Annotated in this window: 48 protein-coding genes and 2 pseudogenes (1 of these 50 running past the window's edge); 27 read left to right on the top strand and 23 right to left on the bottom strand. The window is 66.9% G+C overall.

From position 1 onward, the window contains the following. Together AB4Z09_RS04200 and AB4Z09_RS04205 are read right to left on the bottom strand one after the other, a co-directional pair. Positions 1-964: IS481 family transposase (locus tag AB4Z09_RS04200; protein WP_442239217.1), on the bottom strand; the 964-nt coding region annotated here is incomplete at its 3' end. Between the two features lie 105 nt (positions 965-1069). Then, entirely contained in the window at positions 1070-1621 is a 552-nt protein-coding gene (locus AB4Z09_RS04205; protein ID WP_114723182.1) for a flavin reductase family protein, read from the bottom strand. Between the two features lie 249 nt (positions 1622-1870). Here AB4Z09_RS04205 and AB4Z09_RS04210 point away from each other — a divergent pair, with 249 nt between their 5' ends. The 4 genes from AB4Z09_RS04210 to bphC all read left to right on the top strand — a co-directional run bounded on the left by AB4Z09_RS04210 (position 1871) and on the right by bphC (position 6979). Beyond that, a complete protein-coding gene (locus tag AB4Z09_RS04210; RefSeq protein WP_114723181.1) occupies positions 1871-2737 on the top strand; it encodes an alpha/beta fold hydrolase in 867 nt (288 codons plus the stop codon). Between the two features lie 10 nt (positions 2738-2747). Beyond that, positions 2748-4448 carry an FAD-binding protein gene (locus AB4Z09_RS04215; RefSeq protein ID WP_442239218.1) on the top strand — a complete coding sequence of 567 codons (1701 nt, stop codon included), beginning with the start codon at positions 2748-2750 and terminating at the stop codon, positions 4446-4448. A 412-nt stretch (positions 4449-4860) separates the two neighbouring features. Then, complete coding sequence (locus AB4Z09_RS04220; protein WP_442239219.1) at positions 4861-6033, top strand: hydroxylase; 1173 nt, start codon at positions 4861-4863, stop codon at positions 6031-6033. Between the two features lie 40 nt (positions 6034-6073). Then, complete coding sequence (gene bphC / locus AB4Z09_RS04225) at positions 6074-6979, top strand: biphenyl-2,3-diol 1,2-dioxygenase (RefSeq protein WP_442239220.1); 906 nt, start codon at positions 6074-6076, stop codon at positions 6977-6979. Between the two features lie 75 nt (positions 6980-7054). On the opposite strand, the gene AB4Z09_RS04230 is transcribed toward bphC, so the two are convergent. Then, the gene (locus tag AB4Z09_RS04230) at positions 7055-8263 is read right to left on the bottom strand and encodes an alpha/beta hydrolase (protein WP_442239221.1); all 1209 of its coding nucleotides are present in this window, start codon (positions 8261-8263) and stop codon (positions 7055-7057) included. 123 nt (positions 8264-8386) lie between these two features. Between AB4Z09_RS04230 and AB4Z09_RS04235 the strand changes: the two genes are divergently transcribed. Together AB4Z09_RS04235 and AB4Z09_RS04240 are read left to right on the top strand one after the other, a co-directional pair. Next, positions 8387-9202, top strand: a complete 816-nt coding sequence (locus tag AB4Z09_RS04235) for a DUF72 domain-containing protein (protein ID WP_114723176.1) — start codon at positions 8387-8389, stop codon at positions 9200-9202. Between the two features lie 173 nt (positions 9203-9375). Further along, positions 9376-9934 (top strand): annotated as a pseudogene (locus tag AB4Z09_RS04240) (class I SAM-dependent methyltransferase). A gap of 556 nt (positions 9935-10490) precedes the next feature. Here the strand turns inward: AB4Z09_RS04240 and AB4Z09_RS04245 are convergent. Next, the gene (locus tag AB4Z09_RS04245) at positions 10491-11081 is read right to left on the bottom strand and encodes a hypothetical protein (protein WP_114723174.1); all 591 of its coding nucleotides are present in this window, start codon (positions 11079-11081) and stop codon (positions 10491-10493) included. Positions 11082-11164: 83 nt separating this feature from the next. Then, positions 11165-12052 carry a TauD/TfdA dioxygenase family protein gene (locus AB4Z09_RS04250; RefSeq protein ID WP_114723173.1) on the bottom strand — a complete coding sequence of 296 codons (888 nt, stop codon included), beginning with the start codon at positions 12050-12052 and terminating at the stop codon, positions 11165-11167. Between the two features lie 570 nt (positions 12053-12622). Between AB4Z09_RS04250 and AB4Z09_RS04255 the strand changes: the two genes are divergently transcribed. The 4 genes from AB4Z09_RS04255 to AB4Z09_RS04270 all read left to right on the top strand — a co-directional run bounded on the left by AB4Z09_RS04255 (position 12623) and on the right by AB4Z09_RS04270 (position 18057). Beyond that, a complete protein-coding gene (locus AB4Z09_RS04255; protein WP_442239222.1) occupies positions 12623-13618 on the top strand; it encodes an AraC family transcriptional regulator in 996 nt (331 codons plus the stop codon). A gap of 564 nt (positions 13619-14182) precedes the next feature. Further along, the gene (locus tag AB4Z09_RS04260; RefSeq protein ID WP_442239223.1) at positions 14183-15736 is read left to right on the top strand and encodes a long-chain-fatty-acid--CoA ligase; all 1554 of its coding nucleotides are present in this window, start codon (positions 14183-14185) and stop codon (positions 15734-15736) included. Positions 15737-15836: 100 nt separating this feature from the next. Continuing rightward, positions 15837-16727: an alpha/beta fold hydrolase gene (locus AB4Z09_RS04265; protein ID WP_442239224.1), complete on the top strand. Its 891-nt coding sequence runs from the start codon at positions 15837-15839 to the stop codon at positions 16725-16727. Positions 16728-16740: 13 nt separating this feature from the next. Continuing rightward, a complete protein-coding gene (locus AB4Z09_RS04270) occupies positions 16741-18057 on the top strand; it encodes an MFS transporter (protein ID WP_442239225.1) in 1317 nt (438 codons plus the stop codon). Between the two features lie 213 nt (positions 18058-18270). On the opposite strand, the gene AB4Z09_RS04275 is transcribed toward AB4Z09_RS04270, so the two are convergent. The 5 genes and pseudogenes from AB4Z09_RS04275 to AB4Z09_RS04295 form a co-directional block, all read right to left on the bottom strand. Further along, complete coding sequence (locus AB4Z09_RS04275) at positions 18271-18969, bottom strand: hypothetical protein (RefSeq protein WP_442239226.1); 699 nt, start codon at positions 18967-18969, stop codon at positions 18271-18273. A 69-nt stretch (positions 18970-19038) separates the two neighbouring features. After that, the gene (locus tag AB4Z09_RS04280; RefSeq protein WP_442239227.1) at positions 19039-19932 is read right to left on the bottom strand and encodes a nuclear transport factor 2 family protein; all 894 of its coding nucleotides are present in this window, start codon (positions 19930-19932) and stop codon (positions 19039-19041) included. 61 nt (positions 19933-19993) lie between these two features. After that, positions 19994-20665: pseudogene (locus tag AB4Z09_RS04285) on the bottom strand (SDR family NAD(P)-dependent oxidoreductase); the annotation flags it as partial. A gap of 44 nt (positions 20666-20709) precedes the next feature. Then, a complete protein-coding gene (locus tag AB4Z09_RS04290) occupies positions 20710-20973 on the bottom strand; it encodes a hypothetical protein (RefSeq protein WP_114723165.1) in 264 nt (87 codons plus the stop codon). After that, complete coding sequence (locus AB4Z09_RS04295) at positions 20954-22114, bottom strand: Rieske 2Fe-2S domain-containing protein (RefSeq protein ID WP_114723164.1); 1161 nt, start codon at positions 22112-22114, stop codon at positions 20954-20956. Before AB4Z09_RS04295 ends, AB4Z09_RS04290 begins: the two co-directional genes overlap by 20 nt. A 301-nt stretch (positions 22115-22415) precedes the next feature. Between AB4Z09_RS04295 and hsaA the strand changes: the two genes are divergently transcribed. After that, the gene (gene hsaA, locus AB4Z09_RS04300) at positions 22416-23582 is read left to right on the top strand and encodes a 3-hydroxy-9,10-secoandrosta-1,3,5(10)-triene-9,17-dione monooxygenase oxygenase subunit (RefSeq protein WP_114723163.1); all 1167 of its coding nucleotides are present in this window, start codon (positions 22416-22418) and stop codon (positions 23580-23582) included. A 30-nt stretch (positions 23583-23612) separates the two neighbouring features. Here hsaA and AB4Z09_RS04305 read toward each other — a convergent pair whose 3' ends face one another. After that, a complete protein-coding gene (locus tag AB4Z09_RS04305) occupies positions 23613-25184 on the bottom strand; it encodes an FAD-dependent oxidoreductase (protein ID WP_442239228.1) in 1572 nt (523 codons plus the stop codon). Positions 25185-25356: 172 nt separating this feature from the next. Between AB4Z09_RS04305 and AB4Z09_RS04310 the strand changes: the two genes are divergently transcribed. The 7 genes from AB4Z09_RS04310 (at position 25357) to AB4Z09_RS04340 (ending at position 33326) form a co-directional block, all read left to right on the top strand. Beyond that, the gene (locus AB4Z09_RS04310; protein ID WP_442239229.1) at positions 25357-25986 is read left to right on the top strand and encodes a TetR family transcriptional regulator; all 630 of its coding nucleotides are present in this window, start codon (positions 25357-25359) and stop codon (positions 25984-25986) included. A 313-nt stretch (positions 25987-26299) separates the two neighbouring features. Then, positions 26300-27463, top strand: coding sequence for a steroid 3-ketoacyl-CoA thiolase (locus tag AB4Z09_RS04315; protein WP_114723161.1), 1164 nt, complete (start codon positions 26300-26302; stop codon positions 27461-27463). A gap of 41 nt (positions 27464-27504) precedes the next feature. Continuing rightward, complete coding sequence (locus AB4Z09_RS04320) at positions 27505-29691, top strand: acyl-CoA dehydrogenase (protein ID WP_442239230.1); 2187 nt, start codon at positions 27505-27507, stop codon at positions 29689-29691. A 10-nt stretch (positions 29692-29701) separates the two neighbouring features. Further along, positions 29702-30907, top strand: a complete 1206-nt coding sequence (locus AB4Z09_RS04325; RefSeq protein ID WP_114723248.1) for a lipid-transfer protein — start codon at positions 29702-29704, stop codon at positions 30905-30907. 4 nt (positions 30908-30911) lie between these two features. Further along, the gene (locus tag AB4Z09_RS04330; RefSeq protein WP_442239231.1) at positions 30912-31784 is read left to right on the top strand and encodes a MaoC/PaaZ C-terminal domain-containing protein; all 873 of its coding nucleotides are present in this window, start codon (positions 30912-30914) and stop codon (positions 31782-31784) included. Beyond that, positions 31781-32431, top strand: coding sequence for a PaaI family thioesterase (locus AB4Z09_RS04335; protein WP_114723158.1), 651 nt, complete (start codon positions 31781-31783; stop codon positions 32429-32431). The genes AB4Z09_RS04330 and AB4Z09_RS04335 overlap by 4 nt, the downstream gene beginning before the upstream one ends. A gap of 106 nt (positions 32432-32537) precedes the next feature. Further along, positions 32538-33326: an SDR family NAD(P)-dependent oxidoreductase gene (locus tag AB4Z09_RS04340; protein ID WP_442239232.1), complete on the top strand. Its 789-nt coding sequence runs from the start codon at positions 32538-32540 to the stop codon at positions 33324-33326. Between the two features lie 30 nt (positions 33327-33356). Here AB4Z09_RS04340 and AB4Z09_RS04345 read toward each other — a convergent pair whose 3' ends face one another. Then, a complete protein-coding gene (locus tag AB4Z09_RS04345; protein WP_442239233.1) occupies positions 33357-33755 on the bottom strand; it encodes a hypothetical protein in 399 nt (132 codons plus the stop codon). 167 nt (positions 33756-33922) lie between these two features. On the opposite strand from AB4Z09_RS04345, the gene AB4Z09_RS04350 reads away from it, so the two are divergent. Then, a complete protein-coding gene (locus tag AB4Z09_RS04350; protein ID WP_442239234.1) occupies positions 33923-34312 on the top strand; it encodes a VOC family protein in 390 nt (129 codons plus the stop codon). Here the strand turns inward: AB4Z09_RS04350 and AB4Z09_RS04355 are convergent. The 6 genes from AB4Z09_RS04355 to hutU all read right to left on the bottom strand — a co-directional run bounded on the left by AB4Z09_RS04355 (position 34249) and on the right by hutU (position 42660). After that, positions 34249-34986, bottom strand: a complete 738-nt coding sequence (locus AB4Z09_RS04355) for a helix-turn-helix domain-containing protein (protein ID WP_114723153.1) — start codon at positions 34984-34986, stop codon at positions 34249-34251. The genes AB4Z09_RS04350 and AB4Z09_RS04355 overlap by 64 nt on opposite strands. 153 nt (positions 34987-35139) lie before the next feature. Continuing rightward, positions 35140-36495: an MFS transporter gene (locus tag AB4Z09_RS04360; protein ID WP_442239235.1), complete on the bottom strand. Its 1356-nt coding sequence runs from the start codon at positions 36493-36495 to the stop codon at positions 35140-35142. A 27-nt stretch (positions 36496-36522) separates the two neighbouring features. Further along, on the bottom strand, positions 36523-38073 hold the full coding sequence (locus AB4Z09_RS04365) for an HAL/PAL/TAL family ammonia-lyase (protein WP_442239236.1): 1551 nt from the start codon (positions 38071-38073) through the stop codon (positions 36523-36525). Positions 38074-38560: 487 nt separating this feature from the next. After that, positions 38561-39538 (bottom strand): formimidoylglutamase, encoded by a 978-nt coding sequence (hutG, locus tag AB4Z09_RS04370; protein WP_442239237.1) that lies wholly within the window; start codon positions 39536-39538, stop codon positions 38561-38563. A gap of 24 nt (positions 39539-39562) precedes the next feature. Further along, a complete protein-coding gene (gene hutI, locus AB4Z09_RS04375; protein WP_442239238.1) occupies positions 39563-40741 on the bottom strand; it encodes an imidazolonepropionase in 1179 nt (392 codons plus the stop codon). 242 nt (positions 40742-40983) lie between these two features. Then, positions 40984-42660: a urocanate hydratase gene (gene hutU, locus AB4Z09_RS04380; RefSeq protein WP_442239239.1), complete on the bottom strand. Its 1677-nt coding sequence runs from the start codon at positions 42658-42660 to the stop codon at positions 40984-40986. Positions 42661-42910: 250 nt separating this feature from the next. Between hutU and AB4Z09_RS04385 the strand changes: the two genes are divergently transcribed. Continuing rightward, positions 42911-46315 (top strand): NAD-glutamate dehydrogenase domain-containing protein, encoded by a 3405-nt coding sequence (locus AB4Z09_RS04385; protein ID WP_442239240.1) that lies wholly within the window; start codon positions 42911-42913, stop codon positions 46313-46315. A gap of 72 nt (positions 46316-46387) precedes the next feature. Next, complete coding sequence (gene hutC, locus AB4Z09_RS04390; protein ID WP_174915002.1) at positions 46388-47143, top strand: histidine utilization repressor; 756 nt, start codon at positions 46388-46390, stop codon at positions 47141-47143. Positions 47144-47159: 16 nt separating this feature from the next. Here the strand turns inward: hutC and AB4Z09_RS04395 are convergent, their stop codons facing one another. The 5 genes from AB4Z09_RS04395 to AB4Z09_RS04415 are packed head-to-tail and all read right to left on the bottom strand — an operon-like array spanning position 47160 to position 51167. Next, the gene (locus AB4Z09_RS04395) at positions 47160-47678 is read right to left on the bottom strand and encodes a nuclear transport factor 2 family protein (protein WP_302675467.1); all 519 of its coding nucleotides are present in this window, start codon (positions 47676-47678) and stop codon (positions 47160-47162) included. Beyond that, positions 47675-48595 carry a TIGR03619 family F420-dependent LLM class oxidoreductase gene (locus tag AB4Z09_RS04400; protein ID WP_442239241.1) on the bottom strand — a complete coding sequence of 307 codons (921 nt, stop codon included), beginning with the start codon at positions 48593-48595 and terminating at the stop codon, positions 47675-47677. The genes AB4Z09_RS04395 and AB4Z09_RS04400 overlap by 4 nt, the downstream gene beginning before the upstream one ends. Positions 48596-48639: 44 nt before the next feature. Next, complete coding sequence (locus AB4Z09_RS04405; protein WP_174913745.1) at positions 48640-48981, bottom strand: EthD domain-containing protein; 342 nt, start codon at positions 48979-48981, stop codon at positions 48640-48642. A gap of 39 nt (positions 48982-49020) precedes the next feature. Continuing rightward, positions 49021-49503 carry a nuclear transport factor 2 family protein gene (locus tag AB4Z09_RS04410; RefSeq protein WP_442239242.1) on the bottom strand — a complete coding sequence of 161 codons (483 nt, stop codon included), beginning with the start codon at positions 49501-49503 and terminating at the stop codon, positions 49021-49023. Then, on the bottom strand, positions 49500-51167 hold the full coding sequence (locus AB4Z09_RS04415) for a class I adenylate-forming enzyme family protein (protein ID WP_442239243.1): 1668 nt from the start codon (positions 51165-51167) through the stop codon (positions 49500-49502). The genes AB4Z09_RS04410 and AB4Z09_RS04415 overlap by 4 nt, the downstream gene beginning before the upstream one ends. Positions 51168-51513: 346 nt before the next feature. Here AB4Z09_RS04415 and AB4Z09_RS04420 point away from each other — a divergent pair, with 346 nt between their 5' ends. From AB4Z09_RS04420 to AB4Z09_RS04445, 6 genes are all read left to right on the top strand, one after another. After that, complete coding sequence (locus tag AB4Z09_RS04420) at positions 51514-53154, top strand: AMP-binding protein (protein ID WP_442239292.1); 1641 nt, start codon at positions 51514-51516, stop codon at positions 53152-53154. Between the two features lies 1 nt (position 53155). Further along, positions 53156-54001 carry an SDR family NAD(P)-dependent oxidoreductase gene (locus AB4Z09_RS04425; RefSeq protein WP_174913733.1) on the top strand — a complete coding sequence of 282 codons (846 nt, stop codon included), beginning with the start codon at positions 53156-53158 and terminating at the stop codon, positions 53999-54001. A gap of 179 nt (positions 54002-54180) precedes the next feature. Then, on the top strand, positions 54181-55347 hold the full coding sequence (locus AB4Z09_RS04430) for an acyl-CoA dehydrogenase family protein (protein ID WP_442239244.1): 1167 nt from the start codon (positions 54181-54183) through the stop codon (positions 55345-55347). Next, the gene (locus tag AB4Z09_RS04435) at positions 55344-56336 is read left to right on the top strand and encodes a bifunctional MaoC family dehydratase N-terminal/OB-fold nucleic acid binding domain-containing protein (RefSeq protein ID WP_114722152.1); all 993 of its coding nucleotides are present in this window, start codon (positions 55344-55346) and stop codon (positions 56334-56336) included. Before AB4Z09_RS04430 ends, AB4Z09_RS04435 begins: the two co-directional genes overlap by 4 nt. Further along, complete coding sequence (locus AB4Z09_RS04440) at positions 56336-57448, top strand: acyl-CoA dehydrogenase family protein (protein ID WP_442239245.1); 1113 nt, start codon at positions 56336-56338, stop codon at positions 57446-57448. Before AB4Z09_RS04435 ends, AB4Z09_RS04440 begins: the two co-directional genes overlap by 1 nt. After that, positions 57445-57671 carry the 5' portion of a MaoC family dehydratase gene (locus tag AB4Z09_RS04445; RefSeq protein ID WP_114722150.1) on the top strand. The gene runs 223 nt beyond the window's last position, so the window shows 227 of its 450 coding nt (coding positions 1-227); it begins with the start codon at positions 57445-57447; its stop codon lies off the right edge, out of view. The genes AB4Z09_RS04440 and AB4Z09_RS04445 overlap by 4 nt, the downstream gene beginning before the upstream one ends.

Below are 57671 nucleotides of genomic sequence, written 5' to 3' on the forward strand. Positions count from 1 at the left end.
TGTAGTTCCCGGGGACGTTGTGGACGCCGACACGGTCGATCGGTGACTGGCCTCCGATCCCGGTGTGGGGTCGGTGGTGATTGTAGTGGTGTAGCCATTGCTGGTAGGTCGCCGAGCGGGTCTGGTCGGACCGGTAGGTTCGTGCGTAGGCCCACTCGGCGGCGAGGGTGCGGTTGAATCGTTCGACCTTGCCGTTGGTCTGCGGCCGATACGGGCGTGTTCGTTTGTGTGTGATGTCCGGACCGAGTGCTGTGGCGAAAGCTTTTGACCGGTAACAGGATCCGTTGTCGGTGAGCACTCTTTTGACGGTGATCCCGTGGTCGGCGAAGAAGGTGTTGGCGCGGTTCCAGAACCCGGCGGCGGTCTCTTTGCGTTCGTTGCAGAGGATCTCCGAGTACGCCAGCCGGGAATGGTCGTCGACCGCGTGGTGCAGGTAGGCGTAGCCGGCCCCTGAGCGGTTCTTGCGTCCTTCGGTGCGACCGAGTTTGCGGTGACCGCCACCGTCGGGAATCCGGCCGAGTTTCTTGATGTCGACGTGAATCATCTCGCCCGGCTGGTCGTGTTCGTAGCGGTGCGGCGTTTGGCGGCGCACCGGCAGGCCTGTGGCTTGGTCGAGGTGGGCCAGACGCGGCATCTTGTAGCGGCGCAGCACTGCTTCGACTGTCGATTTCGCCAGGTGCAGGTGATATGCGATCCGGTGTGGTCCCCACCGGCGGGTGAAGCGCAGTCCGATGATCCGGCGTTCGGTGCGGGTCGGGGTCCGATGCGGGCACGAGTGCGGGCGTGAGGATCGGTCCTGCATCGACCGGTCACCGTCTCGGTAGCGGTCGACCCATTTCTTGGCGGTTGCCGGTGAACACTGGAAGCGTTCAGCGGCCCTGCGGAGGCTCCACCCGGTCTCGATGACGAGCTTCGCGAGGGCCAATCGGCCACGCGGGGTCAAGTAGGCGTTAGCGTGTGTCACGAGGACCTCTCGGTAGTCGGCGTGTGTGTGGTAACCACACCGATACCGGAGGTCCTCGCTTATGTCGTCATGCCGCGCCGTTCACAACCTGCCTGGGAACTACATCTAGCGCGCCGCCTGCGCGGGATCGGGAATCGCGATCGGCGCGGGGCCCTCGATGCCGAACTGGCCGCGGAAGAACACCATCGGGCGCTCCTCGCAGACGGTGTCCAGTTCGAGGACGCGGGCGACGATGACGTCGTGGTCGCCGGCGACGTGGACGTTCTCGACCTCGGCGTGGACGCGCATCAGGACGTCCGGCAGCGACGGCGTGTTCCACCGCGACAGCTCCCAGTCGAGATCCTCGTACTTGCGGCCCCGGCTGGAACCGAAGCGCGAGCACAGGTCGGACTGCTCCTCGTGCAGGACGTTGACGCAGAAGCGGCCGGTCTCACGGATCCGCGGCCACGCCCGGCCGCGATGGTCCGCGCAGATCAGGATCAGCGGCGGCTCGAGCGACACCGACGCGAACGACTGGCAGGCGAACCCGACCGGCCCGTCGTCGTCGAGACCCGTCACGATCGTCACGCCGGTCGCGAACTGGCCCATGACGCGGCGCATGTCGGCCGGAGTCGGCGCTCCCACCGAGCTCTCGTGTGCAATCACCTCTGTGGGCATGGGGCCACCTCCGATTCGGTGTGATCGATCGGCGCCCAGCGCGCCGAAGTTTGATGTTGGCGAGCGTATGGCGGCACGTTCGTGGCCCTGAACTGCTGTCTCGGTCAGCGGAACCACCCCTGACGGGCGCAGACAGGGAACTTATGGTCTCGCTCATCGGGATGAGATATGGCCCACCTCGGCGCGGACTGGCAGCCTGCCACCCGAATGGGCTGTGACCCGGATGACACATGAGGGACAGAGGCAACGATGACTGCTGAGTTGAGTTACGAGGGAACTCTGAGGGAGCTGCACACCGATGGGGGTGTGCTCCGATACCACGAGGCCGGCGACGGTCCGCCGCTGCTCCTGCTGCACGGTTCGGGTCCGGGAGTCACGGGCTGGCGCAACTACCGCGGCGTCCTCGCCGACTTCGCGGAGCACTTCCACTGCTACGTGCTCGAGTTCCCCGGATTCGGCGTGTCCGATCCGTGCGACGGCCACCCGATGGTCGAGGCGATCAACGCCGTGCCGACCTTCCTCGACGGTCTCGGCCTGGGCGCCGTCGACATGATCGGCAACTCGATGGGTGGTGTCGTCGCCACCCGGATCGCGATCGCCCAGCCCGAGCGTGTCAACAAGCTGGTCTCGATCGGCGGCATGGGCAAGAACGTCCTCTCGTCCAACCCGGGTGAGGGCATCAAGCTGCTCATGGAGTTCACGGACAACCCGACCCGCGAGAGCCTCATCCGCTGGCTGCAGTCCATGGTCTACGACCCCGCGATCGTGACCGAGCAGCTCATCGAGGAGCGCTGGGCACTCGCGACCGAGCCCAAGACCCTCGAGATCGCCCGCCGCATGTACAGCTCCAAGGCATTCGCGGCGATGGCTGCGGCGAACGCGCAGGCCGACGGCACCCCCTACTGGGCGCAGTTCGGCAAGATCAAGGCCCCCACCCTGCTCACCTGGGGTCGTGACGACCGCGTGAGCCCGGTCGACATGGGCCTGCTGCCGATGCGCGACATCCCGAACGCGGAATTCCACGTGTTCCCCAACTGTGGCCACTGGACCATGATCGAGGCGCGCGACGCTTGGGTCTCGACGGTCCTGGCCTTCCTTCTGCGTGACGAGAAGTAGGCGAAACCCAATGGCAGACAAGAAAGCCGGCACCGAGAGCTTCGACACTGTCGTCGATTTCCTGATCGTCGGTAGTGGCGGCGGTGGCATGGCTGCCGGCATCACCGCGGCGGATCGCGGTATGTCGGCCCTGATCATCGACAAGGGCAAGACCTACGGCGGCTCCACCGCGATCTCCGGTGGTGGCATCTGGATCCCCAACGCGCCCGTGCTGGTGCGCAAGGGTGCCGGCGACTCCCGTGAGTCGGTCCGTCGCTACCTCGACGTCGTCACCGACGGCAAGGTGTCCGACGAGCGTCTCGACGCCTACGTCGACAACGGCCCGCCGATGATGGAACTGCTCGAGCGCAGCCCTCACATCGAGTTCTACTGGGTGAAGGGCTACTCGGACTACCACCCCGAGGAGGAGGGCGGACGCCCCCTCGGCCGCACCACCGAGTGCACGCCGTTCGACACCCGCAAGCTCGGCGAGGACGAGAAGTACCAGCGTCCCAACAGCCTCAAGGGCCCGCTCGGCCTGTGGATCACGTCGAAGGACTACCGCGACCTGGCGATGGTCAAGCGCACGTGGCGTGGACGCCGGGCATCGCTCATCGCGGCGTGGCGTGTGTCGTCGAACGTCATCCGTCGCCGCCACATGGCGACCGGTGGCCGCGCGCTCGTCGCCCGTATGCGCATGGCGCTCAAGGACGCCGGCGTCCCGCTGTGGCTGCAGACGTCGATGAAGGAACTCATCGTCGACTCGAAGGGTGCCGTCGTCGGCATCACCGCGGAGCGCGAGGGCAAGCTGGTGCGGATCGGCGCCCGCAAGGGTGTCCTGCTCGCCACCGGCGGTTTCGACCACAACAACGAGATGCGCGCGCAGTACCTGCCCGAGCACGGCGCCCCGAACATCAGCGCCGGTGCACGCGAGAACGTCGGTGACGGCATCTGCGCGGGCCAGAAGCTCGGTGCCGCCGTCGATCTCATGGACGATGCATGGTGGATGCCGTCGGTCATGCACCCGATGGGTGCGGTGATCCCACTGGTGTCCGAGCGGTCCATCCCGCCGGCCGTCATCGTCAACCAGGACGGCAAGCGCTTCACCAACGAGTCGTCGCCGTACGTGAACTTCGTGCACGACCAGCTCGACGGGGGACACGTCCCGGCGTACTTCATCATGGACAGCAAGGCTCGTTCGCGGTACCCGTTCGCGCAGGTGCTGCCCGGTGCTCCGTTCCCGCAGGGCTTCTACGACAAGGGCATCGTGCACAAGGCGAACTCGCTGAGCGAGCTGGCCGGCAAGATCGGCGTCCCGGCGCAGAACCTGCTCGAGACCGTCGACCGGTTCAACGGCTACGCCCGCACCGGCAAGGACGAGGAGTTCGGTCGCGGCGACAGCGCGTACGACCAGTACTACGGCGATCCGACGATGAAGAACCCGGCGATGGACGAGATCGTCAAGGGCCCCTTCTACGCGGTCCGCATCGAGGCCGGCGACCTCGGCACCAAGGGTGGTCTGGTCACCGACGCCGAGGCTCGCGTGCTGCGCGAGGACGGCTCGGTCATCGACGGCCTGTACGCGACGGGCAACACGTCCGCGTCCGTCATGGGCAACGAGTACGCCGGTGCCGGCGCGACGATCGGCCCCTCGATGGTGTTCGGTTACGTGGCCGCAAACCACGTCGCCGATACCGCCTCGGACCGCACCGCCGCGTCCGACACGAAGTAGCACGCACAGGGTCCCGAGTGATCACTCACCGGGACTGGGAAACAGGCTCTGACGTGGCCGAATTCCAGTCCCGCTGAGCGGGAGATGTTTTGTTCTCCAGACGCCGTTCCTGGGACCGTTCCACCTACACGATCAGCGCGGTCGAAGAGCGTTGGTCCCCACTCGCACCAGGAGGGCGCGATGCTCGATCGTCTGTCGCCGACGATGGGCCGCGCCGGTGCTCACCCCAGCTTCCTCGAGCATGCCGACGAGCATGCCAAGCGCCACGGCGCATCCGAACCGCGATTTTCGTCGAGGCCGGTCGCCCGAGCTTGCCGGAGGACAGGTAGACCAATTGCTCTAGACCGCAGTAGGTCTGCCGCTAAGAATTGCCCCGCGTCGCCGTGGGATCGCAGAGAGAGAGCTGATAGCTATGGGTCAGGTTTTGGACAACATCATGCAGTTCGCGGACGAGATCCGCGAGGGTGGCATCGAGGGCGAGAAGCTGATGCGCCTGTCGGACGGCAACGCGAAGCGTGTGCGCGACGCCGGCGTCATCCGGATGCTGCAGCCGAAGGAGTTCGGCGGCCTCGAGGCGCACCCGCGTGAGTTCGCCGAGACGGCGATGGCCCTGGGCGCCGTCGACGGCTCGACCGGCTGGGTCTCCGGCATCGTCGGCGTCCACCCGTGGGAGATGGCGTTCTTCGATCCCAAGGCGCAGCAGGAGGTCTGGGGCGAGGACGTCGACACCTGGATCGCGTCGCCCTACGCGCCCATGGGTGTCGCGGTGCCGGTCGACGGCGGCTACATCCTGAACGGCCGCTGGTCGTTCTCCACCGGCAACGACCACTGCGAGTGGGTCATGATCGGTGCTCTCGTCGGTGACCAGAAGGGTGTTCCCACCGGCAAGATCCTGCATGTGCTGGTTCCGAAGGCGGACTACACCGTCGACCACGACAGCTGGAACGTCGTCGGCCTCCGTGGCACCGGTTCGAAGGACTTCACCGTCAAGGACGCCTTCATCCCCGAGTACCGCACGATCGACTCCGAGATCGTCCTCAGCGGCAACGGTGCCAAGCACGCCGGCCGTGACGAGACGCTGTACAAGTTCCCGTTCTCGTGCATCTTCCCGCTCGGCATCTCCTCGTCGCTGATCGGCATGTGCCAGGGCGGTCTCGCGCTGTACATCAACGCGCAGAAGGAGCGTGTCGCGGTCACCGGTGTCCCGATCAAGGAGGACCCGTACGTCCTCTACGCCATCGGTCAGGCCGCCGACGAGATCAACGCTGCGCGCGTGTCGATCCTCGAGACCGTCGATCGCTTCTGGGACAAGACGGAGAAGGGCCAGGAGGTCACCTTCGAGGAGCGTGCGATCGGCCGCCGCACCCAGACCAACGCTGCGTGGCGTGCCGTGAGCGCGCTGGACGAGATCTTCGCGCGCGCCGGCGGCGGTGCGATGAAGGTGACGCTTCCGCTGCAGCGCTTCTGGCGTGACGCGCACGTCGGCCTGACCCACGCGATCCACGTGCCCGGCTCGATCAACCACGCCTCGGCACTGACCCAGCTCGGTGGTGAGCCGCAGGGCGTTCACCGCTCGATGATCTAGTTCGAACCCACCTGCATTCCTTACTCAGGGACGGATTGATATGACGGAAATTCGGGGTCTCGGTTACCTCAGGATCCAGACTCAGGACATCGCTCGTTGGCGTGAACTGCTCGTCGACGGCCTCGGCATGGCAATCGGCACGGGGCCCGAAGAGGATGGCCTGTACCTGCGGGTCGACGAGCGCCATGCGCGCTTGGCCGTCCTGCCGGGCGAGTCCGACAAGGCGCTCGCGGTCGGCTGGGAGGTGCGTGACGAGTTCGCTCTGCAGCGCGTCCAGGAAGCTGTCGAGAAGTCCGGCATCGAGGTCGAGGTTCTCTCGCACGAAGAGTCCATCTACCGCGACGCCGAGAAGGTCATCGCGTTCGACGACCCGGCCGGCACCCGCATCGAGGTCTTCTTCGGTCCGGTTCTCGACCACAGCCCGGTCGTCACGCCGCACGGCGGCAAGTGGGTCACCGGCACGCAGGGCCTCGGCCACGTCGTACTGCCGACCGCGAAGTTCGCGGAGTCGTACGCCTTCTACACCGAGGTGCTCGGCTTCCTCCCGCGCGGTGCCATCCGGCTCGCGGACGGCGTCTCACGCGTCCGCTTCCTCGGTGTCAACGAGCGCCACCACAGCCTGGCGCTGTGCCCGGCACCGCCGACCGACGAGCCCGGCCTGGTGCACCTGATGACGGAGGTCGACACCCTCGACGCCGTCGGCCAGGCGCTGGACCGTGTCGCGAAGAACGGCTTCACGATCTCCTCGACCCTGGGTCGCCACACGAACGACAAGATGGTGTCGTTCTACGTGCGCGCACCCGGCGGCTGGGACCTCGAGTTCGGTACCGAGGGCATGGCGGTCGACGAGACCTTCTACACCGCCGAGGAAATCACGGCGGACAGCTACTGGGGCCACGACTGGTCGGCCTCGGAGCCGCTGAAGGCGTTCATCCCCAAGGCATGATCGTCCGGTAGCGACGGGTAGGGCCCCGCACGGATTCGTCCGTGCGGGGCCCTTTCGTCGTTCGACGGTGCGGTGTCAGGCGGGGAGGTCGAGTGAGCGCGCCAGCGTCGGCCACGCCTTGGGCAACCGGTCCCGCCAGTACGACCATCCGTGGATGCCGACGGCCTCGTAGTCGAAGGTGGCGGGGATCTTCAGCTTGTCGAGCCGGGCGTCGAGCCGGTGGGTGCAGGCGTTCGCGACGGCCTCCATAGGACCGCCGATGAACACCCGGTCGACGAAGTCGGGGGAGCCGAGTTCCTCGTACTTACCCGGGATGCCGGTCGACACCGAGACGTAGATGTCCATGCCGCGCAGTTGCTCCGCGTTGCGGACCGTGTCGTGGGCGGCCCACTCGGGACCGCCGACCTCGCCCCACAGGTTGCCCGGGTCTCCGCCGCGCGACGACACCGTCGCCTGCACGCTGACCCGGCCCAGGTCGTCCGTCGTCGAGTAGCACCCGCTGAACACCGCGATGCCGCGGTACATCCCGGGATTCCGATGCGCGAGCATCATCGCGCCCTGCGAGCCCATCGAGATGCCGAGCAGCGACTTGTCGCCGTTGGTGCGCAGGCGCGTGTCCAGCAGCGGCGGCAGCTCCTCGGTGATGAACGTTTCCCACTTGTGCAGGCCGACACCCGAATCGACCCGGTCCCAGTCGGTGTACAGGCCGGACACGCCGCCGTTGATCATCACGACGTTGACGTTCTTGTCCGCGAAGAATGCCGGTGCCCCGCCGATGGTGGCCCACCCGCTGGTGTCCTCACCCGCGTCGACGCCCTCGAGCGCGTAGATCGACGGTCGCGGCACCGAGTTGTCCTTGGGGAGAAGCACTTCCACACCGACTTCGCGGCGCAGCGCGGGCGAGGCCACCGTGAAGCGGACCATCTGCTCGGTCTTCTGCTCCTCACCCACGATGGCGGCGACGGTGATGTCGTCGCGCAGCGGCGGTAGCGGCGGCCGTTCGTTCTGGAGCGGGCCGGGGATGACCGATCCGGCGCTGACGCTGCCCCCGTTTTCTCCGCTGCCGGTCGAGCTGCCGGCGGTCGCCGCGCTCCCCGTGTTGCTGGCGCTGCCCAGGCTGCCGGCGCTGCCCGAGTCCTCGGAGCTTCCGCTGCTTCCGCTGCTCCCGGGTGCCGCCGCGGCCTCACCCGCCAGCGGCAGCGCCACCAGTGCGGCGAGCGACAGGCCGAGCAACCCGCGTCGAAGCCTGCGCGCCGGTGCGCACGTCGGTTCGGAACCCCACATCGAGAAAACCCCCAAAAGTCATGGATAGAGCGATCTGACGGTACTCCGCCGCACCGACACGCGTCCCCGAGTTACGCAGAACCGGGCGTCGGACCTCGCTCGACCGGTCTACACTCCGGCGGCATGGCGGACGTCCGCGTGGGCATCTCCGGGTGGGTGTACCCGGGGTGGCGCGGTGGCTTCTATCCCGAGGGACTCGTACATCGCGAGGAGCTGGCGTACGCCTCCGCGCACCTGACGTCGATCGAGATCAACGGGTCGTTCTACGCGTTGCAGAAGCCGTCCAGCTTCGCGAAGTGGCGGGACGAGACGCCTGACGGCTTCGTGTTCGCGGTCAAGGGTGGCCGCTACATCACGCACGTACGCAGGCTGCTCGACGTCGAGATCCCGCTGGCCAACTTCTTCGCGGCGGGGGTCCTGGCACTGCGCGACAAGCTCGGTCCGATCCTCTGGCAGCTGCCTCCGAACATGCAGTTCGACGCCGACCGGCTCGACGCGTTCCTCGCGCTGCTGCCGCGGACCACCACCGCCGCCTGCGCCCTCGCGGAGCGCCGCGACGACAAGCTGTCCGACGACCGGGTCCTGGTCGTCACCGACGCCGAGCGTCCCATCCGGCACGCGCTCGAGGTGCGGCACGCGAGTTTCGCCGTGCCCCAGGTGGTGACGATCGCCCGAGAGCACGGCGTCGCACTGGTCCTCGCCGACACGGCCGGGAAGTACCCGCGGATCGACGAGACGACCGCCGATTTCGCCTACGCGCGGTTGCACGGCGACGCCGAGCTGTACGCGAGCGGTTACACCGACGAGGCCCTCGACGGATGGGCCGAGAAGGTGCGCGGGTGGCAGCAGGACGGCAGGGACGCGTTCGTGTACTTCGACAACGACATGAAGGGCTACGCGCCGTTCGATGCGATGGCACTGTTGGACCGTCTCGGGTAACCGGGACGGCTACGTCCGATCCGGGCACTGTCGCGCGGTGAACGAGATACAGGCGATCGGCGCGTCGTGTCCGGCTTGTCGTAAGTTGACAGGAGTCGAAGTAAATCCAGTGAAGTGGAATCAACCGAGCGATCCGGATGTACGGACGCAGCCTTCCCACGAGATGGGGTCCGATGGATAAGTCCGGTGTCAAGGAAACTTTCGATTCCGTCGCGGAGTACTACGACCGGATGAATCGCGTGATGACCTTGGGGCGACACCGGCACTGGTGAGATCGCTCTCGCCGCGCGGTCTTTGTATCCGCACGCCGCGATCACCGCTGCAGACTTCTCGGAGCGCATGCTTGCCGCCGCGGCTACCAGAGCAATCGGCGATGCCATCTCGTGGCAAGTTGCCGACGCCAACGACCTGCCGTTCCCGGACGAGGCGTTCGATAGCGTCACGTCCGGGTATCTGCTTCGAAATGTCGACGACGTTTACCGGGTATTGGCAGAAAAGTTCCGCGTGCGGGACACATGTTCGGATATCCACTACCTGGCCTTCCAACCGTCCTGTGGCGGCGTCAGGTACGCGTTGCTTCCAGGAAATCCGAGATCGCCGCGGTCAGCTTCTTCAGGGTGCATCTGCTTCCGGTGCCCGCCCAACGGCCAGGTGGGAACGATGCATCGGTACCGGTCGCGTAGTTCGGCGACAACGTTCCGCCACACCGAACCGTCCATGATCAATCCGTGAATGAACATCAGGACCGGACCATCGCCACCGGTGTCTTCGTACTCGATAGGTCCCGCCGATAGTTCCACCTCGCGCATGTCCATTCCCCCTCGTGACACAGCAACCGAACGTCAGCCGCACGCCATCAGCGCGGCAACCTAGTGCCGGAACCGCCAAAGATAATCGACTCCGAGAAGCGCCACGCGTAGTGTGCGAAAGTCAAGTCGTGACTGGACGTTCGACGCGATTGCACTGTTGAACCGTCTCGGGTGAGCTGAGATGGCTGCATCAGGTTCAGGGATTCGTGAGCGTCGGCGAACACGGAGGATTGCTGGCGTATGAGTCCGCAGTCAGAGGGTCCGAACCCGCCGATGTCGAATGCGGACTGCGATGCGACGATTTCGGCGGCGAGACCGAATGCCTAGACCCAGACCTCCGCGGTACATAAGGCTGTGCTGGAGCGGCCCAGCGGTGACCAGGAGATCGCCGCCGGGCCGCGGTGGCGGTCGAGGTCGGACAGGGCTGTCGGTGAATCACCGCGAACTCCTGGACCAACCCTTTGCCGCTGAGGAACTTCCTAGAAGGGGCGCGCCGGAAGTGGCTTGATCAAGTGTTCGAGTAGGGGTGCCGACTGTGCACAGGTGAGCACCTCGGACGGGTCGAGTCGGATGTACTCGCGTGTGGATGGGTCGACCTCCCACACATCCTCACCGATGAGTCGACCCTGGTCGTCGTAGGGCCAGTTCATGTACTGCCGATTCTTCATCAGGTACGTGGCCTGCGGGTCGACATCGATGCCCTCCGCCACGAGCGCGGCTCCTGGAGTCTGCTGGTAGAGAACAAAGTCGGTACAGATCAGATTGTCGCCGACAGCGATCTTCTCGTCTTCGACGTAAAAGATGCACTCCCCGGTGCCAGCCCATTCGCTGTAGACACTCTTGATCGCGTCGGCGCCCTCGAGCCTGATCGTGCGACCGAAAGTGTTGAAATTGTAGACGGGTTCCTCGACCATCATGTCGGGCGCGAAGATTTCCTCCCAGCGACCGGCGACCTCCAGGTTGCGGTGCCGGTTGTAAGCATGCAGCAGGTAAAGGTGCCGCGGGTTGACGGTCCGCTCGATCAGCTGCGCGACCGCGATATTCGTCTCGGTGACGTCGAATCTACTCATCACTGTTTCCTTTCAGGATCTGAAATTGGGGCGTGGGCTTTTCGAGGGCAAGCCCCGAAGCGCATATGTCGGTAGGGGATATTTCAGAATGGCCTGTCGCCCGCGATCGTCGCGCGCTCCATTTTCCGGACGGCCGGCCAGTAGTCCTGAACCGCGTAATGCTGCGTAGATCGGTTGTCCCAAATCGCGACGCAATCCTTCGTCCAGGTCCAGCGGACCTGGTACTCGGGGATCGCTGCCCGACTCTTCAGATGGTTGAGCAAATCGCTCGCGCCGGGCGAGTAATCGGCGCCGTAACGCACTCGGTCCGGGGTGTGGAAGTTGGTAATGTGCGTCGTGAAAACATTCACATAGAGGATCTCTTCCCCCGTCTCAGGATGCGTGCGAACCACCGGATGCTCGGCATCGGGGAAGCTCTCTTTCAGTTCGTGCCGTACTTCTATCGGCTTCGAGGCGCCGAAGACTGCCTCGAAGCTGTGCCGGGCACGCAAGGATTTGACCTGATCCTTGACGTGATCCGGAAGTTCGCGGTATGCCTCGACCATGTTGACCCAAATGGTGTCGCCACCAATTTCAGCCGGTTCCACACAACGCAGTACGGACGCCATTGAGGGGCTCTCCCGCCAACTCGTATCGCTGTGGTAGGAATTCTCGTAGTGGCCCTCGCTCGACGTATCCTTATACAGGAGAACAACACCGGAATCATCGTCGGTGTTTGGGTGGCCATCTTCCAGCGGTCCGAACTTCTTGGCGAAGGCCACGTGTTGGATGCGTGTCATTTCCTGGTTTCGGAGAAATAGCACTTTGTGCTTCAGGAGAAGCGACTTCACCTCGGCGAAGAGGGCATCATCGCGGGTGATGTCAGGAATCTGTATGTCGAGCAGTTCGGCCCCGATATGTCGGGTCAGTTGCTTCACCTTGATCAAGGAATTCCCGGCTTGCGATGGCTCCTCGATTTGAACGGCGTGCATGGGTGTCACTCCTTTGATTTCGGGGGAGAGGGGTACTCGGCCAGCTCGGCCGGAGGGCGACAGGTTCGCTCGTTGGGTGCTCTTCATTTGCGGTCCGGTGAAGCATGGATCCGCACCGTCAGATGTCGAAACTCTAGCGCCCAGTCCCGGCAGGAAATTGACCTCACGTTGCACCTTGCTTGACGCGCTATTGCTCCGCCCGCAGGGTTACCGATGGGGGAGGGGCTACGTGAACGCCCTACCGGCGCATCGGATATCGGATTCGGTTTCCGTGCGCTCCCGCACCCGTTGCGGCGGCGACAATTGCTACCCGCCTGTCCTGCAACTTCCGCGGGGAGGCGGGTATCTGGGTTTCCAATCCTGTTGGCCGGAGCCGCTATACGCCCGGTCGAATGTAGGGTAGGAGCGGGGCACGAGCGTGGTCCGGTGTCGAGGATGGTGAAGCTGCTGTGGATCCCGACCGAGCAGTATTGGAATGGGATCTCGCCCTCGAGCCGACCGCCAAAGGCATCTGCCGGGTGATGCCGGCCAAGCTGACGGACGCTCGAAGGCAATCGAAAGGAGGCTTCGATGACCCGGCTTGTCCGTAACGCAACGCTGACGGGATACCTGGAGCTCATTCGTTCTCGGGAAGTCGACCCACTTCCGTTGCTCAGGTCTGTCGGGCTCCAGGTAGCCGACCTGGCCATGCCGAATCAGTGGATCGCCATCGACGCCGCCGCCCGACTCCTCGAGATCTCTGCGGTCGCAACCGGTCTCGAAGGTTTCGGATTGCGCCTGGCCGAGAACCGAAAGTTCTCCAATCTGGGCCCGATCAGTGTAGCCGCGCAGGGCGAACCGGATATGCGCAGTGTGCTGATGATGCTCAGTCGCTATCAGCACCTACGCAGCGAGGCTATCAACGTTCGGATAGCTGAAACTGATGACCTCGTAAAGGTTAGGCTTGACTTCGACATAGTCCCTGCCAGCGCCTCGCGGCAGTTCTCCGAGATGATCGTAGGGGCACTTCTTCGGCTGATCAAGATCGTTTCCGGAGGCCGTTGGACACCGGCAACCGTTTGTTTTATGCACGACGCACCGGACGCCCTGACGCTTCACCGCCGTACCTTGGGAAATTCGATCCGATTTGGCGAGAATTTCAATGGCTTCGGGTTCTACGCTGGCGATCTCGATATCCCCAATAGCCTGTTCGACCCTTCATTTCAGCCGTTCGCGAAGGAGTATATCGACACGATCGCCAGCCCGCGACCCGTCGACGATCTCGACCGCATTCGTGAACTGATCGAAACCACGCTGCCGACGGGGCGGTGCTCGCTGCAGCATGTCGCGAAGACGCTGGGAGTCAACCGCGTCACGGTCCATCGGCTTCTTGCCAGATCGAACACATCATTCTCGGAGATCCTCAATACCACCCGGGTGGATTTGGCTCGGATATATGTCACACAGCGGACGCGTTCCCTAACGGATGTTGCTGGTCTGCTTGGGTTTTCCGAACTATCTGCGTTCTCGCGCTGGTTTCGAACCGAGTTCGGGTCCAGTCCAACGGCCTGGAGGGCTGCACTTTAGAGCAGGTGTTGGTCGTCGGGCCTGTGCACTGTCGGCGCGGGACCACTGAGTGCATCACCGGTCGCGGCGGGCACTGCACATTCACGGTCGAGGGGTCCGAATGGTCGGCGGTCCTCGGGTGATGGGGGCTTAGGCCGGTGCCCGGAGCGTCCGATCAGCGGAGAGCGCTTGGCGGCAGACGCAGTGCAACAGTATGTCAATCCAGCCGTAACGCAGCGTCAATCGAATGTGGCGCAGTCCCTATAGCGTGATGTGCAACATAACTGCGGCATTAAGTGCCGTCGAACACATGGTGTCTGCGGTGATCCGGTGGGTTCACGGGACTCCGCTTTCCGATGTCGGGTCAATTCGGGTGGGGGCTTGTGAAGGCTCGGTCGACTAGTTCGGTCGACCGGCGCGGTTATGCCCCCGGGGAAACGGTGAACCCGCAGATCCGCCGCTGGCCGCGATACATGAGCTGGCTCTGCGGCCTGCTGATTCTGCCGAATTATTGGACGCCACAACATGTTCCGATCCAGCACTGCGTTCGCTACGACCGCACCACGAAACTGAGAGAGAAGCCACATGCTCAATCTGTCCATGCTCCTGGAGGATTCCGCTCGTCGGTATCCGGACCGTGACGCGCTCGTCCAGGGCGAACAGCGGTTCACCTATGCCCAGGTGGATGCCGTCTCGAACCAGGTAGCCAACCTTCTCGTCTCGAGCGGGATCCGGCCAGGCGACAAGGTGGCACTTTCTCTCCCGAACGTGCCATGGTTTCCGATTCTCTACTACGGAATCCTCAAGGCCGGCGCGGTCGTGGTGCCACTGAATATTCTGCTCAAGGGCCGTGAGATCGCCTATCACTTAGCCGATTCGGACGCCAAAGCGTACTTTTGCTTCGAGGGTACATCGGACCTGCCGATTGCCGAGTTTGCCCGGGAGGGCTACGAAGACGCCCCGACCTGCGAGCACCTGTTCGTCGTTGGCGCAGACCGAGCGCCTACCGCCGAGGGCATTGCCCAGCTGGCGCAAGCGCTCGTGGATCAGCCCAGCGAGTTCGAGAGTCTGCTGTGCGAGGCCACCGACACCGCGGTGGTCCTGTACACCAGCGGCACCACCGGCCAGCCCAAAGGCGCCGAGCTGACACACTCGAACATGGTGCTGAATGCGCTGACGGCTAACCGACTGTTCGACTCGCGGCCCAGCCGGCACGACAAGCACCTGACGGCCCTACCGCTCTTCCACACCTTCGGTCAGACCGTGAACATGAATTCGGCGTTCTCGATGGCCGCGACGTTGATCTTGTTGCCGCGGTTCGACGCTCAGTCCGCACTGCGGATCATGAACGAACAGGACGTGACCGTCTTTGCGGGCGTACCGACCATGTACTGGGGTTTGCTCGAGGCCATCGATACGCTCGACGACGGGATCGATGTCGAACGGATCGCCAAGAATCTTCGCAGGGCGATCTCGGGCGGGGCGTYGATGCCGGTCGAGATTCTCAAGCAGTTCAACGAACGATTCGGAGTTCAGATCCTCGAAGGTTACGGGCTCTCGGAGACGTCACCGCTGGCGGTGTTCAGCGACTCCGAGCGGGATCCGCGACCCGGGTCCATCGGCACGCCGGTATGGGGCGTGCAGGTCCGCCTGGTGGATGAGCAATGGAACACTGTGGCCGAATCAAATTCAGTGGGAGAGATTGCAATTCGTGGACACAACGTGATGAAGGGATACTACAACCGGCCCGCGGCAACCGAAGAGGTGATGTGCGACGGCTGGTTCCGCAGCGGGGATCTCGCCCGCCGCGACGAGGACGGCTTCTACTACATTGTCGACCGGGCAAAGGACATGATCCTCCGCGGTGGGTTCAACGTGTACCCGCGAGAGATCGAGGAAGTGCTCATGGCGCACGAGGCCGTCTCCCTGGCGGCAGTGGTCGGCGTACCGCACGAAAGTCACGGCGAGGAGGTCAAGGCGTTCGTCATCCTCGACAAGGATGCCGAAATCTCCGAAGGGCAGTTGATCGACTGGACCAAGACGCAGATGGCCGCCTACAAGTACCCGCGTCTGGTCGAGTTTGTCGCGTCATTGCCGATGACCGCCACCGGAAAGATCCTCAAGCGCAGCCTCGCCTGAAGCCGAACAAATGCGTGCCGGCCGGCCTGCGGTGGGCGCCTAGTCGCAGCGCCATTCCGATCGCTACCGGTTCGGTCAGAAAACCATTTAGGAGCAAGCCATGCTTGACGAATTGCAAATCGTTGTCCGAGACGTTCGCTCACCGGTCGTAACTAACAGATCCGACTCCGATGAGGCTGTGGTCTTCGTGCACGGTAATCCAGGGGCAAGCAACGACTGGGCCCCACTACTGACGAAGGTCGCCGACTTTGCACGAGTGATTGCGCCCGATATGCCGGGCTTCGGCGATGCAGAGCAGCGTGCGGACCAGGACTACACCGTGCCCTCCCAGGCAGCGCATCTTGGTGGAATCATCGATCAGTTGGGCGTCGAGCGTGCACATCTCGTCCTACACGATTTCGGAGGTCCATGGGGCCTGACCTGGGCAATCAACCATCCGGAGCAGGTCGCGAGTATCACCCTCATCGATACCGGCATCAACCGGGAGTCGCATTGGCATGGTCTTGCGCGCCTGTGGCGTACAGCGATTGCGGGCGAACTGGTGCAGCTGATGCTGAGGCCCCGGATCAACCGATCAATTATTCGCCGCAAGAATCCCGCGTTGCCCGATCAGTGGCTGGAGCAAATTGTGGGCCACATGGCTCCCAGCGGGACCAAGCGAGCAGTGCTGCAGATGTACCGTTCCCTCGATCTTGCTGCGCTCGAGAGGGCGCTGACAGGCCCGCTGCGCGACCTGACTACTCCCGCCCTAGTCGTCTGGKGCGAGGACGATCCGTTCGTTCCCTCCGATCTCGCCCGCCAGCAGTTGCAGAGTTTCCCAGGCGCGCGGGTCGAAATCGTGCCGGGGACCGGGCACTGGCCCTGGCTGGATGAGCCCGAGAAGGTCAACGAAATTGTGCTGCCGTTCCTTCGCGSGCAGCTCGGCAGTTCGTTGTCCGACGCGGCCGGTGATTCTTGCCAGGACATGCCCTCGACTGYATCCGGTCATTAGATTAGGAGCACACATGGTGCTACCCACCACTTCCAGTGAAGACCCGGCTGACACACCAGTTGCCCGGTCGAGCAGGTATCCGTGGATAGTGTTCGCCCTGACCTTCGGACTGCTGCTCTCGGACTATATGTCCCGACAGGTTCTCAGTGCAGTCTTCCCGTTCTTGAAAACCGAATGGGCGCTGTCTGATTCCCAGCTTGCCTCGCTCTCCAGCGTCGTGGCGCTAATGGTCGGCCTGCTCACCCTGCCGTTGTCCTTGCTGGCAGACCGGTGGGGTCGAGTCAAGAGCCTGATCCTCATGGCTGTTCTGTGGAGCGTCGCCACCCTGTTGTGCGCGCTGGCCACCAGTTACGAACAGATGCTCGGCGCCCGCTTCCTCGTCGGAGTCGGTGAGGCCGCCTATTCGAGCGTCGGTATCGCCGTCGTGCTCAGCGTCTTCGCGCCCCGACTGCACGCCACTCTCAGCGGGGCCTTTCTGGCCGGCGGATCGTTCGGGTCGGTGATCGGTGTCGCATTCGGTGGTGTCATCGCCGTCCACTTGAGTTGGCGCTGGTCGTTCGCTGGTATGGCTGTCTTCGGTCTGATCTTGGTCGCGCTCTACCGTGCCCTGATCACCGACCACAAGCTGGYCCAGCACGCCGCCGATGACGTGTCCGCGGTCGCTGCTGCGCCGCCGGTGGGTTACCGCGCCCCGGTGTCGAGTCTGTTTACCAATCCGGCCGTCTTGTGCGCCTACATCGGTGGCGGACTTCATCTGTTCACCGCCGGAGTGTTGCTGTCTTGGCTCCCGAGCTTCTTCAACCGCTACTACGGCCTTGCTCCGGCCGAAGCCGGGCTGATGGCGTCACTCTTCGTGTTGCTCGTGGGCAGTGGCATGGTGATCTGCGGCATCATCACTGACCGGGTCGGTCGTACCGACACGAGCCGCAAGTGGACCGCCGCCATCGCCTTCTGCGTAATGTCGCTCGTATTCTTGACGATAGGATTTCGCGTCGGTACCGGGGCCGCGCAGATGGTCCTGATCGGAATCGGCGCCTTCTTCTCCGGCGGGGCGTCCGGACCGTCCGCGGCGATGGTAGCGAACCTCACGCACTCTTCTGTCCGAGCCTCTGCAATGGGTACTCTCGCCGTTGCCTACAACCTGCTGGGCATGGCACTGGGGCCATTCGTCGTCGGTGTCCTTGCCGATCATCTCGGGCTGCTCGGGGCTCTGCAACTCTCCCCGCTGGTCTACCTCGGCGCGATCGTCGCACTGGTCGCCGGCAAGCGTCTCTACCCGGCAGGCTTGCGCAAGCTCACTGCACTGACGGCGAACACGTCAATCCCTTGAACACCTGGCCCACCGAAGCTGCTGGTATAGCGAGCACTGTCGCAGTGTGACGCCGCGAGAGTTCGATACTGTCGAGGTCGTCCGCGTTGATCACGCCGATCGCACAGTGCGTCACGGCGCCGGACGACCCCGCCTCGCCAGGCCCCGGTTGGAAGAGTGATGTCGGAATACGTGGAGTCGCGAATCTTGCTGTGGGCGTTCCACGTAAGGGACTCAGGACCGCCGGCGAACCTTCTCGACGACCCGCGTGAACACGTCGTCGAACTCGGCGCGCGAGTCCTTGCCCTGGTATCCGAGGACCATCACGGTGTATCCGTCGACGGCCGCGTATCCCAGGAGTATTTCGTCGTCGGTCCAGTTCGGGTTGTCGGGGTCGGTGACCTCGGACAGGACGACGGCGTCCTCCGCCGCGAGAGCCGGCGGGAGGTCGAGTCGCTCGGTACGCACTGTACGGGCCGATGCGCGGGGGTCGTCGTAGGTGACCATGTAGGTCGAGCAGGTTCCAGTGTGGGCGTTCGCTATTCGCTGCACATCCAGGTCGGTCTCACTGACCAGCATGATGTAGGCGCGTTCATCCCCGAGAAGCGCGCCGGTGGCGGAGCCGTTCTCGATCAACCCGATCCGAGCCCCGTCCGAGTAGATGTTCTGGGCCTCGCACCCGGGCGGATCGAACGTCGGCGTCGTTTCCAGCCCGGTGCCGGTGCTCGGGGCGTCGAGCTCGAGGTTGAGCACCATCTCCTCCTCGCCGGGCAGCGGTTGGGTTACCGCCCCCGCGGGAAGTTCCGACGCGTCGGGCAGCAGACTTGCCCGCAGATCGGCCCCACCCGCAGGGGGAGTCGCGTCCGTGGTTCCGCATCCGGCGATGCCCAGCAGTGTGATGATCCCCAGCACGGCGACCCGATACCTCGACATGTTCCCTCCCCGTTGCGCACCGGAGTTCCGGTCGCCTGTGCAGACGGTATCGGGCAAATCGGTCGAGCGTTACGCCGTGTCGGTCCGCAGCCGGGTCAGGCGCATCGCACCGATCTTCCAGCCCGCCTCCGTCTTCCGGTACTCCTCGACGTAGTGCCCGTAGCCGTGGAGGCTGCGCACCGGGGTGCCGTCAGGCCACCACAGCCTGTCCTCCATCGCCCACGTCCCGGTCGCGGTGGTGGGGGAGGTGAGGGTGATCTCGGGGGTGTGGCCGTGGTGGACGGTCGCGGCGTTCTCGATGCTGGCCCGCAGGAACGGCATGTACTCGTCGACGGAATGGGTGATCCCACCGCCGGTTTCGGTCATGTCGATCTCGGCGTCGGGGATGAAGACCGCGGCCAGACCGTCCCAGTCCTTCGTGTCCATGAGCCGGAAGTAGCCGGCCTTGAGCTGCTTGATCGCCTCGATGTCCGCGGCCGCGGTACGCGGGTCCACGGGCGACCGCCCGCCGTCCCAGTGACCGGGCCCGGCACCGAGGACGCTGATGTCGCCCTGGGCGCCGCGCATGTGCTTGGTGCGGTGGCTCATTCGCCACGCGCCGTCGGTCAGCCGCCACTCGTCGTGGTAGTCGCCGAGGGTGGAGAAGCTCAGGCCCTGCTTGTCGCCGACACCGAGGTGCAGGTCGGTCACGTAGGTCCGGCTGGTGGCCGTGCCGGCTGCGAGGTCCACGTCGATGAGCATGTTGCCCAGCAGGTGCTGGGTGGGGCCGCAGTCGTCGAGGAACGAGCGGATCGAGGCCTCCACTCCGCCGGGGCCGTGGAGAGTTCCGGTGCCGAGTTCCGCGGTCGCGTCGGGCAGCATGATCTCGTGCAGGACCGGCCAGTCGCGGTCGTCCATTGCGCGAGCGAAACGGATGACGGCGCGGGCGATCTCCCGCTCGGCCAGTAGCAACTTCAGGTCCATCGACGTTCCCTCCAGGCTCGGGTGGCAGGTGCGAATACAGCTGTGGCTGCGACCTTTCGGTGTCGGTGAGGTGCTCGAGGCCCTCGCGGGCCGCGTCCTCGGGCTCCTGGACGAGCATGCCGGGGATGTCGAAGTTGAGTCCGGCGCGAATCATTGCGGGAGTGCGGGTGACGCCCAGGATGAACTCCACGACGTGGACGTTGAACGGCGCCAGCTCGAGCCACAGGCTCTCGGCGAACACGCGACTGAACGCCTTCGACGACGCGTAGATGCTCTGGTGCTCGGAGCCCATGTAGCCGGCCAGCGAGCCGAGCAGCATGATGCCGCCGCGACCGCGGTCCTTCATCTTCGCGCCGAAGTGGTGCGACAGCTCCAGCTGCTTGGTGATGTTGAGGTTGATCACCCGGTTGAACCCGTCGAGGTCGCCGGTGACGAACTCGTGGCCGTAGCTGTTGGCGCCGGCGTTGAAGATCAGCAGGCCCACCTCGACGTCGTCGGTGACCTTGCGGATCTGGTCCATCGCGTCGTCGGCGAGCAGATCCAGCGCGAGGGTACGAACCTCGACACCGTGCGAGCGGACCTTCTCCGCGGTCTCCTCGAGCGGGCCCGGCTTGCGGGCGATGAGCACGAGGTTCAGGCCGGCCTGCGCGAGCTCGTCGGCGAAACCTGCGCCGACACCCTCGGAGCCGCCGGCGATGACGGCCCACGGGCCGTACTGGTTCTTGTCGATCATGAACGATCCTTTTCGTCGAGAGAGATGACGGCGAGTGAAGTGGCTCAGTGGTCGGCGACCTGTGGGGTGGGGACGGGAGACTCGTCGGTGATGGCGAGGCGGCCGTCGAGCGCGGCGACCTGGATCGCCGCGCTCAGCGCCTCGCAACGCATGACCGGTGCGCCCGGGCGGCCCTCACGGCCCACCCCGGTGTGGATCTCCTGGCACGCCTCCTGGGCGGCCTCGTTCCACTGCACCGCGGTGTGCTCCCAGCTGTGCTTCTGGACCTGTACGCAGGCCCCGCAGCGGTCACACTCCAGCGGCTGCATTCTCGCGTGCCTTCTCCTCGATGTTCGCTTCGACTTCCTTGCGCCAGGCGGCGACGGCCTTGGTGGTGTCCATCTCGTGCTCGAAGCGCTCGACCATCTCGGGCTGAATGTCCGCGCGGTCCACGTAGAACTGGTCGTACCAGCGGCGCAGCTGGTAGACCGGGCCGTCCTCCTCGCACAGGAGCGGGTTCTCGATGCGGGTCTTGTTCTTCCAGATCTCGATGTCCTGCTCGAAGCCCTTGGCGATGAACGTGCCGAAGCCCTTGGCCATCTCGTCGGCGGCGTCGCCCTGGAAGCGGTCCGACTTCTTGACGATGATGCCGTACATCAGCACGAACTTGTCGGGGCTGACCGGGTAGTGGCAGTTGATGAGGACGGAGTCGACGTCGTAGCCCTCGTACTGGTAGGTCAGGTCGTCGATCATGAACGACGGACCGAAGTACGACGCGTCGGAGCGGCTGCCCAGCATCTTCGGCTGACCGCTCGCGTGCGGACGCATGTCCTCGCGGGCCTGGCCACGCATGAACTGGCTCGCCACCTGTCCCTCGAAGACGTTCTTGAAGAACGTCGGGAACGAGTAGTGCACGTAGAAGAAGTGCGCCATGTCGACGATGTTGTCGACGATCTCGCGGCAGTTGGTGTCGACCTCGGTGGTGTACCAGACCCAGTCGGACCACTCGTCGCTGAGCGCACCCTCGATACGCGGGATGTACATGTCCGTCTCGGACGGCGCCTTGCCCTCGGGGTCGTGCCAGACGAACAGCATGCCGTCCTGGTCGAGGGTGTGCCACGCGCGGGTCTTGGCGACCGGGGGGACACGGCGAGCGTAAGGAATGTCGGTGCAACGGCCCTTGCCGTTCCAGCGCCAGTCGTGGAACGGGCACGCCACGGAGTCGCCCTTGATCTCGCCCTGGCTCAGGTCGCCACCCATGTGACGGCAGTACGCGTCGAGAATGTTCAGCTCGCCCTTGCTGTCGGCGAACACAACCAGCTTGGTGCCGAACGCGTGGACCGAGTGCGGCTTTCCGTCCTTGAACGACTCGGACAGGCCCAGGCAGTGCCACCCACGGGCGAAGCGCGTGGGGGCGGCACCGGCGACGATCTCGCGGACTTCGGCTTCTTCGGACTGATTGAGGGTCACTTCGTCCGTCCTTTCAGGGAAATGCAATTCGAGTTCAGACGCGTTCGAAAATCGAGCGCTGGCCGCGGGGCATCGGTTCCTGGCGGAGGATGCACCTGTGGCATTGAGGGTCACGCTAGGTGAGACGGATCACCCGGCATCCGGGAGTCCCACTGGGCGGGACCGTCCGGACCGGAAGTCTCGAGGCCGCCGGAACCCCAATGGAGACTCCCGCGAAACGGACAAGAGGAATCTCGCCCTACCATGCGGGTACCCCCTGTCCCGACATCCGACCCCGCCCGGGGTCGTCGAGGAGCACCCCATGGCCCACGAGGTTCTGCGGTCGGTTCGCGAGTTGCTGCCCGCCATCGCCGAGCGCGCACAGACTGTCGACGAATCGCGCCGCGTGTCCGACCAGTCGATCCGCGACCTGACGGCCGCCGGCGTCTTCCGGATGCTGCAGCCGGCCCGCTACGGCGGAACCGAGTGCAGCCCGGTCGAGTTCTACGAAGTGGTGCGGGCCATCTCCGGGGTGTGCGGGTCCACCGGGTGGGTGACGTCGGTGCTGGGGGTGCACCCGTGGCATCTGGGCCTGTTCGACGTCCGCGTCCAGGACGAGGTGTGGGGTCAGGACAGCACCACGCTCGTGTCGTCGGCGTATGCGCCGGTCGGGGAACTGATTCCGGTGGAAGGCGGCTACGAGCTGTCGGGGAGCTGGCGGTTCTCGTCGGGCTGCGACCACGCGTCGTGGGCGCTGCTGGGCGCGTTGGTCGTCGGTGCCGAGGGGCGGCCCGTCGACTTCATGACCGTCGTGGTGCCGCGGACCGACTACCGAATCAAGGACGTGTGGGACGTCGTCGGCCTGCGCGGAACCGCGAGTAACGAGATCACGGTGGAGAGGGCGTTCGTGCCCGAGCACCGGACGCTGCGCAACTACGAGGCCGCGCAGCTGCGTGCCCCCGGCCACAAGGTCAACGCGGCGCCGCTGTTCAAGCTCCCGTTCGCGGCGATCTTCACCAGCACGGTCGCCGCGCCGGTGATCGGCACCGTCGCGGGGTGCTACGAGACCTACCTGTCGGCGATGCGCGACCGGGTCCGCCTGAGCCTCGGCGGCGGACGGTTCGCCGAGGACCAGTTCGCTCAGGTCGCGGTCGCCCGGGCATCGTCGGAGATCGACGCGGCGATCCTGCAGATGGACCGCAACATCCGCGAACTGCTCGAGCTCGCGGAGGCGGGGGAGCCGCTGCCGATGAGCATGCGGCTGCGGGTCCGGCGCGATCAGGTCCGCGGCACCGAGCGGGCCCTCGAGGCGATCGACCTGCTGTTCAAGACCGCCGGCGGCAACTCGCTGACCCGGGGCAATCCGATCGAGCGCGCGTGGCGCGACGCCCACGCCGGCAGCGTGCACGTGGCCAACGACGCCGAACGCGCCCTCGCCATGTACGGCAGGGGCGCGTTCGGATTGCCGGTCGAGGACAACCTGGTCTAGCCGGACCGGGTCACCTCAGGGCCGAATTGTTCAGTTGCCCAGCATGTTCTGGACGGCACGGTACGAGAACACCATCGCGGTACCGAGCGGCACGCCCGGACCCGGGTAGAACGCGCCACTGACCGAGGCGCCGGTGTTGCCGGCCGCGTACAGGCCCTCGACGGGGGTGCCGTCGGCGGTGAGGACGCGGGCGTCGGCATCGGTGACCAGACCGCCCTTGGTGCCGAGGTCGCTCAGCACGATCTTCGCCGCGTAGAACGGGCCGCTCTCGATCGCCGTCAGAGCGTTGTTGGGGCCACCGTTGGGCGGGCAGAAGAACGCGTCGTAGGGGTCCTCGCCGCGGTGGAACTGCTCGTCGACGCCGTGCTTGGCGTAGTCGTTGAACTGCTCGACGGTGGCGCGCAGGGCGTCCGCGGGGATGCCGGTCTTCTCGGCCAGGCCCTCGAGCGTGTCCGACGACGCCCAGGTGCCGGCCTCGAGGTGCTTCGCGGGCGCGGTGTTCGGGATGCAGATCGCGGGCAGCCCGCCGCCCTCGCGGGAGTCGAAGATCAGGTACGACGGGATGGTGCAACTGCCGGCCCCACCATCTTCGCGGCTCGCCGCGGTGGTCGCCTTGTCGTGCGCGTCCATCCCGCGACCGAACTGGTCGTAGGGCAGCGACTCGTTCAGGTAGCGCCGGCCCTGTGCGTCGACGAGGAGGCCGCCGCGCACGCCGACCATGAATGCCGCCGAGCCGTCGGGCTGCGCGACGCCGGGGCAGAACCACGCCTGATCCAGCAGCGCGGTGGCGCCGCCGACCGCGACACCCGCGGCGATCGCGGTGCCGGTGTTGGCGCCGAACGGGCCCATGCTCCAGTCCGCCTTGCCGGGGGTACCGGCCTGCTCGCGCATCTCGGCGTTGCCCTCGATGCCACCGGCCGCCAGCAGCACGCCGCGGTTGGCCTTGATGCGGATCTGCTCGCCGTTCGCCTCGGCGACGACGCCGACGACGCGGCCGTCCTCGACCACCAGTTCGGTGAGGGCGGTGCCGGTGCGCAGCTCGGCGTTGCCGGTGCCCTGCACGGCGGCGAGCAGGCGACCGATCAGCGCGCGACCGCCGATGAGCTTGCCGGGCGCGTGACCCTGGCCGGTACGGTCCTGATCCAGCTCGGGGCGGATCTTGCCGGCGAGGTCACCGATGTCGGCGGGGTCCAGGTCGAGCGGGTTGATCGAGCGGCCGGAGTCCATCCGACCCTCGGCCTTGTAGTAGTCCGGGAAGGCGCGGTACTCGAACTCGATGTTCGGGTCCTTCTCGAGCAGTGCCACGACGACGGGTGCGGTGTCGACGTACGCGTCCTGCCGCACGCTCTCGGCGTCGCCGAGCAGGTTCCGCAGGTAGGTGCGGGCGTTCTCGGTCGAGTCCTGCAGGCCGGCGCGCTCCTGGACCTGCGTTCCGGGCAGCCAGATGGAGGCTCCGGAGTACGAGGAGGTGCCGCCGAAGAGGTCGGTCTTCTCCAGAACGATCGTGCTCAGCCCCTGCGATGCAGCGGTGTACGCGCCGGTCAGGGCGCCGCCACCGGAGCCGATCACGACCACGTCGCACTCGGTTGTCCAATCCTGCATGGTTGTATCCTCCATCGATTTCGGGTTCGATGTTGAACGCAATCGCAGGTGCCCACCGGGGGACAGCGTGACTCCCACTCAGCGGAAGCATCGACTGTTCCGATGCCGGGTGGGAGCATTCCAGTGTGTGTCGCACCCCGCGATGCACGGACGAGCAAGTAGGGGGTCGACTGTGCCGAGAGTCGCCGAGGCGCGGGACGCAGCCGAACCGAGTTCGGCCGAGCAGCGGGCACGGTTCGCGCGCATGCTCGACGCGGCGGCGCAGCTGGGCACCGAGAAGGATCTCGAGCGCGTCCAGATGCACGAGGTCGCCAAGCTCGCCGGCGTYGCCATCGGCACCCTGTACCGCTACTTCCCGTCGAAGACGCACCTGTTCGTCGCGGTGATGGTCGACCAGATCGACCAGATGAGCGAGGGCTTCGCGCGCCGGGCGCATCCGGCCACCACCCCGCAGGACGAGATCTTCGAGACCCTGCTGCGGGCCACCCGCGCGCTACTGCGCCGGCCGTTGCTCGCGAACGCGATGATCCAGTCGACGAGTACCGCCAAGGTGACGGCGATTCCCGACGTCGCTCGGGTGGACCGGCTGTTCCGTGACGTGCTGTTCGACGCCGCCGGGCTCGAGCAGGTGACGGAGAGCGATTCGGTCCTCGTCCGCGTGCTGGTGTCGGCGTGGTTCGGCATCATCCAGTCGTGCCTCAACGGGCGGGTCTCCGTCCCGGACGCCGAAGCCGACCTGCGAATCGCGTGCCGCCTGTTGCTGGCCGACCTGTCCAACGCGCAGGTGCCTGCGGGCGGCTGACCGGCCGCCCGCCACCCGGGCGGCAGGCAAGCACTGAAATGAATTCTAGTTCGATCGGTCCCGGTCGATCGCCGTGTCGATGACACGTGCCGCGGGCACCCTCGCCGACGACTCGTTCGGCGATTCTCAATAGTTCACTCTTTGCACTGTATGCGGCGCCGGCCGCGAACCTCGGCGTCCGCTCGATCCGTTTCGTCGGATCCATTGCCCTCGGCACGAAAGTAGAATACATTCCAAAAATGAACGAGTTGCAGTTCCCGATGGAGGGTTCGGTGACCCGTCCTTACTGCACAGATCTGTCGAGGAGTTGTCCATGACCAACGTCGTCATCGTCGAGGCCGCCCGTACTCCGATCGGCCGCCGCCGTGGCGCGCTGGCCGGCCTGCATCCCACGACGCTGCTCGGCGCCGCGCAGCGCGCGGTGCTGGACAGGACCGGGGTCGCGCCCGAGGAGATCGGCCAGATCGTCGGTGGCGTAGTGACGCAGGCCGGCGAGCAGTCCAACAACGTCGCCCGCAACGCCTGGCTGCACGCGGGACTGCCGTACACCACCGCAGCCACCACGATCGACTGCGCGTGCGGGTCGTCGCAGCAGGCCGTGCACATGGTGGCGGGCCTCATCGCATCCGGTCAGATCGACGCCGGCATCGCGTGCGGTGTCGAGTCCATGAGCCGCGTCTTCCTCGGCCAGGCGCTCGCGCCCGGCACCGGCATTCCGTACCCGGACGACTGGACCGTCGACCTCGGCGACCAGTTCACCTCCGCCGAGCGCATCGCCGCCAACCGCGGCCTGAAGCGTGGCGACACCGACGCCTTCGGCCTCGAGTCGCAGCGCCGCGCCGCGCAGGCGTGGGCCGAGGGCCGGTTCGATCGCGAGATCGTGCCCGTCGAGGCTCCGGTCGTGACCAAGGAGGGCGAGCCCACCGGCGAGATCGCGACCGTCTCCCGCGACGGCGGCCTGCGGGAGACCAACGCCGAGGGCCTCGCCGCACTCGAGCCGGTCATGGACGGTGGCATCCACACCGCCGGTTCGTCGTCGCAGATCAGCGACGGTGCCGCCGCGGTGATGCTGATGAGCGAGGAGAAGGCCGCCGCGCTGGGGCTGCGTCCGCGTGCGCGGATCGTCTCGTCCGGCATGGTCGGCTCCGACCCGTACTACCACCTCGACGGACCGATCGACGCCACCCGCCACGTGCTGGCCAAGGCCGGAATGTCGTTGGGCGACATCGACATCGTCGAGATCAACGAGGCCTTCGCGGCCGTCGTGCTGTCGTGGGCGCAGGTCCTCGAGGCCGACATGAGCAAGGTCAACGTCAACGGCGGCGCGATCGCGCTCGGCCACCCCGTCGGGTCCACCGGCTCGCGCCTGATCACCACGGCGCTGCACGAGCTCGAGCGCTCGGACCGTTCGACGGCCCTGATCACGATGTGCGCGGGCGGTGCGCTGTCGACCGCCACCGTCATCGAGCGCATCTGACCCGTTTCCCTAGAGCTGCTTCTACTTCCGAGGACTATTCGATGACCATTGGATTGAGTGACGAAGACCGCGAACTCCGCGATTCCGTGCGTGGCTGGGCCGCGCGCCACGCGACGCCGACGGTGATCCGGGAGGCCGTCGAGGCCAAGGCAGAGACGCGTCCCGCGTACTGGGGCTCGCTGGCCGAGCTGGGCATGCTGGGCCTGCACCTGCCGGAGGAGGTCGGCGGCGCCGGCTACGGTCTGGTCGAACTCGCCATCGTCACCGAGGAACTCGGACGCTCGATGGTGCCCGGTCCGTTCCTGTCGACCGCGGTCGTGTCGACGGTGCTGAACGAGGCCGGCCGCACGGCCGAGCTGCCCGGTCTGGCAGACGGCACCCTGTTCGGTGCCGTTTCGCTGCAGCCCGGCGGGCTGAAGCTGGTGCGCGAGGCTGGCAAGGCGACGCTGTCGGGCACGTCGCGCTACATCCTCGGCGGCCAGGTGGGCGACCTGTTCCTGCTGGCGGCGGACGCTTCCGGTGAGCTCGCGTTCGTGGTCGTCGAGCGCGGTCGCCTCGACGTCACCGAACTGCCGAGCCACGACGTCGTGCGGCGCAACGCCGAGGTCGTCGTCGACGGTCTCGAGCTGGCCGACGGCGATGTGCTGGAACTCGATTCGCAGCGCGTGCTCGACATCGCGGCGACGCTGTTCTCCGCCGAGGCCGCGGGTCTCGCCGACTGGGCCACCACGACGGCAGCCGACTACGCCCGCGTGCGGCAGCAGTTCGGCCGCGTCATCGGCCAGTTCCAGGGTGTCAAGCACAAGGCCGCCCGCATGTTCAGCCTCACCGAGCAGGCCCGCGTCACCGCGTGGGACGCCGCCCGCGCGCTGGGCGAGGACGTCCCGTCGGCGGAGGCGTCGCTGGCCGTCGCGGTGGCCGCATCGGTCGCCCTCGAGTCCGCGTTCCAGGTCACCAAGGACTGCATCCAGGTCCTCGGCGGCATCGGGTTCACGTGGGAGCACGACGCGCACCTGTACATGCGTCGCGCGCAGTCGCTGCGGATCCTGCTGGGCTCCACCGCTTCCTGGAAGCGCCGGGTCGCGAACCTCACGCTCGAGGGTGCCCGCCGTGTGCTGAGCATCGACCTGCCGCCGGAGGCGGAGCAGATCCGCGCCGACGTCCGGGCCGAGCTGAATCCCGCCCTCGAGCTCGCGGGAGCCGAGCAGAAGGCGTACCTGGCCGAGCGCGGCTACACCTCGCCGCACCTGCCCGCTCCGTGGGGCAAGGGCGCCGACGCCGTGACCCAGTTGGTCATTGCCGAAGAGCTGCGCAGCACGGAGCTCGTTCCGCACGACATGATCATCGGCAACTGGGTCATCCCCACGCTGATCGCGCACGGCAACTCCGAGCAGATCGAGCGCTTCGTGCCGCAGTCGCTGCGCGGCGACATCGTGTGGTGCCAGCTGTTCTCCGAGCCCGGTGCCGGCTCCGACCTGGCGGGTCTGTCCACGAAGGCCACCAAGGTCGACGGTGGTTGGAAGTTGCAGGGCCAGAAGGTGTGGACGTCCATGGCCCGCGAAGCGGACTGGGGAATCTGCCTGGCGCGCACCGACGGTGACGTCGCCAAGCACAAGGGTCTGTCGTACTTCCTGATCGACATCAAGAACAGCGGCCTCGACATCCGTCCACTGCGTGAGATCACCGGCGAGGCGCTGTTCAACGAGGTGTTCCTCGACGACGTGTTCGTGCCCGACGAGTGCCTGGTCGGCGAGCCGGGAGACGGTTGGAAGCTGGCCCGCACCACCCTCGCCAACGAACGCGTCTCGCTGTCGCACGACTCGTCCCTCGGTTCGGGTGGCGAGGCACTGCTCGACCTGGCGGCCGAACTTCCCGGCGGTCTCGACGACGAGCAGCTGACGGTGCTCGGAAAGGTGCTGTGCGACGCGCAGTCGGGTGGGCTGATGGGTCTGCGGACCACGCTCCGCTCGCTCACCGGCGCGCAGCCCGGCGCGGAGTCCTCGATCGCCAAGCTCCTCGGTGTCGAACACATCCAGCAGGTGTGGGAGGTCGCGATGGACTGGGCCGGCCCGCGCTCGCTGCTCGGGGATCAGCATCGCCGTTCGGCAACGCAGATGTTCCTCAATTCGCAGTGCATGTCGATCGCAGGTGGTACCACCAATGTTCAGCTGAACATCATCGGCGAGCGGATCCTCGGGCTCCCGCGTGACCCCGAGCCCGGAAAGTGAGTTGCACAGCATGAATCGCACCTTCGTCGTCGGCGTCGGCATGACCAAGTTCGAGAAGATCGAGTCTCGGGACTGGGAGTACCCGGACATGGTCTCCGAGGCCGTGGGTACCGCGCTCGCCGACGCCGGGATCTCGTACGACCAGGTGCAGCGCGCCGCGGTCGGCTACGTCTTCCAGCCGTCGGCCGCCGGCCAGCGCGCGCTGTACGAGACGGGTCTGACCGGCATCCCGATCGTCAACGTCAACAACAACTGCGCCACCGGTTCGTCGGCGCTGATGATGGCGCGCGAGTGGGTGCAGGGCGGCATCGTCGACGTCGCACTCGCGGTGGGCTTCGAGAAGATGACCAAGACCGCGCTCACCGGCACCGGTGAGATGCCCAAGGTCTCCACGCTCGACGACCACCTGAAGGTGATGACGGCCAAGCACGAGTGGGGCCGCGGCCCCATGACGGCCCAGCTGTTCGGCAACGCCGCGCTCGAGCACATGGAGCGCTACGGCACCACGGTCGAGCAGATCGCGTCCGTCGCGGTCAAGAACCACAAGCACTCGGTGAACAACCCCTACGCGCAGTTCCGTGACGAGTACACGCTGCAGCAGGTGTTGGACGACAAGATGATCCACGCGCCGCTCACCCGTTCGCAGTGCTCGCCCACCTCGGACGGCGCGGGCGCCGCGATCGTCGTCAGCGAGCGGTTCGTGCGCGAGCACGGCCTCGAGGACCAGGCGATCGAGATCGTCGCGCAGGCCCTCACCACCGACACCGCCGAGGCGTTCGCCGACCAGTCGATGATCGACGTCGTCGGTGCCCCGATGACGCGGGCCGCGGCGGAGCAGGTGTTCGCCGAGTCCGGTCTCACGATCGGGGACGTCGACGTCATCGAGTTGCACGACTGCTTCGCGATCAACGAGATCATCACGTACGAGGGCCTCGGCCTGTGCGGTGCGGGCGAGGGCGGCAAGCTCGTCGAGTCCGGTGCCACCACGTACGGCGGCCGGTGGGTCGTAAACCCGTCCGGCGGTCTCATCTCGAAGGGCCATCCGCTCGGTGCGACCGGCCTGGCGCAGTGCGCCGAGCTGACCTGGCAGCTGCGCGGCAAGGCCGACGCCCGCCAGGTCGACGGTGCCCGCGTGGGTCTGCAGCACAACCTCGGCCTCGGTGGTGCGTGCGTGGTCACGCTGTACCGGGCCGGGACCATCTCGAAGGAGTCATGACACTATGCCGATCGACGTCAAGGCCGCACTGTCGGCCGAACCGACGGTGCGCGAGGCCAATTGGACCGAGCGTGACGTCCTGCTGTACCACCTGGGCCTCGGTGCGGGGGTGAACTCGCTCGATCCGGCCGAGCTCGGCTGGGTGTACGAGAAGGGCCTGCGGGTTCTGCCGACGTTCGCGATGGTCGCGGGCCAGGGCGTCTCGGCCGGCACCCTGAAGCCGGCCGGGATGAACATGCCCGGCATCGACATCGACCTGCGCAAGATCCTGCACGGCGGCCAGTCGCTGACGCTGCACGCTCCCATCCCCACGTCGGGCTCGGCGCGCATCTCCTCGCGCGTCGCCGACGTGTGGGACAAGGGCAAGGCCGCGGTCATCGTGCTCGAGCAGTCGGCCACCGATCTCGACGGAAACCCGTTGTGGACCACGGGAATGCAGATCTGGGCCCGCGGTGAGGGCGGATTCGGCGGCGACGCCGGACCCGAGGTCACCACCGCGGTTCCCGAGCGCGAGGCCGACAAGGTGCTGGTCTCGCCGACCAGCACGCAGCAGGCCCTCGTGTACCGGCTCAGCGCCGACATGAACCCGCTGCACGCCGACCCGGCGTTCGCGCAGATGGCCGGCTTCGACCGCCCCATCCTGCACGGACTCGCGTCGTACGGCGTCGTCTGCAAGGCCGTCGTGGACGGCGTTCTCGGTGGCGATCCGGCTCGGGTGCAGAGCTTCTCGGTCCGGTTCGCCGGCTCGATCTACCCGGGTGAGACGATCGAGACCTCCGTCTGGCAGGACCGGGACACACTGACACTGCTCGCCACGTGTCCGGAGCGCGAGGGCCAGCCGGTGCTGACCCACGCGACCATGGAGGTTCGTTCGTGAAGACCGGGGACCATCCCACCACCCACACCCACCCGCACGGCACCGTGCTGACGTCGGCGCCGCAGGATGCGCCGGTGGACCGTGCGACCGCCGCGGCCCGTCGCGTGATCGACGCGATGCTGCGGACCGATCGGGGCAACGCGAATCTGGATCGTGTCGCGGAGGAACTGAACAGCATCGCCGATCATCTCGAGGAGCACGCTCCCGAGGTGGCCGAGCGGATGGTCGACATGTGGAGCGGTGAGGGCGTCACCCGGCACGACCCGATCACCGGTCCGGAGAACGCGATCGCACCGCCGCTCGTGCTCGAGGGACTCGACGACGGTTCGGTCCAGGGTGTCGTCACGCTGAACCTGCCGTACCAGGGTCCTCCCGGGTGCGTGCACGGCGGCGTCTCGGCGCTGCTTCTCGACCACGTGCTCGGTGTCGCGAACGCGTGGGGTGGCCAGGCAGGCATGACCGCGCAGCTCAACGTGCGCTACCACCGTCCGACGCCGCTGTTCGAGGAGTTGACCATCACCGGCAGGCAGGAGTCGGTGGAGGGCCGCAAGATCCACACGGTCGGCGACATCAAGAACGCCGCCGGCGACGTGTGCGTCTCGGTGCAGGGGCTGTTCATCGACGCATCGGTCCCGCGTCCGCGTTGATTCCCCTCCCTTGGCCGAATGTCACATACGTTCAGTCCAACTGAACGTATGTGACATTCGGCCGGGATGCGGTTCGGTCGCGGGCGCTTCTTTGAGGAGAACTGGTATGGGAAAGCTCGAACGTAGGACGGCGATCGTCACCGGTGCCGGCATGGGCATCGGCCGCGGCATCGCGGGTGCGTTCGCCCGCGAGGGCGCGAACGTGCTGGTCGCCGAGATCGACGAGGCCGCAGGTGAATCGACCGCGCAGTGGCTCCGCGAGGAGTGGGGCGTCAAGGCCGAGTTCCAGCGCACCGACATCACCGACAAGGATCAGGTGCACGCGATGGTCGACGGCGCCGTCGCGCAGTTCGGCCGACTCGACATCCTCGTCAACAATGCTTGGCGCAGTACGGGCTTCGCGCGGTTCGAGAACATGACGGACGAGCAGTTGCGCGGTGGGTTCGACATGGCCGTGATGGCCGCGTTCTGGGCGATGCAGCGCGCCCTGCCCGAGCTCGAGAAGCGCGGCACCGGCCGAGTCATCAACCTGGCGAGCCTCAACGGCGTGAACGCGCACATGTACTCGGTGCACTACAACGCCGCCAAGGAGGGCCTGCGCAGCCTCACCCGCACCGCCGCCCGGGAATGGGCGCCGAAGCAGGTGTGCTGCAACGTGATCTGTCCGGGTGCACAGAGCGAGGCGTACCGCCGGGTCGCGGAGGCCAATCCGCAGATGGCGGCGTCGATGGCGTCGGCCAACCCGATGGGCCGCATCGGCGACCCCCTCGACGACATCGGGCCGGTCGCCACCTTCCTCGCGAGCGACGACTCACGCTACGTCACCGGCAACACGCTGTTCGTCGACGGCGGTGGCCACATCAATGGTGTCCAGTGGGCACCGGAGGTGGACTGACCGCGCGGTGTCCCGCGACGGCTCCCCCGATCAGTTGAAGGGGGAGTCGACCACGCTGCCGAAGGAACTGCCGAAGCTACCGGTCGCGGAGCTGCCCAGGCTGCCGGTGGATGTGCTGCCGAGGCTGCCGGTGGAGCTGCCGAGGCTGCCGGTGGTGGGCTGGCCGCCGATGCGCACGCTTCCCAGGCTCCCGGTGTCGCCGACGAACTGCCCGAGAAGCGTTTGCATCCCGCCGGACAGGTCGATGAAGGCGCTACCGAGCGAGCCGATCGGGGTCGGCTCGGGCAGCAGCGGGGTAGCGCCGGCAGTGCCCGGTGCGAAAGCGATCAGCGCCGCCGTTCCCGCTGCCACCACGACGGACCCGAGTACCGTCCGCACGCGCGACCGGTTCGTCGTGGACTGCCGTGTCGTCAGGTCCTGCACCACCATGTTCCGAGCTCCTTCTGTCGATGTTTGGACGTATAGAACACGATGAGAGGGCTGCCGGTGGTGAGAACGGACGGATTCGTTCCGGTTGTTTGTTGTGCGGGAGTCGATCGGCGGGGCTGTCCGAAAGATCCAATCGTGGTGGGTGAGGCGCGCCTAGCCTGATCGGTATGAAACCTCAGCTGAACGCGATCGGCGTGGTGACGACGGACCTCACGGCGTCGCTGCGCTTCTACCGGCTCCTCGGCCTCGAGATTCCGGCCGATGCCGAGAGCCAACCGCACGTCGAGACGAACGCCGGAGGTGTCCGGCTGATGTGGGACACCGTCGAGGTGGTCGAGTCGTTCGGCGGACCGTACACGCCGCCCACGGGCGACTCCCGCGTCTCGCTCGCGTTCGAGTGCGACGACCCGGCCCAGGTGGACGAGGTGTGGGCGCGGCTCGCGGCGGCCGGGCACGGCGGAGTCGAACCGTTCGACGCCCCGTGGGGGCAGCGCTACGCCACGGTCAAGGATCCCGACGGCAACGGCGTCGACCTGTTCGCGTCGCTGCCGGGCTGATCCCGGCCGGTCAGCTCACCGAACGAACGACCGGTGATCCGCCGCGACTCCCGGATCAGGTGCGCCTGGTCCACGTAGCCGCACCGCACGGCGACGTCGGCGGACGGGATCCCGAGCCCGGCGAGGTCGCGTGCCCGCTGCAGCCGCAGGATTCCGGCCAGCGTCTTGGGCCCGTACCCGAAGGAACGGGTACCGAGCCGGTGCAGCGCGCGGGCGGACAATCCGACCGTGTCCGCGGCGTCGGCGACGGTTCGGCCGGACGCGAGCAGTCGTGCGGTGGTCGTCACCACCGGATCCGGCGGCCCCACCTCCGCCAGCCGTGCCCGACCGAACGACTCGAAGGCGCCCGACGCCTCGGCGGGATCGAGCCCGCGCAACCTCGTCGAGCGGCCGCGGCCGATCACGTCGGCGAGCGGGACCCGCCGGTCGCGCAGATGCGCGGCCGGCACGCCGAGCAGGTGGGGGAGCATGCCGGGCGGAAAGCGCAGGCCGACGCCGGGCACCGCCGACGCGGTCACCGTGAACGGGTGCGTGTCGGGACCCGCCACCACGACGTCGCCGTCCCGCCACACCAGGTCCATGCAGCCGTCCGGCAGCACCGACCCGTCGGCGGTGCGGACAGTGCGCCACACGACCGCCCCGGGAACCGCCGGTGATGCGTGCTCGCTGTACACGGCCCCAGTACAGCACGGGCGGCCGACAGGCTCAGCCCGGCCGGCCGCGCACGGAAGACCACCAGTCGACTCGAAGCCGCCCCCCACCAGGGGGAGCGGCTTCGAGTCGTCATTGCCGTCGTGAACGCTCGTGTGTAGAGCGCGGCCGGGAGATCAGCCGAGTTCCTCCGTGGAGAGATGGGACGTCTCCGGTGCCATCAGTACGGAAGCAACCGCACCGATCACGAGGACGACCACCAAACCGAGCATCGAGGCTGTGATGCCGACGGACGCGAGGGTGACGGGGAGAAGGAAGGTACCAGCAGCAGATCCGAGTCGGCTGGCTCCGTTGACAAGCCCGACACCGGTAGCGCGCAAGCGGGTGGGGAAGAGTTCGGCGGGGTAGACCTGCTCGAGATTCGCAGCTCCCGACATCACGAAGGTGAAGATGGCGAAGGTCACGATGACCAAGGGCAACGGCCAGTTGGTGCCGAGGGCAACGATCGCCAATGTGACCGCCATGATGACGAACGAGTAGATCGTCAGTGGACGTCGACCGATCTTCGAGATCGCCCACCAACCCGCGATTCCACCGAGGAGGAGGAACAGGTTCAGCATTACTCCGCTCGAGAACCCGTCTTCGTCCATACCGAGCTTGAGGAGGATGACGGGCAGGAACGTGTAGATGGCGAAGTACGGAATGACCTGGCAGTTGTAGAAGATGATTCCGAATGCCGTGTTCTTCAGGTGCTTGGGGCCGAACAAGTCGCGGTATCGCGCCGGCTTGTCGGATGCGGTGCTTGCCGCGATCTTCTCGATGTCGAGCGTGCCGCCGAGATACTTGTCCGAAACTTGGCGAGCTTCGTCCAGTCTGCCCTTACCGATCAGCCATCTCGGGGACTCGGGCGTGCCGAGCCGGAGCACCAGGACGATCAGTGCGGGAATCGCACCACTTGCGAGCATCCAGCGCCACGAATCCGGCGACAGATTGACCAGCCATGTACCGACGAAGAAGGAAGCCACGTAGCCGACCGTCCACATCACCGTCAGGGAACCGAGTAGTCCTCCGCGGTAACGAGTGGGGACGAACTCGGTGACCAGCGTGGGGCCGAGTGCGTAGTCGGCGCCGACACCGATCCCGATGATCAGGCGGAGCACGAGCAGCCAGACCGGGCCATCGACGAAGAACTGCGCTGCGGAGGCCACCGCGATGACGATGAAGTCCAATTGGAAGACCAGGCGACGGCCGAATCGGTCCGCAAGCCATCCACACACCACGCTTCCGACGAGCACGCCGATCAGCATGGAACTTCCGAGAAGCCCTTCCCAGAGCGCGCTGAGTCCCATCGTCGGGGCCAGAACGGTCAGGACGATTCCGATGCTGCCGAGAGCGTAGCCGTCGGAAAAGTTGGCGCCGAAGGTCAGCGCCGTGATTCGTAGATGAAAGCGATTCAGCGGCGTTTCATGATCGGAAAGTGCATTCCCCGTCTTGGCGGGTAAGGCCGTGCCCGGTGGGCTGAGATTTGTCATGTTTGCTTATTCCAGACGCGATGGGGGTCAGAATTCGAGATCGCCGACGACGGACTCGAGAGATTCGATCAAACTGCCGTCGTGAATTCCATTCTCGAGGAGTTCGATTTCGTCGCCGAAGAATCGATCTACGGTGACCGGGGGTGCGATCTTACGGATTGCTTGACGGAGGGAAATCGATCCTTCGGAACCGATTTCGGAACCGCCCAGGAGGTCGGTCGCCTGCGCCGCACACATCAATTCGATGGCCAGGATGTAGCGAAGCTTCTTCACCCCGCGGTACGCCTTGGTCACCGCCAGGTAGGCGTTGCTTACGGTGTCCTCCTGATTTGCGGAGGTCGTGACCGAATCGACCGAGGCCGGGAATGATGCCGACCGCATTTCCATGAGCAGGGCGGCCGACGTGTACTGCGGAATCATGTACCCGTTGTTCAGCCCCGGATTGGGTGCGAGGAAAGCGGGTAGTTCGCTGAAGGCGCTGTTGACCATTCGGTCGGTTCGACGCTCGGAGATCTTGCCCAGCACCGTGAGAGCGGTCATGATCGTGTCGGCCTGGATGCCGACGAACGTGCTGTCGAAGTTCGCGCCCATGATGGCGTCGCCGTCGTCTCCCTCCGGGATGATGACGGGATTGTCGCCCACCGAGTGCAGCTCGTCCTCGATGATGGCGACTGCATTCTTGATCGCCCGCTTGGCCCCACCGTGAACCTGGGGGATGCCGCGAAGGCAGTAGGTATCCTGCACGCGGTAGTCGCGGTGCTTGTCGATGATCTCGCTACCTGCGAGAATCCGACTGACATTCCGGGCGACCGCTGCCTGCTCAGGGTGCTTCTTCAACGCGTGAAGGCGCGGATCGTAAGCGCGGATCGTTCCCTTCAGCGCCTCCAGGCTGAGCGCGGCGGCTGCGTCTGCAACGGTGGCGGCGCGGACCGCGTCGTACGCGAGCAGCACGCTGATGCCGGTGACGGAATGAGTTCCGTTCGTCAGCGTCAGCCCTTCCTTGCATCCGAGTGTGACGGGCTGCAGCCCGAACTTCTCGAGTGCATCTCGGCCGGAAACCAATTCCCCGTTGGCCCATGCGCGTCCCTCGCCCAACAGCACCAGCGCCATATGAGCCTCGACGCTCAGGTAGCCGACCGAGCCCTCGCCGGGGGCGTAAGGGGTAATACCGTTGTTGAGGAGCTCGCGAATGAGATCGAGAGTGCCGAAGTTGGTGCCCGAGACGCCCTGGCCGAGACCGACCAGCATCATCAGCTGAATCGCACGCACAACCTCCCGGGGGAGAGGTTCTCCGACGGAGACCGCGTGAGAAAGGATGATGTTCCGCTGCAAAGCAGTGGCATCCTCCGGCGCGATAACCTCGGTTACGTTGTCTCCGAAGCCGGTGGTGACGCCGTAGATCAGCCGGTTCTCGTCGAGGAACTTCTCGATGAGACCCCTCGACTTCCGGACCCGCTCCTCATAGGAAGGGGAGAATTCGACACGCGCGCCGAATCGGGAAACGGCAACGAATTCCTCGATGGAAATCGGCCGATCGTCCAGGGTTACGGACTTGATCTCTTGTGCGTGTGTCGTCATGTTTCTCTCAAACTTTCGGGGTCTCGATTTGTTGTTGTTCCCCGCCCTGGTCATACCCGTTCGTCAGCGCATTCGGCTGCCGCGCAATCCTGCTGGGTCACGAATCGGACCCATCCCCGCGACCGAAGGTCACGAGGAGGTCCGTGCGCACCTCGACAGGGTGTCATCTGTTACGAGGTTCGCCAAGCCGATCGTCGGGGTGATCCGAAGCACAGCTTGTATAGTCCGGTATAGATAACCTCGGTGTCAAGGGGTGTGGAGGGCTTTCCTGTTCCGCCGGCACTGCATACGACGCCACCTCGGCGGAGGGGCAGGTGTGTCGACCGTGCCCGCGGCGGTTCCGGACTACGGGACGCTGGTGGCGGACCTCGGCCCGATCCGTGCTCCGATCAAGATCGGCGAATTCGAACGAGCCGCCCGAGTAGCGGCAGATGCAGCATCGGCGACAGCAAAACCGTTGTAGCCCTGATGTATTCGCTCGGGCCGGCTAGGAATTGTCGCCACCGGTGACGGCGACGTGAGACGTCACAATTCGATGGATCAGTCGCGCCGCTGTGCGGGCCGTGCGGTTGTCGACGTCGAGCTCCGGGTTGAGTTCGGCGACGTCCACGACCGCGAGTTTGCCGCTCGCCGCGACGAGATCGCAGACGCGCTGGATGATCTCCACGGGCACGCCGTAAGCGGCAGGCGCGCTGACGCCCGGAGCGACCGCCGCCGGCAGCACGTCGAGGTCGATGGTCAGGTAGACGAGGTCGACGTCGTCGAGGAACGTGGTCACGAAACCGTCGACACCGGCCCGGTCCGCGACACCGCAGTGGTCGTCCAGTAGGTACCGCACGCCGAACCGGTGCGCGGTGTCGAACAGGGCTGCGGTGTTGCTCGGCTGGCTGATCCCGATGACGTCGTAGCGGTGGCTCGTACCGGCCGCCTGCTCGGCTTCGGCGATCTGCCGGAACGGGGTACCGGAACTCGGCACCGTGTCGGAGCGCAGGTCGAAGTGGGCATCGAGGTTCAACACCCCGAGTCGGGGGCGCCGTCGCCGCAGCTGTGAGTTCGCCGCTCCCAGGTAGGTGCCGTATGCCACCTCGTGGCCGCCGCCGAGGACGACCGGGAGGCGCCCGGCGTCGAGTGCCGCGCTCACGGCACGGCCGAGGGCGGCCTGCCCGTCTTCGAGGTTCTCGTCGGTGACGGACACCGTGCCGGCGTCCGCCACGGACACCGGTCGCTCCAGCGCCATCGAGGACAGTGCACTGCGGAGGGCATCGGGACCGCCCGCGGCGCCGCGGCGGCCCTTGTTGCGGCGCACGCCCTCGTCGCTGGCGAAGCCGATCAGGACACAGCCGTCACCGTCGGCGGGCGTGTACGGGGTGACGGCCTGATGCCAGCGCAGGTGCTCGGACGCGGTGCCGTCCGTGCGACCGGCCCAGGGGCGGGGCGGGACGTCGACGATGATCTCGTGGGTCATGCGGTTCTCCTCCGTGTGGATCGGTCAGCGGCTCGTGGTGGCGAGGACGCCGTCCTTCCACACCTGTCCGATCAGCGGCACGCCGGGGCGGTACGCAAGGTGCAGGTAGGACGGGGCGTCGAGTGCGATCGCGTCGGCTCGGGCACCGATCCGGAGGCTTCCGACGTCCTCGCGCTGCAGTGCCCGGGCGCCACCCGCGGTGGCGGCCCACACGGCCTCGGCGGGCGTCATGTGCATGTCGCGGACTGCGATGGCGATGCAGAACGGCAGGCTCGTGGTGTAGCAGGTGCCTGGGTTGCAGTCCGCGCCAAGCGCGACGGTGACGCCGGCGTCGAGCAGCGCGCGGGCGCCGGGGTACTGGTTGCGGGTGGAGAAGTCGGCGCCGGGGAGCAGCGTCGCCACCGTCGAGCTACCGGCGAGAGCGTCGATGTCGGCGTCGGTGACGTAGGTGACGTGGTCGACCGAGGCCGCACCCATCTCGACGGCCAGCTGCACGCCCGGGCCCTCGCCGAGCTGGTTGCCGTGCACGCGGGGGACCAGGCCGTGGGCGACACCGGCGCGCAGGACGGCGCGCGACTGCTCGACGGTGAACGCGCCGCGCTCGCAGAACACGTCGATCCACTTCGCGTACGGGGCGCACGCCGGGATCATCTCGTCGACCGCCATCGCCACGTACTCGTCGCCGCGGCCCGCGTACTCGGGCGGCGGGACGTGCGCGGCCAGCAGCGTGACCTCGTCGGTGAACCGGCCCGCCACCTGCACGCTGCGCAGCTCGTCCCGCGTGCTCTGGCCGTAACCGCTCTTGATCTCGACGGTGGTGCTGCCGGAGCGCAGCGACTCGTCGAGCAGCCGGCGCACGTTCGCGGCGAGCTGGTCGTCGCTCGCGGCCCGCGTCGCCTCGATCGTGGTGCGGATGCCGCCCGCCGCGTACTTCTCGCCCGACATGCGGGCCGCGAACTCCTCGGCCCGCTCGCCCGCGAACACCAGGTGCGAGTGGCTCTCGACGAAGCCGGGCAGCACCGCCCGTCCACCGAGATCATGTCCGGTGTCGGCAGCCGGGGCTTCTGCGGAGTTCCCCACCCAGGCCACCACCCCGTCCTCGAAGACGACCGCGGCGTCGTGGCGGATCCCCAGTGGACCCTCGCCCTGCGTGGGGTCGTTGGTGACGAGGGTTCCGATGTTCGTCAAAGCGGTGGTGGACACAGTTGCGATCCTCAAAGACGTTGGTGGGAGCGACGGCGCTCCATGGCCGGGACGTGCCCCGCCCATCAATCCACCGGGGTGGCGGTCATGCCGGACAACGGAACCTGACCGGGTGAATGCACTTGTCGTCCGGGCGGCCGACTCGCCACCCCGGTGGATTGAAGGGCTCGGGCCCGCGGGTGAGTTGGGTCACCGAGGGCCGACGCGGGTGCGCCGGCCCTCGATGGGGAGGGGGAATCGAATCAGTGGTTCTCGGCCATCGGGATCCGCACACCGCGGGTGTTGGCGGTCTCGATGGCGTGCTCGTACCCGGCGTCGGCATGCCGGATGACACCCATGCCCGGGTCGTTCGTGAGCACGGCCTCGATCTTCTTCGCGGCCAGCTCGGTGCCGTCGGCGATGCACACCTGGCCGGCGTGGATCGAGCGGCCCATGCCGACGCCACCGCCGTGGTGGATCGACACCCAGGACGCGCCGGAGGCGGTGTTCACGAGGGCGTTGAGCAGCGGCCAGTCGGCGATCGCGTCGGAGCCGTCCTTCATGGACTCGGTCTCGCGGTACGGGGAGGCGACGGAACCCGAGTCGAGGTGGTCACGGCCGATGGCGATCGGCGCCGACAGCTCGCCGCTGGCGACCATCTCGTTGAACTTCAGGCCGGCCTTGTGGCGCTCGCCGTAGCCGAGCCAGCAGATGCGAGCGGGCAGGCCCTCGAAGGCGACCTTCTCGCCGGCCATCTCGATCCAGCGCTTGAGGTGCTCGTTCTCGGGGAACAGTTCGAGGATCGCCTTGTCGGTCGCGGCGATGTCCTTGGGGTCGCCCGACAGCGCGGCCCAGCGGAACGGGCCGAGGCCCTCCTCGAACAGCGGGCGGATGTAGGCCGGGACGAAGCCGGGGAACTCGAACGCGCGGTCGTAGCCGGCCTTGCGGGCCTCGTCGCGGATGGAGTTGCCGTAGTCGAAGACCTCGGCGCCCTTGTCCATGAAGCCGACCATGGCCTCGACGTGCGCGGCCATCGCCTTGCGCGAGTCCTCGGTGAACTTCTCCGGATCCTTCGCGGCCAGGTCCTTCATATCGGCGATATCGACGCCGATCGGCAGGTAGGACAGCGGATCGTGCGCCGACGTCTGGTCGGTGACGATGTCGATCGGGGCGTCCATCTCCAGCAGGGCCGGGAAGATCTCGGCGGCGTTGCCGACCAGGCCGATCGACAGCGGCTTGCGCGCGTCACGGGCCTCGGTGGCCAGCTGCAGCGCGTGCTCGATGCTGTCGGCCTTGGTGTCGAGGTACTTGTGGGCGATGCGGCGGTCGATGCGGGTGACGTCGCAGTCGACGCAGATCGCGACGCCGTCGTTCATGGTGACGGCCAGCGGCTGCGCGCCACCCATGCCGCCCATGCCCGCGGTGAGGGTGATCGTGCCGGCCAGGGTGCCGTCGAAGCGCTTACGAGCGATCGCGCCGAAGGTCTCGTAGGTGCCCTGCAGGATGCCCTGAGTGCCGATGTAGATCCAGGAACCGGCCGTCATCTGGCCGTACATCATCAGGCCCTCGGCCTCGAGCTTGCGGAACTGCTCCCAGTTGGCCCAGTCGCCGACGAGGTTGGAGTTCGCGAGGAGCACGCGCGGCGCCCACTCGTTGGTGCGGAAGACGCCGACCGGCTTGCCGGACTGGACCAGCATGGTCTCGTCGTTCTTCAGCGTCTTCAGGGTGGCGACCATGGCGTCGAACGCGGCCCAGCTGCGGGCGGCGCGGCCGGTGCCGCCGTAGACGACCAGGTTGTCGGGGTGCTCGGCGACCTCGGGGTCGAGGTTGTTCATGAGCATGCGCAGGGCGCCCTCCTGCTGCCACCCGAGCGTGTTGAGCTCGGAGCCGCGCGGGGCGCTGACGGGTCGGGCCTCGTGGCCGGGGGACGTGATGTCCATGGGGTACTCCTCGAGATCGGCAGTGAGCTTCGCGGCAGCGTCATCCGGGGGGCGGGGGGCGACGCCGTTGTCGTCCCCGTCCGGTTCCCAGCTGTTGTGCACTGGCTCACGTTCTGCAACTATGAGTTGTATATTCCTGTCTATACATCTCGATGTCAAGGGGGCACCCCACTCAGGGTGCCACGCGCGACAGCCGGATGGACCCGACGATGAGTCGGATACAGCGTGGTATCCGACGGAAGGTACCGAGATGAACACCGCTTCGACCGAGGCCGAACCGACGAACATCCCCGACGAGATCGACGACGCTCTCGCCGCAGTTTTCAGGGGATGGGACGAACGCCTGCTCGCCGGCGTGAGCGCGGACATGAAGGCGCGTCTCGCGCACCTCGTGTCCGGGCTGCCCGTCGGATACAAACAGGACGTCGCCCCCGAGCGTGCGCGCGTCGACCTGGAGATCCTCGACCGCCTCGACGCCGACACCGTCGACGTCCGCATCGTCCAGACGACCCGCGGGATCGGAACGCACCGGATCTCGCTGTACGTCGAGGGCCGACCGGCGTCGCTGGGTGACGTGATGCCGATGCTGCAGAGTCTGGGCGTCGAGGTCTTCGACGAGAAGCCGTACCCGCTGCTCTCTTCCGCCGGGACGCCCTGCTGGATCTACGATTTCACCGTCGGATACCCGATCGCGCCGGACGCCGACTTCGGCGAGTTCGCCGGCCGTTTCGCGGAGGCGATCGCGGCACTGTGGCGGGGCGACGCGGAACCCGACAAGTTGGGAGAGCTCGTCGCACGGGCCGGTCTGGACTGGCGCGAGGTCGGCGTGCTGCGCGCCTACGTCGAATTCCTGCGGCAGGCCCGGTTCCCGTACAGCAGTTCCTACGTCTCGGACGTCCTCTGCAGGTACCCGGAGATTGCGCGGGCGCTGGTCGACAGCTTCGCCACTCGATTCGATCCCGAAGCCCAGGTGGACGGCGGTCCGGCGGCACCGTCCCGAGTGGACGAGTTGATCGCGCAGGTGGTCGGGCTCGACGCCGATCGAATTCTCCGGGCGCTCTGGTCGGCGATTCGGAACACCGTGCGCACCAACCACTTCGTCACCCCACGCCGGGAATGCCTGTCGCTCGAGTTCGACTCCCGCAGCATCGACGAGCTACCGGAGCCTCGGCCGCGCCGCGAGATCTTCGTCCATTCGCCGTCGGTTGCCGGCGTCCACATGCGCTTCGGCACAGTGGCGCGAGGTGGGCTGCGCTGGTCCGATCGTATCGAGGACTTCCGCACCGAGGTCCTGGGTCTCGTCAAGGCCCAGGCGGTGAAGAACGCGGTCATCGTGCCGGTCGGCGCGAAGGGCGGTTTCGTGCTGCGCCGACCGCCGGCCCAGACCGGCGATGCCGTCCACGACCGGGAAATGTTGCGGGCGGCCGGGATTGCCGGGTACCGCACATTCATCCGCGGCCTGCTCGACCTCGTCGACAATGTCGACCGCACGTCGGGTGAGGTGCGTCCGGCACCGGGTGTGGTGCGGCACGACGGAGACGACACCTATCTCGTGGTGGCGGCCGACAAGGGTACCGCGTCGTTCTCGGACATCGCCAATGCCGTGGCGGCCGAGTACGACTTCTGGCTGGGCGACGCCTTCGCGTCGGGCGGATCGGTCGGCTACGACCACAAGGCGATGGGCATTACCGCGCGGGGGGCGTGGGAGAGCGTCAAGCGGCGGTTCCGGGAGCTCGGCGTCGACACCCAGCAGGACGACTTCACGGTCGTCGGCATCGGTGACATGAGCGGGGACGTCTTCGGGAACGGCATGTTGTGCAGCAAGCACATTCGGCTGGTTGCCGCCTTCGACCACCGCCACGTCTTCCTCGACCCCGAACCGGACCCCGAGCGCTCCTATGCCGAGCGCGCCCGGATGTTCGCTCTCCCGCGTTCGTCGTGGGACGACTACGACCGCGCGCTGATCAGCTCCGGTGGCGGGGTGTGGGATCGGTCCGCGAAGGCCGTGCCGATCAGCGCCGAGGCCCGGAAGGTGCTCGGCCTGGACTCGGCGGTCACGGAACTGACACCGCCGGAACTGATCCGTGCGATCCTGCGTGCGCCGGTCGACCTGCTCTGGAACGGTGGAATCGGCACCTACGTCAAGGCGTCGGGCGAATCGCATGCCGACGTCGGCGACAAGGCCAACGACTCGGTGCGGGTGGACGGCACCGACGTGCGGGCCCGGGTCGTGGGCGAGGGCGGCAACCTCGGCCTCACCCAGGCGGGTCGTATCGAGATCGCCCGCGCCGGAGGCCGGGTGGGCACTGACGCTCTCGACAACTCCGGCGGCGTGGACTGCTCCGACCATGAGGTCAACATCAAGATTCTGCTCGACGAACTCGTCGGCGGCGGTCGACTGGATGCTGCGGAACGGTCGACACTGCTCGCGGCGATGACGGACGACGTCACCGCACTGGTCCTGGCCGACAACGTCTCCCAGAACGAACTGATGGGCACCACCGGGGCCGACGCCGGCGAGATGCTTGCAGTCCATGCGCGGCTGCTCACGCGGCTCGAGTCGGCAGGAGCTCTGGACCGGACCCTGGAGGTGTTGCCAGACGCGGCGGAGATCGCGGTGCGGCGCCGGGCCGGGGAAGGTTTGTCGACGCCCGAACTGGCAACTCTCGGGGCGCACGTGAAGCTGGACCTGAAGGGGGCCTTGCTGGCAGGCGATCTGGTCGACCACGACGTCTTCCTCCCCGCGCTGCGCCAGTATTTCCCGGCTCGGATGCAGCAGGACTACGCGGATGCGATCGACCGGCACCCGTTGCGGCGCGAAATCGTCGCGACGGTGCTGACGAACGCAGTCGTCGATCGCGGTGGCATCACCTACGCCTTCCGTCTTGCGGAGGAGGTGGGCGCGAGCGCGGAGGATGCGGTGCGTGCGTTCGACGTCGTTGCGTCCGTCTTCGACCTGCGCGAGCTGTGGGCGAGGATCGCGACCGCGCCCGTTCCGGTCGCCGTCGCCGATGAACTCGTCCTCGTGACCCGTAGGCTTCTGGACCGTGCATCGCGCTGGATGTTGAGCCGGCGACCGCAGCCCCTGGCTGTCGGTGCCGAGATCACCCGGTTCCGGGAACGGATCGCGAAGGCGTCGACGATGCTCGAAGGATGGCTGGTCGGTGGCGACCGCGACAACCTCAGGGAACGGACGCGTTCGATCGCCGAACTCGGCGCGCCCGAGGACCTGGTGCGGTCCGTCGAACTGCTGCTCGACCGGTTCGGGCTCCTCGACGTCGTCGAGATCGCGGACCTCGCCGACCACGACCTGGCGGAGGCGGGGGAACTGTACTTCCGGCTGTGCGAACGGGTGGGACTGGTGCCGCTGCTGAACCGGGTCTCGGAGCTCGGGAAGGAGACCCGCTGGAACGCACTGGCGCGGCTGTCGCTGCGGGACGAACTGTACGACAGCGTCCGCGAACTCACGCTCGACGTGCTCGCCCACGCTGTGCCCGGTGATTCGCCGGAGGCCATGCTCACGGATTGGGAGGCCCGTAACGAGCCCCGCATCCGGCGTGCCCGACAGGCGCTTGCCGAGATCGAAGAGTCGGGTCAGCGCGACCTGGCCGCGCTCTCGGTCGCATCGCGGCAGTTGAGGCGAATGGTGGGTTGATCGGGCCGCTAGACTTGGTGGGCCGAGTCGACGAACGGAGCGGTGGGGCTCAACGAGGAACGGGTGCAGTGGATGGCGATAGCCGACGTTGATGCAGAGCTCGCCGTGCTGTTCGACGAGGCCGGCAGCGAGTCGGTCCCGGCGTACGAGCGGGTGAAGAATCTCGTGGTGGAGCAGATCCGTTCCGGCCGTTGGACGGACGGGGATCAGCTGCCGTCGGAGAACCAGTTCGTCAACGCGCTGGGACTGTCCCGCATGACGATCAACCGGGCGCTGCGGGAACTCACGCACGACGGGCTCATCGTGCGGATGATGGGTGTGGGGACGTTCGTCGCGAGCAGCAAGACGTCCTCCCCCCTCTTCGAGGTGAAGAACATCGCCGACGAGATCCAGCAGCGCGGGCACCGTCACCGTACCGAGACGGTCTTCGTGCGCGAGGAGGAGCCCGACCACTCCCAGGCCTTCCTACGGGATGCCTTCGGTGCCAGGGTGTTTCACTCGTTGCTGGTGCACTACGAGGACGACACCCCGATCCAGGTGGAGGACCGGTTCGTCAATCCGGACGAGGCGCCCGACTACCTCGACCAGGACTTCACGTCGCTCACCCCGAACGACTACCTCACCCGGGTGGCGCCCCTCGTCCGCGGTGAGCACGTCGTCGAGGCGGTCCTCGCCAGCCCGGAGGAGTGCCGGTTGCTCCGCATCGACCGGGGTGAGCCCTGCCTGCTTATCCGGCGCCGCACGTGGTCGGAACGCGGGCTCGTCAGCCTGGCCCGATTGACCCACCCCGGTTCCCGCAACAGGCTCGAGGGTTCGTTCACCCGCTGACGCTCCGACGCCAGGCTCAGCCCAGCCGGCTGCGCAGGGCGTCGAGCGGATCGGTACCGTCGCGACGCCCGCGGGGGCCGTCGCTCTCCGGCAGCGTCAGGCGGCCGGCGTCGGAGCGGGTCCATTCGCGGACCGCCCAACGCTCGGCGATGGCCCACCTGCCGTCACGGCGTTCCATGAGGTCCACGTAGCGGCAGCCGCTGGTGAAGTTGACCATGCCGATCCCGTCGTCACCGCCCCAGTGCGCCGCCGTCGAGTACGCCTCGCTCACCGCGTAGTCGCCGTGCAGTTCCACGAGGTGGTTGCCGATGTGGTGCATCGTGCCGCCGATGGCCCGCAGCTTCGGCTGCACCCAGGTGATGAAATCCTCGACGCTGCCGTCGAATCCGGTGTGGTGGTCGATCGCGTCCGGGTGGTAGGCGTCGCGGACCAGGTCGAAATCGAGTCGGTCGATGCCGCGGCAGTAGCGCATGACCACCTCGTAGATGGCCTGCTTGTCGAGCAGTTCGGCTACAGCCTGGTCCGTCGTAGTCACTGGCCCTCCCGGGTGTCGTCGGTCGTGGACTTCAGTCCTACCGCCCAGTCGATCAGCTGCGGAACCTCTTCTCCCGCTGTGCAGAATGTCGCGGGACGGAACACCGCGACGGTGGCGCCCGCGTCGTGCCAGGCGTGGGTCTTGTCCGCGGTCGCGTAGAGGTCCACGGTTCCGTCGTCGCGGCGTTCGGGTGCGACCGAGACCTGGACGACGGCGGAGTCGGGGTCGCGGCCGTGCTCGGCGAACGTGTCGCGCAGCAGGGAGACGCTCTGCGAGAACGTCTGCATGTCTGCGGGATTGACGGTCCACCCGTCGGCGACGCGGGCGATGCGGTCGAAGTTGCGCCGGCTGGGACCGAACCCGAAGATCACCGGCACCCGCTCCTGGACCGGGAACGGCAGCGAGTGGAAGTCCGCGAACGAGAACTCGCGGCCCTGGAAGTTCGCCGGAGCCTTGGTCCACAGCTCACGGCACGCGCGGACGGTGTCCTCCATGCGGCCGAAGCGGGCATCGAACGGCATGTTGGTGGCGGTGTATTCGGCCTCCTGCCAGCCGACGCCCATCCCGATCGCGGCACGGCCGCCGGAGATGGCGTCGAGCGTGGCGATCTGCTTGGCGAGCAGTACCGGTGGGCGGACGGTCGCGATCAGGACCGAGACATTGAGCAGCACTCGATCGGTGACCGCGGCGACGGAGGAGAGCAGCGAAAGCGGCTCGTACCAATCGTGCTCCAGCGGGAAGGGGAAGCCGTTGGTCTCGACGCGCTGCGCGTGCGCGGCCGCGTTGAAGCCGATGTGATCACCGGTGGAGATCATGTCGACTCCCGCGCGGTCCGCGTCCGCCGCCAGCCGGAGCACCGGGCGGATCTGCCCGCCGTAGAGATTCTCGGCGCCGAGAATGTTCAGACCGACCTGCATGATGCTCCTGTTCTCGCGGCTACTCCTGCGCAGCTCGCGTTCGGCTAGCGTTCATCGACGATGAACTGAAGGGTCCTCGACATGTCGAGGAAGAGGTTCGCGTCCTCGGCCACCGGCCCGCCGATCGCGGGATCGGCGTGCGCGGCGAGCATCGCGTCGTAGCCGGCGCGGTCCTCGAACCACATCTCGGTGATGACGTCGAAGCTCGGATCGGCCACGCCCGGAGCCCGGATGCTGTCGGTGAGGTCGACGAAGTTGCGTCGGTACGCCTTCAGCGTGGGGAACGACCGCAGGATCAGCGGCGCGTGRACGGTCTCGTAGTGCTCGATGAACTGCTCGCGCGTGAGCTCGGGCTTACGGGCGAGCAGAGCAACTGCTTTGAACATAGGGCTTCCTCATCAAGATCAGCTGGAAGCTGGGGAATCTCACAGGTCGCGTCGGGCGTGCGAAGTCAGATCGCCGACCAGATCGATGCAGGTGAGTCGCTGCGTGAACTGCCACTCCCCGTCGATCTCGGCGAACGCATCGAAGTAACGCCCCGACAGGATCGGCTGCAGGGGAAGGCTTTCCGTGGCCTGGAGCACCGTGAAGTACGACAGTGACGTCGCGGTGCGGCAGTCGTCCGAGACCTCCACGCGCAGGTTCGTCACGACGTGCTTGGTGCGCGGCCTCGGGGGAGCGCCGTGCATCTGGATGAAGCTCCGGCACGCGGCCAGCACGCCGGCGGGGTCGGAGTCACGCACCGACCCCACCGGGGTCCCGTCACCGTCGCATTGTCCGTACACCGCCCGCGCGAAGAGCTCCGCGACCTCCTCCAGTCGTCCCTCGTCGATGAGGTGCGTGTACCGGTGAGCGAGATCGCGGACCGCCTCGACAGCGCCCAGTCGCTCGAGCGTGTAGGGGGTCACTGCACGCTGATCTCTCGTCGGATCATCTTGCCGGTCGCGTTGCGCGGCAACAGGTCCGTCGTGAGGCGCCACTTGGTCGGCACCTTGAAGTACGACAGCCGCTCGGATGCGAACTCGCGCAGTTCCTCCTCGGTGACCGTGTGGCCCTCGGCGACCACGACCACGGCCGAGACCTCCTGGCCCAGATCGGGATGCGGCGTGCCGATCACCGCGCACTCCTGGACGGCGGGGTGCTCGTCGAGGGTCTGCTCGATCTCCGTGGGGTACACGTTCTCGCCGCCGCGCAGGATCAGGTCCGAGCGACGCCCGGTGAGCCGCAGGCGACCGTTCTCGACGACGCCGTAGTCGCCGGTCCGCAGCCAGCGATCGGAGGTGATCGAGGCCGCGGTCGCGTCGGGGTCGTTCCAGTAGCCGAGCATCACGAACGGGCTGCGGACGCACACCTCGCCCTCGAGGCCGTCCGGCAGCCACTCGCCGAACGGGTCGCGGATCTCCATGCTGACCGTGATGATCGGCCGGCCCAGCGTGCCCGGGTACTCCTCGAGCTCGGCGGAGCTGGCGACGGCGATCGCGGTGCTGCACTCGGTGAGGCCGTAGCTGTCGACGAGGGCGTTGCGGGCGAAGGGAACCTGCTCGCGGAGCCGGTCCTTGAACGCGATCGACGACGGCGCCGAGGCCAGCGAGAACGAGGTCAGCGAGGACAGGTCGTACTTGTCCAGATTGCCGTGCTCGAGGAGCCGGGAAGCCATCGTCGGGACGGCGCCCCAGTTCGTCACCCGCTCCCGCTCGATGAGACCGAGGATCCGATCGACGTCGAACGAGCCCTGGTTCATGACGACGGCACTGCCGGTCGCGAGGCGCGGGACCACGAGGTTGTGCAGGCTCGCGATGTGGAACAGCGGCGAGGTGAGCAGGTAGCGCAGGTCGCTGGGGGCGTTCGGGTCGCTGGGCTTGCCCGTGAACGCGGCCATGATCGAGTCGCTGAAACGGTGGTAGTCGACCACCGCCAGCAGGTTGCGGTGCGAGTGCAGCGCGCCCTTGGGGCGTCCGCTGGTGCCGGACGTGTAGAGGATCACCGACGGATCGTCCTCGTCGATGTCCACGACGGGGCGGGCCGCGCCGGCGAACTCGGCGATGAGCCGCGGCAGGTCCTCCTCCATGGTCAGCACGGTGACGCCGGAGGTGTCGAGCCCGGCGAGGGCATCCGCGCGCTTGGCGTCGACGACCACGACCTTCGGGGTGCTGTGCTGCAGGCCGTACTCGATCTCGCGCGGCACCCACCAGCCGTTGAGGCCGACGGTGATGGCGCCGAGCGCCTGCGTTGCCCAGAAGGTGCTCACCCACTCCGGGGTGTTGGCGGCGAGGATCCCGACGCGGTCGCCCTTGGTGACGCCGTAGCGCTCGCTCAGGGCCGCGGCCAGCGCGTACGCGTCGGCGGCGTGCTGGGTGTACGAGACCCGGCGGTCCTCGGTGACGAGGTAATCGCGGTCGCCCCACTTGACCGAGTCGGCGAGCAGATCGCCCACGGCCTTGCTGCGGTTCTTCATGACCGGCATCCGGGTGCCGAGGACCTCTTCCTCGACGATCTCGAACGGTCCACCGGGACCGATCAGACGAGACATGACCTGGTCCAGGTGCAGTTGCGGATCTGCGGGGGCAGTCATGAGTGACCTTTCGTCCGTGTCACAGTGTCGTTCCTGTCACTGTCTGCGCATGAACGCCCAGGTGCCAGGCTCGGGGCATGGGGTGTGACGGGTTTCTCACGGCAATTTCTCATGTCGGGAAGGTTCGGCGGGACGAGTTACCACTCAGCGAGACTGACGGTGATCTGCGCGACAGCCCGAGGCTACTTTTCGCGAAAGGAACATGGCTGGTGGATCGAACCGGAAGGTCCGGTCCGCGGCCGGCCCACGGATGGCTGACCCGCCTACACAGCCCGCAGTCAGAAGTAACGCGCCTACCGGCGCTGCGACAGGAGAGAATGAGTTGGAACGCACGACGATTGCCGAGATGCTCCTCGATCGCCTCGGTGACCAGCAGTTCGGTGTCCGTACCCGTGAGCAGGACTGGACGTGGGACGAGGTGGTCCGCGAGAGCGCCGCGCGCGGCGCGCTCGCGCAGTCGCTGCGCGTGGACGGCCCGTTCCACATCGGCATCCTCCTCGAGAACGTGCCGGACTTCCTGTTCTGGCTCGGCGGCGCGGCCCTCACCGGCGGCACGGTCGTGGGCATCAACCCCACCCGCGGCTCGGCGGAACTCGAGGCCGAGATCCGTTACGTGGACTGCCAGTTGATCGTTACCGACGCCGAGGGCATGGCGAAGCTGAAGGGCCTCGACCTCGGCCTGGCCGACGACCGGTTCATTCTGATCGACGCCCCGGACTACCAGGACCGCCTCGACGCCCACCGGGTCGAGCCCGCGATCGCGGACGGCATCGACGAGGACAACCTGTTCCTGCTGCTGTTCACGTCGGGCACCACCGGGATGTCCAAGGGCGTCAAGTGCAGCCAGGGCCGGCTCTCCCGCCTCGCGTACGCGAACACCGCGAAGTACGGGCACCACCGCGACGACGTCGACTACTGCTGCATGCCGCTGTTCCACGGCAACGCGCTGATGGCGCTGTGGGCCCCGGCGCTGGCGAACGGTGCCACCGTCTGCCTGCCCGAGGCCCGCAAGTTCTCGGCGTCCGGCTTCCTGCCCGACGTGAAGTTCTTCGGTGCCACGTTCTTCACGTACGTCGGCAAGGCGTTGGCCTACCTGATGGCGACCCCGGAGCAGCCCGACGACAAGGACAACAAGCTCGAGCGCGGCTTCGGCACCGAGGCGTCGCCCGAGGACAAGGTCGAGTTCGTGCGCCGCTTCGGTGCGGAGTTGTTCGAGGGCTACGGTTCGTCGGAGGGTGCCGGTTCGGTCAAGCTCGATCCGGAGGCCCCGGAGGGCGCGCTCGGACGTCCCGCGCACGCGGGCATCGCCGTCGTCAACCCCGAGACGCGGGAGGAGTGCGTGCGCGCGATCCTCGACGAGCACGGCCGGGTGCTGAACCCGGACGAGGCCATCGGCGAGATGATCAACAAGGAGGGCGCTCGCGCGTTCGAGGGCTACTACAAGAACGACGTCGCCGACGCCGACCGCATCAAGCACGGTTGGTACTGGACCGGCGACCTCGGCTACGTCGACGAGGCCGGCTTCATCTACTTCGCGGGCCGCAAGGGTGACTGGATCCGCGTCGACGGCGAGAACACCTCCGCCCTGATGATCGAGCGTGTCCTGCGTCGCCACCCCGAGGTCATCGCGACGGGCGTGTACGCGATCCCCGACTCGCGGTCCGGCGACCAGGTGATGGCCGCGATCGAGGTGGATTCGCTCGACACCTTCGACCCCGTGAAGTTCGCGGAATACCTTGCCGTCCAGGACGATCTGGGCTCCAAGGCGACTCCGCGCTTCATCCGGGTGTCGACGAACCTGCCGATCACCGGCTCCAACAAGGTCCTCAAGCGTGAGCTGCAGGCCGAACTGTGGCGCACCGACGAGCCGGTCTACCGTTGGGTGGGCCGCGGCGCGCCGGTCTACACGCAGATGACCGACGAGGACAAGACCGCGCTCGAGGCCGAGTTCGTCGAGTTCGGCCGGACGCGTTTCCTGGGCGTGTGAGATGACGACACGCAAGGTTGCCCTCGTCACCGGGGCGAGCCGCGGCATCGGCCGCGAGATCGCGCTCGCGTTCGCGCGCAAGGGTTTCGACGTTGCGATCACCGCCCGTACGGTCCGCGAGGGAGAGGGTGCGGTGACGCCCCGCACCCGCGCGGAGGGCGAGGGTCTGCTCCCGGTGCCGGGCAGCCTCGAGACCACGTCCGCGGAGATCGAGGCGTGCGGGGCCCGGGCGTTGCCGATCCCGATGGATCTGCTCGATCGGGACTCGGTTGTCGGCGCCGCCGACGAGGTGCTGCGCGAGTGGGGCCGCGTTGATGTCCTCGTCAACAACGCCTACGCCCAGACTGCCGGTCACATGGAGCGCATCCTCGACCTTCGCCTCGACGACGCCGAGGTGATGGTGCGGGGAAACTACCTGCACCAGTTGGCGCTGATCCAGCGGGTGCTGCCGTCGATGGTCGACGGCGGTGACGGCGTGATCGTCAATCTGGTGTCCGGTTCGGCGACCACCGATCCGCCGGCGGCGCCCGGCGAGGGCGGTTGGGGCGTGGCGTACGCCGCGTCGAAGGCGGCGTTCGGCCGCCTCGCCGGTGCGGTCAACGCGGAGTACCGCGGACGTGGCATCCGCGCGTTCAACCTCAGCCCCGGGTTCGTCGTCACCGAGTCCGGCAAGGCGCGTGGCGGTACCGACAAGATCGAGGACGCCGGTTTCGACTCGGTTCCGGCGACCGTGCCCGCCGCGGCGGCCGTGTGGCTGGCCACCGCACCCGACGCCGAGCGCTTTCTCGGAAGGGTGGTCTGGGCGCCCAAGCTGGTGAATGATTTCACTGATTCCACCGCGCCCTGACCGGGCGTCTCGGAGTCGCCCGAGTGCAGGTTGGGTCGCGATTCCCGCTGTGCGAGATGTGTGACCCGAGGATTCGGCTCGGTCGCTAGCGTCCGGGACAACGCAGGCAGACAGTCGCCCGGAACCCGGCGACTGTCTGCCTTTGGTAAACGACGTCGTTCGGTATTAGAGGAGTAACGATGGATTTGAGGGAATCCCCCGAGCAGCTCGCGCTCCGCAAGGAGCTGCGCGAGTACTTCGCGAACCTGCTGCCTGCGGAGAAGCGCCGCGCGGCCGGTGAGCAGGGCGTGGGTGGCGAGTRCTTCCGTGAGGTCGTCAAGCTGCTCGGCCAGGACGGCTGGCTCGGCATCGGCTGGCCCGAGGAGTACGGCGGACAGGGGCGTTCCATCGAGGAACAGTTCGTGTTCTTCGACGAGGTGCAGCGCGCCGGTCTGCCGTTCCCGTTCGTCACGGTCAACACCGTCGGCCCGACGCTGATGAAGTACGGCACCGAGGAGCAGAAGGAACGCTTCCTGCCGGGGATCCTCGCGGGCGACATCGTCTTCGCGATCGGCTACACCGAGCCCGAGGCCGGTACCGACCTCGCGTCGCTCAAGACCCGCGCCGTCCTCGACGGCGAGGAGTGGGTGGTCGACGGCAACAAGATCTTCACCTCCGGTGCCAACACCGCCGACTACGTGTGGCTCGCGTGCCGCACCGATCCCGAGGCCCCCAAGCACAAGGGCATCTCGATCCTCGTCGTGCCCACCGACGACCCCGGCTTCTCGTGGTCGCCCATCAACACGGTCGGTGGCCTGATGGTCACCTCGACGTACTACAGCGGCATCCGGGTGCCGCAGAAGGACGTCATCGGTGAGGTCAACGGCGGCTGGCAGCTGATCGCCGCGCAGCTCAACCACGAGCGCATCGGCCTCGCCGCGATCGGCGGCCGCACCTACGGCCTGTGGCACCAGGTTCTGGACTGGGCCAAGGAGAACGGCGCCATCGAGATCCCGTGGGTGCAGCAGGAGTTCGCGCGCACGCACGCCAAGCTCGAGGCGATGCGCCTGCTCAACTGGAAGATGACAGCGGCCGTCGCGGCGGACAAGCTGTCCGGCGCGGACGCCGGTGCCACCAAGGCCTACGGCACCGAGACCCACATCGACGTGTACCGCACGCTGCTCGGCATCCTCGGCGCCGCGGGTCGCATCCGCCCCGAGTCGCCGGGTGCGCTGCTGGCCGGTCAGATCGAGCAGATCTCCCGCCAGGGCATGGTCAACACGTTCGGTGGCGGCGTCAACGAGGTGCTGCGCGACATGGTCGGCACGATGGGCCTGGGCCTGGTGCGAGAGAAGAGGGTCAAGTGAGCGAATTCCTCACCAAGCTCGGGGCATTCGAGGGCCAGGTCCTGACGCCCACGACGTGGGGTCCGGACGAGGTCAACACCCCGATGATCCGTCACTGGGTCGAGACGATGGGCGACACCAGCCCTGTCTACCTCGACGACGACGCCGCGCGCGCCACCGGGCGTGACGGTGCGGTCGCGCCCGCGCTGATGGCGCAGGTGTGGACCATGCGCACCTTCAACGACAAGATGGCGAACAACGACCCGTCGCAGGTGTGGACCGACCTGATCGCCACGCTCGACGAGGCGGGCTTCACGTCCGTCGTCGCGACCGACTCGGACTTCGAGTTCTTCGTGGAACTGCGTCCCGGCGACCGGGTTTCGCTCACCGAGGTGATCGAGTCGATCTCCGAGGAGAAGAAGACGGGCCTCGGTGTCGGGCACTTCGTCACGACGCTGAAGACATACCGCAACGGTGACGACGAGGTCGTCGCGACGCAGCGCTGGCGCACCCTGCGGTTCAAGCCGAAGGGCAGCGAGAAGCCCGTCGAGAAGCCGGCAGAGAAGGCGGAGAAGGCAGGGAAGTCCTCGGGGGCGATCCCGGGTCTGCGCCCGCGTCCGGCGCTCAACGTCGACAACGCCTTCTGGTTCGAGGCCGCCAAGGAGCACCGCCTGGTGATCCAGCGCTGCGCGAACTGCGGTGTGCTGCGCCATCCCACCGGACCGATGTGCGGTGCGTGCCAGTCGCTCGACTGGGACACCGTCGACGCCTCGGGCCGCGGCATCGTCTACAGCTTTGTTGTCAACCACCATCCGCAGATCCCCGGGTTCGAGTACCCGCTCGTCGTGGCGACCATCGAACTCGAAGAGGGCACCCGCCTGATCGCGAACATGACCGGCGTCGCGCCGGACGACGTCGAGATCGGCATGCCGGTGGAACTGGACTGGATCGACGCCGACCCGGATCTGACGCTGCCCGCGTTCCGGCCGGCCGCACGGGAGGACTCCTGATGGACTTCAACTTCAGCGAAGAGCAAGAGGCGATTCGCAATCTCGCCGACGAGGTCTTCACCAGCAAGGCCGACATCGACCGGGTCAAGCAGGTCGAACTGAGCGACGAGCGCATCGACCGCGACCTGTGGCGCGAACTCGCGAACACGGGCCTGCTCGGCATCGGGCTGCCCGAGGATCTCGGCGGCGGCGGCATGGGCCTGTCCGAGCTGTACGTGCTGCTCGAGCAGCAGGGCCGCCACGTTGCGCCCGTGCCGATCTGGCAGTCGGCCCTCGCGGCCCTCGCGGTCGCCGAGTTCGGCTCCGACGCCCAGCGCACCGCGCTGGTTCCCGGTGTCGCCGAGGGCACGAGCTTCCTGACGATCGGTCTCGAGGAGTTCGGCCCGTACGTCGCGGGCGACCCGCAGACCACGGCCACCGAGGCCGGCGGCCAGTGGACGCTGACCGGCGCCAAGGCCGTCGTCCCGATCACGCACGTCGCGGACCGCGCGATCGTCTCGGCCACCACGCCGTCCGGTGCGGCGCTGTTCGTCGTCGACCTGGCGGCCGACGGTGTCACGGTGGAGCAGACGCACTCCACCAACTGGGAGATCTGCGGCAACGTCACGCTCGAGTCGGCTCCCGCGGAGCTGCTCGGCCCCGCAGACGGCAACACCGCCCAGTGGCTGCTCGACCGCGTCGAGCTCGCTCTCGCCGCGATCCAGCTCGGCGTCGGCTCCGGTGCCGTGCAGCAGGCCGTCACGTACCTCAACGGCCGCATGCAGTTCGGGCGTCCGCTCGCGACGTTCCAGGCCGTCAACCACCAGCTGGCCGACTGCTACATCGACCTCGAAGCGATGCGCGTGACGCTGTGGCAGGCCGCGTGGCTGCTCGCCGAGGACCAGGAACCCGGCACGTCGGTGCTCGTCGCGAAGTGGTGGGCCACCGACGGCGGCCAGCGCGTGGTGCACCGCACCACGCACGTCCACGGCGGCATGGGTGTCGACACCGACTACCCGGTGCACCGGCACCTGCTGTGGGGCAAGCAGATCGGTGCCACCCTCGGTGGCTCGGCGTCCGACCTCGCCCGTCTCGGCGAGCAGCTCGCCGCCGGTGTCGAGGTGGTCGCATGACCACCACCGTGCCCGCGCTGACCGGGCGCAGCTACGACGACATCGCGGTCGGCGAGGTGCTGCCCGAGCTGGCGATCCCGTTGACCCGCACGCTCATCGTGTCCACCGCGATCGCGACGCGCGACTTCCAGGACGTGCATCACGATCCCGAGCTGGCGCGCGAGCGCGGCTCCAAGGACGTGTTCATGAACATCCTCACCAGCAACGGGCTGGCGGGGCGGTT

It is taken from the genome of Rhodococcus sp. TAF43 (assembly GCF_052113525.1).
Taxonomy (GTDB): domain Bacteria; phylum Actinomycetota; class Actinomycetes; order Mycobacteriales; family Mycobacteriaceae; genus Prescottella.

Bases quoted from the DNA above. Each gene is read 5' to 3' on its own strand.
- AB4Z09_RS04325 (WP_114723248.1), top strand. From the start codon at position 29,702: ATGAATCGCACCTTCGTCGTCGGCGTCGGCATGACCAAGTTCGAGAAG.
- hsaA (WP_114723163.1), top strand. From the start codon at position 22,416: ATGGCCCACGAGGTTCTGCGGTCGGTTCGCGAGTTGCTGCCCGCCATC.
- hutC (WP_174915002.1), top strand. From the start codon at position 46,388: ATGGCGATAGCCGACGTTGATGCAGAGCTCGCCGTGCTGTTCGACGAG.
- AB4Z09_RS04290 (WP_114723165.1), bottom strand. From the start codon at position 20,973: ATGCAGCCGCTGGAGTGTGACCGCTGCGGGGCCTGCGTACAGGTCCAG.
- AB4Z09_RS04385 (WP_442239240.1), top strand. From the start codon at position 42,911: ATGAACACCGCTTCGACCGAGGCCGAACCGACGAACATCCCCGACGAG.
- AB4Z09_RS04330 (WP_442239231.1), top strand. From the start codon at position 30,912: ATGCCGATCGACGTCAAGGCCGCACTGTCGGCCGAACCGACGGTGCGC.
- AB4Z09_RS04245 (WP_114723174.1), bottom strand. From the start codon at position 11,081: ATGAGTAGATTCGACGTCACCGAGACGAATATCGCGGTCGCGCAGCTG.
- AB4Z09_RS04275 (WP_442239226.1), bottom strand. From the start codon at position 18,969: ATGTCGAGGTATCGGGTCGCCGTGCTGGGGATCATCACACTGCTGGGC.
- AB4Z09_RS04400 (WP_442239241.1), bottom strand. From the start codon at position 48,595: ATGCAGGTCGGTCTGAACATTCTCGGCGCCGAGAATCTCTACGGCGGG.
- AB4Z09_RS04250 (WP_114723173.1), bottom strand. From the start codon at position 12,052: ATGCACGCCGTTCAAATCGAGGAGCCATCGCAAGCCGGGAATTCCTTG.
- AB4Z09_RS04235 (WP_114723176.1), top strand. From the start codon at position 8,387: ATGGCGGACGTCCGCGTGGGCATCTCCGGGTGGGTGTACCCGGGGTGG.
- AB4Z09_RS04320 (WP_442239230.1), top strand. From the start codon at position 27,505: ATGACCATTGGATTGAGTGACGAAGACCGCGAACTCCGCGATTCCGTG.
- AB4Z09_RS04440 (WP_442239245.1), top strand. From the start codon at position 56,336: ATGGACTTCAACTTCAGCGAAGAGCAAGAGGCGATTCGCAATCTCGCC.
- AB4Z09_RS04350 (WP_442239234.1), top strand. From the start codon at position 33,923: ATGAAACCTCAGCTGAACGCGATCGGCGTGGTGACGACGGACCTCACG.
- AB4Z09_RS04420 (WP_442239292.1), top strand. From the start codon at position 51,514: ATGCTCCTCGATCGCCTCGGTGACCAGCAGTTCGGTGTCCGTACCCGT.
- bphC (WP_442239220.1), top strand. From the start codon at position 6,074: ATGACGGAAATTCGGGGTCTCGGTTACCTCAGGATCCAGACTCAGGAC.
- AB4Z09_RS04280 (WP_442239227.1), bottom strand. From the start codon at position 19,932: ATGGACCTGAAGTTGCTACTGGCCGAGCGGGAGATCGCCCGCGCCGTC.
- AB4Z09_RS04425 (WP_174913733.1), top strand. From the start codon at position 53,156: ATGACGACACGCAAGGTTGCCCTCGTCACCGGGGCGAGCCGCGGCATC.
- hutU (WP_442239239.1), bottom strand. From the start codon at position 42,660: ATGGACATCACGTCCCCCGGCCACGAGGCCCGACCCGTCAGCGCCCCG.
- AB4Z09_RS04215 (WP_442239218.1), top strand. From the start codon at position 2,748: ATGGCAGACAAGAAAGCCGGCACCGAGAGCTTCGACACTGTCGTCGAT.
- AB4Z09_RS04220 (WP_442239219.1), top strand. From the start codon at position 4,861: ATGGGTCAGGTTTTGGACAACATCATGCAGTTCGCGGACGAGATCCGC.
- AB4Z09_RS04210 (WP_114723181.1), top strand. From the start codon at position 1,871: ATGACTGCTGAGTTGAGTTACGAGGGAACTCTGAGGGAGCTGCACACC.
- AB4Z09_RS04315 (WP_114723161.1), top strand. From the start codon at position 26,300: ATGACCAACGTCGTCATCGTCGAGGCCGCCCGTACTCCGATCGGCCGC.
- hutG (WP_442239237.1), bottom strand. From the start codon at position 39,538: ATGACCCACGAGATCATCGTCGACGTCCCGCCCCGCCCCTGGGCCGGT.
- AB4Z09_RS04230 (WP_442239221.1), bottom strand. From the start codon at position 8,263: ATGTGGGGTTCCGAACCGACGTGCGCACCGGCGCGCAGGCTTCGACGC.
- AB4Z09_RS04205 (WP_114723182.1), bottom strand. From the start codon at position 1,621: ATGCCCACAGAGGTGATTGCACACGAGAGCTCGGTGGGAGCGCCGACT.
- AB4Z09_RS04345 (WP_442239233.1), bottom strand. From the start codon at position 33,755: ATGGTGGTGCAGGACCTGACGACACGGCAGTCCACGACGAACCGGTCG.
- AB4Z09_RS04360 (WP_442239235.1), bottom strand. From the start codon at position 36,495: ATGACAAATCTCAGCCCACCGGGCACGGCCTTACCCGCCAAGACGGGG.
- AB4Z09_RS04365 (WP_442239236.1), bottom strand. From the start codon at position 38,073: ATGACGACACACGCACAAGAGATCAAGTCCGTAACCCTGGACGATCGG.
- AB4Z09_RS04305 (WP_442239228.1), bottom strand. From the start codon at position 25,184: ATGCAGGATTGGACAACCGAGTGCGACGTGGTCGTGATCGGCTCCGGT.
- AB4Z09_RS04415 (WP_442239243.1), bottom strand. From the start codon at position 51,167: ATGACTGCCCCCGCAGATCCGCAACTGCACCTGGACCAGGTCATGTCT.
- AB4Z09_RS04255 (WP_442239222.1), top strand. From the start codon at position 12,623: ATGACCCGGCTTGTCCGTAACGCAACGCTGACGGGATACCTGGAGCTC.
- AB4Z09_RS04340 (WP_442239232.1), top strand. From the start codon at position 32,538: ATGGGAAAGCTCGAACGTAGGACGGCGATCGTCACCGGTGCCGGCATG.